General features: G+C 32.5%; 56 protein-coding genes, 1 tRNA gene and 2 pseudogenes (2 of these 59 running past the window's edge). 7 read left to right on the forward strand and 52 right to left on the reverse strand.

Annotation, left to right across the window (positions count from 1 at the left end; all coding sequences use genetic code 11):
- Together topA and trmFO are read left to right on the forward strand one after the other, a co-directional pair.
- Positions 1-380: the 3' end of a type I DNA topoisomerase gene (topA, locus tag IAE52_RS01620; protein ID WP_033899618.1), read on the forward strand. It extends 1753 nt beyond the left edge of the window; 380 of the gene's 2133 nt are visible here — the last part of the coding sequence; its start codon lies beyond the left edge, outside the window; the stop codon is at positions 378-380.
- A gap of 71 nt (positions 381-451) precedes the next feature.
- The gene (trmFO, locus tag IAE52_RS01625; protein WP_003131150.1) at positions 452-1795 is read left to right on the forward strand and encodes a methylenetetrahydrofolate--tRNA-(uracil(54)-C(5))-methyltransferase (FADH(2)-oxidizing) TrmFO; all 1344 of its coding nucleotides are present in this window, start codon (positions 452-454) and stop codon (positions 1793-1795) included.
- A gap of 44 nt (positions 1796-1839) precedes the next feature.
- On the opposite strand, the gene xerS (IAE52_RS01630) is transcribed toward trmFO, so the two are convergent.
- From xerS (IAE52_RS01630) to IAE52_RS01725, 21 genes are all read right to left on the reverse strand, one after another.
- Positions 1840-2910 carry a tyrosine recombinase XerS gene (gene xerS / locus IAE52_RS01630; protein ID WP_003131037.1) on the reverse strand — a complete coding sequence of 357 codons (1071 nt, stop codon included), beginning with the start codon at positions 2908-2910 and terminating at the stop codon, positions 1840-1842.
- 483 nt (positions 2911-3393) lie between these two features.
- On the reverse strand, positions 3394-3681 hold the full coding sequence (locus tag IAE52_RS01635; RefSeq protein WP_015426413.1) for a hypothetical protein: 288 nt from the start codon (positions 3679-3681) through the stop codon (positions 3394-3396).
- Between the two features lie 83 nt (positions 3682-3764).
- Positions 3765-4820 (reverse strand): tyrosine recombinase XerS, encoded by a 1056-nt coding sequence (xerS, locus tag IAE52_RS01640; RefSeq protein ID WP_200136635.1) that lies wholly within the window; start codon positions 4818-4820, stop codon positions 3765-3767.
- A gap of 724 nt (positions 4821-5544) precedes the next feature.
- The gene (locus tag IAE52_RS01645; RefSeq protein ID WP_109990938.1) at positions 5545-6366 is read right to left on the reverse strand and encodes a dihydrodipicolinate synthase family protein; all 822 of its coding nucleotides are present in this window, start codon (positions 6364-6366) and stop codon (positions 5545-5547) included.
- An 83-nt stretch (positions 6367-6449) separates the two neighbouring features.
- Complete coding sequence (locus tag IAE52_RS01650) at positions 6450-7652, reverse strand: MFS transporter (RefSeq protein WP_109990939.1); 1203 nt, start codon at positions 7650-7652, stop codon at positions 6450-6452.
- Entirely contained in the window at positions 7624-8325 is a 702-nt protein-coding gene (locus tag IAE52_RS01655) for a B3/4 domain-containing protein (protein ID WP_109990940.1), read from the reverse strand. Before IAE52_RS01655 ends, IAE52_RS01650 begins: the two co-directional genes overlap by 29 nt.
- An 18-nt stretch (positions 8326-8343) precedes the next feature.
- Positions 8344-8877, reverse strand: a complete 534-nt coding sequence (locus tag IAE52_RS01660; RefSeq protein ID WP_109990941.1) for a GNAT family N-acetyltransferase — start codon at positions 8875-8877, stop codon at positions 8344-8346.
- Positions 8878-9333 carry a MarR family winged helix-turn-helix transcriptional regulator gene (locus IAE52_RS01665; RefSeq protein WP_058208608.1) on the reverse strand — a complete coding sequence of 152 codons (456 nt, stop codon included), beginning with the start codon at positions 9331-9333 and terminating at the stop codon, positions 8878-8880. It lies immediately after the preceding gene.
- Positions 9334-9490: 157 nt separating this feature from the next.
- Positions 9491-9880, reverse strand: a complete 390-nt coding sequence (locus IAE52_RS01670; RefSeq protein WP_058218299.1) for a tautomerase family protein — start codon at positions 9878-9880, stop codon at positions 9491-9493.
- Positions 9881-9894: 14 nt separating this feature from the next.
- Positions 9895-10296, reverse strand: a complete 402-nt coding sequence (locus IAE52_RS11495; RefSeq protein WP_233610936.1) for an alpha/beta fold hydrolase — start codon at positions 10294-10296, stop codon at positions 9895-9897.
- Between the two features lie 9 nt (positions 10297-10305).
- Positions 10306-10740: an alpha/beta fold hydrolase gene (locus IAE52_RS11500; RefSeq protein WP_233610937.1), complete on the reverse strand. Its 435-nt coding sequence runs from the start codon at positions 10738-10740 to the stop codon at positions 10306-10308.
- Positions 10733-11155 carry a MarR family winged helix-turn-helix transcriptional regulator gene (locus IAE52_RS01680; protein WP_058218301.1) on the reverse strand — a complete coding sequence of 141 codons (423 nt, stop codon included), beginning with the start codon at positions 11153-11155 and terminating at the stop codon, positions 10733-10735. Before IAE52_RS01680 ends, IAE52_RS11500 begins: the two co-directional genes overlap by 8 nt.
- A gap of 300 nt (positions 11156-11455) precedes the next feature.
- Positions 11456-13765, reverse strand: a complete 2310-nt coding sequence (locus IAE52_RS01685) for a cation-translocating P-type ATPase (RefSeq protein WP_109990943.1) — start codon at positions 13763-13765, stop codon at positions 11456-11458.
- Between the two features lie 11 nt (positions 13766-13776).
- Positions 13777-14100, reverse strand: coding sequence for a helix-turn-helix transcriptional regulator (locus IAE52_RS01690; RefSeq protein ID WP_109990944.1), 324 nt, complete (start codon positions 14098-14100; stop codon positions 13777-13779).
- Positions 14101-14222: 122 nt separating this feature from the next.
- The gene (locus IAE52_RS01695) at positions 14223-14435 is read right to left on the reverse strand and encodes a hypothetical protein (protein WP_233610938.1); all 213 of its coding nucleotides are present in this window, start codon (positions 14433-14435) and stop codon (positions 14223-14225) included.
- A gap of 118 nt (positions 14436-14553) precedes the next feature.
- The gene (locus tag IAE52_RS01700; RefSeq protein WP_200136637.1) at positions 14554-16809 is read right to left on the reverse strand and encodes an excinuclease ABC subunit UvrA; all 2256 of its coding nucleotides are present in this window, start codon (positions 16807-16809) and stop codon (positions 14554-14556) included.
- Positions 16802-17233, reverse strand: a complete 432-nt coding sequence (locus tag IAE52_RS01705; protein WP_109991418.1) for a MarR family winged helix-turn-helix transcriptional regulator — start codon at positions 17231-17233, stop codon at positions 16802-16804. Before IAE52_RS01705 ends, IAE52_RS01700 begins: the two co-directional genes overlap by 8 nt.
- 332 nt (positions 17234-17565) lie before the next feature.
- On the reverse strand, positions 17566-18846 hold the full coding sequence (locus IAE52_RS01710) for a hypothetical protein (protein ID WP_109990946.1): 1281 nt from the start codon (positions 18844-18846) through the stop codon (positions 17566-17568).
- A gap of 7 nt (positions 18847-18853) precedes the next feature.
- The gene (locus tag IAE52_RS01715) at positions 18854-19738 is read right to left on the reverse strand and encodes an ATP-binding cassette domain-containing protein (RefSeq protein ID WP_017864520.1); all 885 of its coding nucleotides are present in this window, start codon (positions 19736-19738) and stop codon (positions 18854-18856) included.
- A gap of 2 nt (positions 19739-19740) precedes the next feature.
- Positions 19741-20106, reverse strand: coding sequence for a GntR family transcriptional regulator (locus tag IAE52_RS01720; RefSeq protein WP_017864521.1), 366 nt, complete (start codon positions 20104-20106; stop codon positions 19741-19743).
- Positions 20107-20235: 129 nt separating this feature from the next.
- On the reverse strand, positions 20236-21252 hold the full coding sequence (locus IAE52_RS01725; RefSeq protein WP_109990947.1) for an alpha/beta hydrolase: 1017 nt from the start codon (positions 21250-21252) through the stop codon (positions 20236-20238).
- Positions 21253-21731: 479 nt separating this feature from the next.
- On the opposite strand from IAE52_RS01725, the gene IAE52_RS01730 reads away from it, so the two are divergent.
- Together IAE52_RS01730 and IAE52_RS01735 are read left to right on the forward strand one after the other, a co-directional pair.
- Positions 21732-22052: a hypothetical protein gene (locus IAE52_RS01730; protein ID WP_162551451.1), complete on the forward strand. Its 321-nt coding sequence runs from the start codon at positions 21732-21734 to the stop codon at positions 22050-22052.
- Positions 22053-22069: 17 nt separating this feature from the next.
- Entirely contained in the window at positions 22070-22351 is a 282-nt protein-coding gene (locus IAE52_RS01735) for a bacteriocin immunity protein (RefSeq protein WP_017864524.1), read from the forward strand.
- A gap of 181 nt (positions 22352-22532) precedes the next feature.
- Here IAE52_RS01735 and recA read toward each other — a convergent pair whose 3' ends face one another.
- The 15 genes from recA to IAE52_RS01805 all read right to left on the reverse strand — a co-directional run bounded on the left by recA (position 22533) and on the right by IAE52_RS01805 (position 37582).
- Positions 22533-23558, reverse strand: coding sequence for a recombinase RecA (recA, locus tag IAE52_RS01740; RefSeq protein ID WP_109991419.1), 1026 nt, complete (start codon positions 23556-23558; stop codon positions 22533-22535).
- Between the two features lie 14 nt (positions 23559-23572).
- The gene (locus IAE52_RS01745) at positions 23573-23965 is read right to left on the reverse strand and encodes a hypothetical protein (RefSeq protein WP_058207009.1); all 393 of its coding nucleotides are present in this window, start codon (positions 23963-23965) and stop codon (positions 23573-23575) included.
- On the reverse strand, positions 23962-25428 hold the full coding sequence (locus tag IAE52_RS01750; RefSeq protein WP_109990949.1) for a Y-family DNA polymerase: 1467 nt from the start codon (positions 25426-25428) through the stop codon (positions 23962-23964). Before IAE52_RS01750 ends, IAE52_RS01745 begins: the two co-directional genes overlap by 4 nt.
- A gap of 203 nt (positions 25429-25631) precedes the next feature.
- Positions 25632-26597 (reverse strand): hypothetical protein, encoded by a 966-nt coding sequence (locus IAE52_RS01755; RefSeq protein ID WP_109990950.1) that lies wholly within the window; start codon positions 26595-26597, stop codon positions 25632-25634.
- 26 nt (positions 26598-26623) lie between these two features.
- Positions 26624-27292: a hypothetical protein gene (locus IAE52_RS01760; protein ID WP_109990951.1), complete on the reverse strand. Its 669-nt coding sequence runs from the start codon at positions 27290-27292 to the stop codon at positions 26624-26626.
- Positions 27293-27619: 327 nt separating this feature from the next.
- The gene (locus tag IAE52_RS11675) at positions 27620-27721 is read right to left on the reverse strand and encodes a putative holin-like toxin (protein ID WP_223247201.1); all 102 of its coding nucleotides are present in this window, start codon (positions 27719-27721) and stop codon (positions 27620-27622) included.
- Between the two features lie 200 nt (positions 27722-27921).
- Positions 27922-27994, reverse strand: a tRNA-Arg gene (locus tag IAE52_RS01765).
- 1240 nt (positions 27995-29234) lie between these two features.
- Complete coding sequence (locus tag IAE52_RS01770) at positions 29235-30410, reverse strand: MFS transporter (RefSeq protein ID WP_085625111.1); 1176 nt, start codon at positions 30408-30410, stop codon at positions 29235-29237.
- A complete protein-coding gene (locus IAE52_RS01775) occupies positions 30388-31677 on the reverse strand; it encodes an acetyl-CoA carboxylase biotin carboxylase subunit family protein (protein WP_200136638.1) in 1290 nt (429 codons plus the stop codon). The genes IAE52_RS01770 and IAE52_RS01775 overlap by 23 nt, the downstream gene beginning before the upstream one ends.
- Positions 31678-31735: 58 nt before the next feature.
- Positions 31736-32968 (reverse strand): hypothetical protein, encoded by a 1233-nt coding sequence (locus tag IAE52_RS01780; RefSeq protein ID WP_085625115.1) that lies wholly within the window; start codon positions 32966-32968, stop codon positions 31736-31738.
- On the reverse strand, positions 32938-33381 hold the full coding sequence (locus IAE52_RS01785; RefSeq protein WP_085625117.1) for a hypothetical protein: 444 nt from the start codon (positions 33379-33381) through the stop codon (positions 32938-32940). The genes IAE52_RS01780 and IAE52_RS01785 overlap by 31 nt, the downstream gene beginning before the upstream one ends.
- Positions 33368-34645, reverse strand: coding sequence for an acetyl-CoA carboxylase biotin carboxylase subunit family protein (locus tag IAE52_RS01790; RefSeq protein ID WP_109990954.1), 1278 nt, complete (start codon positions 34643-34645; stop codon positions 33368-33370). The genes IAE52_RS01785 and IAE52_RS01790 overlap by 14 nt, the downstream gene beginning before the upstream one ends.
- Before the next feature lie 121 nt (positions 34646-34766).
- Positions 34767-35714 carry an LD-carboxypeptidase gene (locus tag IAE52_RS01795; protein WP_109990955.1) on the reverse strand — a complete coding sequence of 316 codons (948 nt, stop codon included), beginning with the start codon at positions 35712-35714 and terminating at the stop codon, positions 34767-34769.
- 18 nt (positions 35715-35732) lie between these two features.
- Complete coding sequence (locus IAE52_RS01800) at positions 35733-36731, reverse strand: amino acid--tRNA ligase-related protein (protein ID WP_233610939.1); 999 nt, start codon at positions 36729-36731, stop codon at positions 35733-35735.
- Complete coding sequence (locus tag IAE52_RS01805; protein WP_085625123.1) at positions 36728-37582, reverse strand: class I SAM-dependent methyltransferase; 855 nt, start codon at positions 37580-37582, stop codon at positions 36728-36730. Before IAE52_RS01805 ends, IAE52_RS01800 begins: the two co-directional genes overlap by 4 nt.
- A gap of 438 nt (positions 37583-38020) precedes the next feature.
- On the opposite strand from IAE52_RS01805, the gene IAE52_RS01810 reads away from it, so the two are divergent.
- Positions 38021-38935, forward strand: coding sequence for an Rgg/GadR/MutR family transcriptional regulator (locus IAE52_RS01810; RefSeq protein ID WP_085625125.1), 915 nt, complete (start codon positions 38021-38023; stop codon positions 38933-38935).
- 153 nt (positions 38936-39088) lie between these two features.
- On the opposite strand, the gene IAE52_RS01815 is transcribed toward IAE52_RS01810, so the two are convergent.
- From IAE52_RS01815 to IAE52_RS01860, 9 genes and pseudogenes are all read right to left on the reverse strand, one after another.
- Positions 39089-39610 (reverse strand): hypothetical protein, encoded by a 522-nt coding sequence (locus IAE52_RS01815; protein ID WP_085625127.1) that lies wholly within the window; start codon positions 39608-39610, stop codon positions 39089-39091.
- Positions 39597-40349, reverse strand: a complete 753-nt coding sequence (locus IAE52_RS01820) for a hypothetical protein (protein ID WP_338067085.1) — start codon at positions 40347-40349, stop codon at positions 39597-39599. The genes IAE52_RS01815 and IAE52_RS01820 overlap by 14 nt, the downstream gene beginning before the upstream one ends.
- Positions 40350-40505: 156 nt before the next feature.
- A pseudogene (locus IAE52_RS01830) lies at positions 40506-40943 on the reverse strand (DNA polymerase); the annotation flags it as partial.
- Between the two features lie 185 nt (positions 40944-41128).
- Positions 41129-42058 carry a N(5)-(carboxyethyl)ornithine synthase gene (locus IAE52_RS01835; protein ID WP_103054772.1) on the reverse strand — a complete coding sequence of 310 codons (930 nt, stop codon included), beginning with the start codon at positions 42056-42058 and terminating at the stop codon, positions 41129-41131.
- 39 nt (positions 42059-42097) lie between these two features.
- Positions 42098-42292, reverse strand: a pseudogene (locus IAE52_RS01840) (CorA family divalent cation transporter); the annotation flags it as partial.
- Positions 42293-42435: 143 nt separating this feature from the next.
- Positions 42436-42987 carry an Asp23/Gls24 family envelope stress response protein gene (locus IAE52_RS01845; protein ID WP_014017382.1) on the reverse strand — a complete coding sequence of 184 codons (552 nt, stop codon included), beginning with the start codon at positions 42985-42987 and terminating at the stop codon, positions 42436-42438.
- Between the two features lie 20 nt (positions 42988-43007).
- Entirely contained in the window at positions 43008-43196 is a 189-nt protein-coding gene (locus IAE52_RS01850; RefSeq protein WP_011835142.1) for a DUF2273 domain-containing protein, read from the reverse strand.
- Positions 43197-43205: 9 nt separating this feature from the next.
- Complete coding sequence (amaP, locus tag IAE52_RS01855) at positions 43206-43766, reverse strand: alkaline shock response membrane anchor protein AmaP (protein WP_047205608.1); 561 nt, start codon at positions 43764-43766, stop codon at positions 43206-43208.
- A gap of 29 nt (positions 43767-43795) precedes the next feature.
- The gene (locus IAE52_RS01860) at positions 43796-44035 is read right to left on the reverse strand and encodes a GlsB/YeaQ/YmgE family stress response membrane protein (RefSeq protein ID WP_109990959.1); all 240 of its coding nucleotides are present in this window, start codon (positions 44033-44035) and stop codon (positions 43796-43798) included.
- 475 nt (positions 44036-44510) lie between these two features.
- On the opposite strand from IAE52_RS01860, the gene IAE52_RS01865 reads away from it, so the two are divergent.
- Positions 44511-45353 (forward strand): aldo/keto reductase, encoded by an 843-nt coding sequence (locus IAE52_RS01865; RefSeq protein WP_109990960.1) that lies wholly within the window; start codon positions 44511-44513, stop codon positions 45351-45353.
- A 473-nt stretch (positions 45354-45826) separates the two neighbouring features.
- Here IAE52_RS01865 and IAE52_RS01870 read toward each other — a convergent pair whose 3' ends face one another.
- The 7 genes from IAE52_RS01870 to IAE52_RS01900 form a co-directional block, all read right to left on the reverse strand.
- Positions 45827-46564, reverse strand: a complete 738-nt coding sequence (locus IAE52_RS01870; protein WP_058203085.1) for an MIP/aquaporin family protein — start codon at positions 46562-46564, stop codon at positions 45827-45829.
- 52 nt (positions 46565-46616) lie between these two features.
- The gene (gene glpO, locus IAE52_RS01875) at positions 46617-48446 is read right to left on the reverse strand and encodes a type 1 glycerol-3-phosphate oxidase (RefSeq protein ID WP_109990961.1); all 1830 of its coding nucleotides are present in this window, start codon (positions 48444-48446) and stop codon (positions 46617-46619) included.
- A 35-nt stretch (positions 48447-48481) separates the two neighbouring features.
- Positions 48482-49978, reverse strand: a complete 1497-nt coding sequence (glpK, locus tag IAE52_RS01880) for a glycerol kinase GlpK (RefSeq protein ID WP_038600881.1) — start codon at positions 49976-49978, stop codon at positions 48482-48484.
- Positions 49979-50343: 365 nt separating this feature from the next.
- Positions 50344-51810 carry a helix-turn-helix domain-containing protein gene (locus IAE52_RS01885; RefSeq protein ID WP_026138903.1) on the reverse strand — a complete coding sequence of 489 codons (1467 nt, stop codon included), beginning with the start codon at positions 51808-51810 and terminating at the stop codon, positions 50344-50346.
- Positions 51811-52079: 269 nt separating this feature from the next.
- A complete protein-coding gene (locus IAE52_RS01890) occupies positions 52080-52787 on the reverse strand; it encodes a hypothetical protein (protein WP_058203087.1) in 708 nt (235 codons plus the stop codon).
- Between the two features lie 329 nt (positions 52788-53116).
- Positions 53117-55066, reverse strand: a complete 1950-nt coding sequence (locus tag IAE52_RS01895; RefSeq protein WP_109990962.1) for a sodium:proton antiporter — start codon at positions 55064-55066, stop codon at positions 53117-53119.
- A gap of 216 nt (positions 55067-55282) precedes the next feature.
- A complete protein-coding gene (locus IAE52_RS01900; protein ID WP_058203089.1) occupies positions 55283-56185 on the reverse strand; it encodes a hypothetical protein in 903 nt (300 codons plus the stop codon).
- 237 nt (positions 56186-56422) lie between these two features.
- Between IAE52_RS01900 and IAE52_RS01905 the strand changes: the two genes are divergently transcribed.
- On the forward strand, positions 56423-57671 hold the 5' portion of the coding sequence (locus IAE52_RS01905) for an alpha-amylase (protein WP_109990963.1). The gene runs 227 nt beyond the window's last position; only the first 1249 of its 1476 coding nucleotides appear in the window; the start codon lies at positions 56423-56425; the stop codon falls past the right edge of the window.

The raw sequence follows: 57671 nt of genomic DNA on the forward strand, positions 1-57671 counted from the left end.
AAATCAAGGATGAACCTGCTGGCTTTGACTGTGATGTTTGTGGAAGTCCGATGGTAATTAAGTTGGGACGTTTTGGAAAATTTTACGCTTGTAGCAACTTCCCAGATTGCCGAAACACCAAAGCAATTGTCAAAGAAATAGGCGTAAAATGTCCACTTTGCCATGAAGGAAATATTATTGAACGCAAAACAAAGAAAAATAGAATTTTCTATGGTTGTGATCGTTACCCAGACTGTGAATTCACAAGTTGGGACAAACCTATCGGACGTGATTGTCCTAAATCTGGACATTTTCTTGTTGAAAAGAAAGTTCGTGGTGGCGGTAAACAAGTGGTATGTTCAAATGATGAATGTGATTATCAAGAAGAAAAACAAAAATAAAAGGCGCTTCCGCGCTTTTTTATTATATTAATCAATGGAAAAATTTACTAAATTTAGATATAATTGGGACTATGAAAAAAACACATATTAACGTTATTGGAGCGGGACTTGCTGGTTCTGAAGCTGCTTATCAAATTGCTAAGCGTGGCATTCCCGTTAAACTATACGAAATGCGAGGCGTTAAACAAACCCCTCAACACAAAACAGATAAATTTGCTGAACTAGTCTGTTCAAATTCTCTTCGTGGAGCTGCAATCACTAACGCGGTTGGTCTCTTAAAAGAAGAAATGAGAAGACTTGATTCTGTAATTATCAAGGCAGCGGAAGTGACTCAAGTACCTGCTGGAGGAGCCTTAGCTGTTGATAGAGAAGGTTTCTCTGATTTTGTCACAAGAGAAGTTTCTAACCATCCATTGGTTGAAGTAATTCGTGAAGAAATTACTGATCTTCCAGAAGATGAAATTACAATTATTGCTACTGGACCTCTAACTTCAGATAAATTAGCAGAAAAAATTCATGAGTTTAACGGTGCGGATGGCTTTTATTTTTATGATGCAGCAGCACCGATTATTGACGCCAACTCGATTAATTTTGATAAAGTCTATAAAAAATCTCGATATGATAAAGGTGAGGCTGACTATATCAACTGTCCAATGACCAAGGAAGAATTTCAAGCCTTTCAAGAAGCTTTAATTTCTGCTGAAGAAGCTCCTTTAAACTCTTTTGAAGATTTAAAAGTCTTTGAAGGTTGTATGCCTATTGAAGAAATGGCCAAACGTGGTTATAAAACGATGCTATTTGGCCCGATGAAACCTGTTGGATTGGAATATCCTGAAGATTATAAAGGACCCAGAGACGGTGATTTTAAGACTCCCTATGCAGTTGTTCAACTTCGCCAAGATAATGCTTCCGCATCTTTGTACAATATCGTAGGATTTCAAACTCATTTAAAATGGGGAGAACAAAAACGAGTTTTCCAAATGATTCCAGGTCTTGAAAATGCTGAATTCGTTCGTTATGGAGTCATGCATCGTAATTCTTACATGGATTCTCCAAATCTTCTTAAACAAACCTTCCAATCTCGCAAACAAGAGAATCTGTTCTTTGCAGGACAAATGACAGGAGTAGAGGGCTATGTAGAATCAGCTGCTTCTGGTTTAGTTGCTGGAATTAATGCTGTCAAACTCTTTAATGACGAAGAAGTAGTTATATTCCCAAAAACAACGGCGATTGGAAGTTTACCTTACTACATCACCCATACTGACAGCAAACATTTTCAACCAATGAATGTAACCTTCGGAATTGTTGAAGAATTAGAAGGCCCACGAATTCGTGATAAAAAAGAACGTTATACTAAGGTAGCAGAGCGTGCTTTAAATAGCTTAACAGATATTATTTCAAAAGATAATCTATAACAAATAAAAAACACTTGGAATTTGAATCAAGTGTTTTTTATTTGTTATAGATTATCTAGAGCATTTTTTTGTTCTTCATTGATAATATGAGTATAAAGGTCTGTAACTTGAGTTGAAGCATGCCCTAACTGATTGCTCACCAATACCTGAGAATTTGTTTGAGCATAAAGTCGAGTCGCAAGTGTATGTCTAAGCTTGTGAGGGGTCACTCGCACTTTAAAAGCTTGAGAATATTTAGCAACTAATTTTTCAACACTAGAAGGATCTATTCGGCTAGGAACATCTCTATAAAGTGTCACAAAAAATGCCGTATCTTTCGCTGTAGTCTTATAACGTTGACTTCGTACTTCCAAGTATCTTTCAAAATAAGTTTTGGCAAAAGGAGCATAAGGAACAGCATCCCTTTTTCCTCCTTTACGAGTCACCTCAACAACCATAGTAATAAGATTTAAATCTCTTAAATCTACATTAACTGCCTCAGAAAGACGAATACCAGAGGCTAAAATAAGTGCAATAATTGCTAAATCACGTTCTTTATTTTTGAAAAAACTAGAACGAGCTCTATTTGATAATGTTTTTTCATATTCATTATCAATATAGTCAAGAAAACCTTGAGTTTCATCTCCCAAAAAAAGCTTCCCTTTAATATTCTCAGCACGAGAAGCTAAAGTTTCGGATTTTTTCTTAGTCTGTACCTTCTTCATAACATTACGATAGAAGTAAGGCTCACCATCTTCATTTTCAACCTCTTCAGTAAGGTATTTATAAAGACTAGAAAGAGCAGATAGAGTACGATTAATTGTTGTTTGACTTACCCCATAACGAGTAGAGCGCGTATTTAAACGGGGTCTCTCCCTAAGATAGAGGATAAATGACTCCAAATCTCGTTTAGTTAAGTTTTCTAAAACAGAGAGGGAAACATCAGTTATCTTATCAACATCAGCAACTCCAGAATCGACCAACCAACTAAAGAAACGTTCATATTCTTTAAGATATTCATAAAGTGTATTCAAACTATAAGGAATAGTAAGTTTAGATTGATAATATTCTAAAACATAAGAAGGCATGATATGTTTTAGTTTTTCAATATTTTGTATTAATTGTTCACGTTTCATAGATTTAAGTATACCAGAAGAGATATCCAATTGTCAAGAAAATTACAGTTTTTCGGAAAGATGTTACTTAAAACATATAGGAGTTCTGTGTCACACCTTTCCAAAAGGGTTCGTAAACCTTGCTATTATAAGGTTTTTGTAACACATTGCTCTCCTGATTTTTGTTCTAAATATCTTTCTAAAAAATTTTTTCAGAAGTTTTTTCGCTTTTCACAGAAACACCCTTTTTTGATAGATAAATACGTATATAGCCATTCACAAAAAAGAGAGATTCCGATTAAGAATCTCCCTTTTACATCATCTGACTTGACTTTTTATGCATATTTATTTATAATATCATTAAGTAAGTCGATTGAACGGTATGGTTCTTAATCGGCAGGTCTGATAAAGTTGGTGCTTAATCAGGCCTTTTTTAGTTGCCTTAATTATAGCATAAACTATTCTTGCGTGCAAGGATTTTTTTGTTAAGCTCTATTATGCTAATTAATCGGCTTTTGGTGGGTATTTAACTTCCATTGTTTTTCTGTCAAAGAATGCTAAAACTTCCTGTTTAACTTCAAATTTGTGCCAGGTATCTCCGTTTTTCCAATACAAAAATCCATCCTTTGAGGTAACTACGGCAACAATCTTAACCCTCTGTGGCCCACTTTTGGTTTCAACAGCCGCCTCGTCGCCTTTACGTAGTCTAATTGGTTGTAGGTGGTCTGGTACCTTCCAATAGCGTTTATGTTTGTCAGTTCCGTTAATATGGACTGCTTGAATGATTTTCATGGTTACTCCCCTGTCATTTAATTACGTTAACCTGATTATATCAAAAATTACACGGTAAATAAATTTTAGATAGTTTGTGAATTTTATAACTTGCTTAATGCATCTTTAGCTTCAGCACTGACAATGTGGGTATATAGTTCTGTAGGTTTAGTTGATGAATGCCCTAATTGATTGCTGACAAGAACTTGAGAGTGACTGACATTATAGAGCCTCGTTGCGAATGTATGTCTTAGTGTATGAGGTGTCACACGAACTTTATAGGCTTCTGAATACTTCGCCACTAGCTTATTTATTGAAGCGTTAGAGATTTTTCTTATTTTTTGGTCGTAATCTGTTATGAAAAAGGCTTGTATCTCAGTATCTATGCTACTTCTTGTCACAAAATAATTATTTATATATTTGTGTGAAAACTGGGCAATCGGGACAACGTCTTTTTTTCCCTCTTTTCTCATCACATTTACTTTCCCAGTTTCAAGGTTTAAATCGTGTAGATTGATCCCTACAAGTTCCGCACAACGTAATCCAGAAGATAAAAAAAGACTTAATATAGCTAAATCTCTGATTTTATTTTTCTTAAAACTTGTTCTCGCACGGTTACTGACAGAGTTTTCATAGTTATGTTCAACAAATTCTAAAAAGGCTTTGGTTTCGTCACCAAGGAATAGTTTACCTTCCAGTTGAGCCGCACGGTAATGCAAGGTCTCGCTTTTTTTTCGGATATGAATTAAACGACTGACATTTCTGGTCATGTATGTATTTCCATGTTCATCTTCAGTTTGCTCACATAAATAGTTATATATGCTCTTAATCGCTGCAATTGTTCGATTTAAAGCTGAAGTATGTGTATTTGACCCACATTTAGATTCCAAACGTAGTCTCTCATGTAACACAAAGTCCTCCAATTCATGTTTGGTAACATTTTCCAATTCTTGCAAGGTAATTTTTTTGATTTGATTATGATTTGTTATACTACCATCAATGAGCCATTGGAGGTACTTTCTAAAGTCTAAGCAATATTCATATATTGACGCTTCACTCAGCGGAACAACTCTTTTCGATTGAATATATTCGTTAACATAATTTGGAAATTCTAGCATTAGTTTATTAACATTGTATTGATAACCATGGTTTTCTGACATCTCTTTTACTGTTCCTCAACATTTTCTATTCAAATTAGAATATATTGTAGTTAAATATTAAAGTATTGTCAATTTTTGTATAAACTCATAACTTAATACTTTGCGGTCTGTTTTTTCCTGACCGCTTTTAATTTTGGACTTTTTTATTAATTTTATTCATCCTCATCTTTTCAAATATTTTTTTGTAAAAGATATTTTATTTGTTAGTATTTTTAGTTTGTTAATAGTGGGTAATTTGTAGTGGCTGATTTAACGGAATCTGGTAAATCCGTAATCCGATAAATCCAGTTTCTGGAATATCCGTAATACGGAAAAGGCGTTCTACGGTTACCGAAATACGGATTTTCAGTATTACGGCATTTTGTCCGAAAAACGGGTTTTCAGTATTTCGGTATTTATATCTCATAAACAGGTTTCAGCATCGTGTAAGTGTAAAGAAATTATTAAAATGATACATATCTTTCCGAAAAAGTTTGCTTTTTCTCAAAGTAAGGCTATAAATTATTGTAAGTCCAGTATCAAGAACGATGACACTTTTCAATACTGACCCTAATACCGACTCTGATACTGACCTTAATACTGACCTCAATACTGATATCTTTTATTTCAATACAAAAAGCCCATTTCTGAAAAATCATGTGAATTCAGAAACGGGCTTTTAGGGCTGTTCAAGTTCTCTAAAATAACTTTCTCAAATTTTAAGAATACCTCTTTTGGTTTGGGTTCAATTTCCAAGTGGAGTTCTACATATCCCGAAATTAATATTCTCAATTATAGAAATTTCGTTTTTTATTAAAGGGAGTGGTGAATCTTCAAATAGTTTATCAATTTTATTTTTTAATAAATTATAGTCTTGAGTATCTTCTTTTTTTAATAAAGAATCAAACCATTGTTTGACTTCTAATGGATATAGATTCCCTGCAATAGAAGATAATCCATTATACCCTAAACAGATTTTTTTCTCTAACTCCTTTTCACCTCCAGCAAAATAAATAAGCGGACTATCAATTACCTCGTTCAATACTGATATCTTTTGTGGATCACCAGCTTCTTTTATTCCAGAGATATAATGATTATCTATCAAATCTTTATATGATTGTATAGACAAGTCAAATCCAGTTCTTAGCGGGTTGTTATATATTACTGCTTGTTTATTTACCCTTTCAATGATTGAAGTTGTATAATTCAATGCTTCTTTTTGAGTAGGTAATATATATGGAGGGTATCCAATTAAAACACTTGATATTTGAGGCACCCTGCTTATTTTCGATGCAAGCTGTTTGGCTTCAATTTGTCTTATACTTGATATTCCAAACAGAATTTCAAAATCAGAACTTACATCTAAACGTTCTAAATTTTCAACGAGTTCAATCTTTTCACTTAAATTTAAGGAATGTTGCTCGCCTGTTGAGGCACATAGCAAAACAGAGTTGACTCCTAATTTTTTCAAGAAGCGAATGTGCTCAAGAGTTGCGTCAACGTTTAAATCTTCATTTTCATGAAAGGCAGTGGGTACTGCAATGTGATAGTTGTTAGTTAACGACATATTGTTATTTTGCTCCTTTTTTATCTATTATATCTTAATTTTCTCAGTACATTTGATTGTCAAAATTTTCTTCTTTTTCACTTTTAATCTGAAGTATTATATTTTATTTCAAAAGTAAAAATGACTACAAACGAAATAAACATTATGATGCTTATTCCAATATAAGTTTTATAGCTTAAGGAATCTATAAAATTAGAAAATAAGAGACTTCCCAGGGGTTGTGCACCATCAAATGCTAGAAAAGCTAATCCGAAAACTCTCCCTAAGTATTTGCTATCTGTTTCTTTTTGAATAAATGTCGGTATACTCCCAAATAATTGAGCTTGGACAAATCCAAATACGGCAACCATTCCTAACCAAGTATATTGATTAAAATAAGAAACTACTCCCAATAATATTAGTGAAAATATTACTAACTCAAGATATATTTTTGAACTGTTGATACTTTTAGTTTGTCTTGCAAGATTTACGCCTCCTGCCAATCCTCCTAATGACATTAATAGTAAAGCTATACTATATATACTAACATTGCTTTGAAAATAGTTTTTAGCTAAGTAGGGAATCAATAATATAAACCCTGAATAACATAAATTAAAAATTCCCATTGCAGAGATTAATAATATAAGTTTTCTAGTTCTCCTAATATACTGAAACCCCTCAATGAGATTCTCTATAAACTTTCCGCTTATATTTATTGAATAGGACTTAGGAGAGTCAATTCTATTATTTATTAATGCTGCAAGCAAAAAAAGAAGTCCATTTACCAATAAGAATTGATTAAAAGAGAGTTTCCCTAAGGAAAGGAGAATACTACAAATGAGTGGTGCAAGAATACTAGCAAATCCATATATTGTATTAGAAATTGCGTTAAATTTTTGAATTTTATTCGATTTAATAACACTAGGAACTAAAGCTTTTACAGAGGGGTAGTTAATTGCCAACATAATGTTTAGAGAAAAAGTAGTTACTATTAAGAGTAAGGTCTGTGGGTGATTAGAATTTACAAGTATTGCTCCTCCAAAATTTACTAGTGCTGACAATAAATTTGTCAGGAGGATAAGTACTTTAGGGTTATATTTATCAACTAATACTCCGACAAACACATCAGTAATGATAAAAGCAACACCGCTTACTGCCTGTATAATTCCTAACTGTTTTGTTGTCCCTGTGGCCTCTACAATTAACCAATTAAGTCCAATTAAATAAACCGAAAGCCCTAATTGTGATACAAAAGGGCTCATCATTAAAGGGATATGTTTATTTTTGAGGTTTTGTAAATACTTCAATTTGCCCCTCTATGCCTAATATATTTTGAATACGGTATTTTAATTCGAGTATGGCTTTCTCACTTATTATTTGTTGCTCTTCATTAATTGCTTCAATTACCATAATTGCATCGGTTGTATTTTCAGTTAACATCGTTCTTTGTGCTTCACGCCAGTTAAAACTCCGACAAATTGCTCCCTCATTATCATAATATATAACTTCACCTGGTAATGCTGGGTCATCTTTATCTGAACCCAAAGGTCTAAAAGCCTCACCTCCATTAGCAGTTCCTAAATGCATGATATCAGAAATCTTGTTTAAGTCTTCACCACCACACGGAACACCATATTCTAAAGAAATACTGTTGTAGATATCTACTAAAGGGTTTATTGAATTGAATTTTTGACCTTGACTCACTCGTTTTAATAAAGCTTCAATTGATGAACGTGCTCCTTTTTTCTTTTTAAACTTCGTAAAAGCTTTTCTCCAGTCTTGAATGATTGCATTTGAAGAAAAAGTGTCCTCTGTTAAATGCTTTTCAGATTTTATGGTGGAACTATTCAATAATTCCTGCGTTCTGGCAATAACTGCTGACGGAACTTTATTATCAATGCCTTTTATCGTTAAAACACTTATACTTGCCTCAGGAAATATATCCCAAAAGCTATTATCTACTTTAAATTTAGAATCCATATTGTTCTCTCCTTTGTTTCACTCATTTATGATTAGCTTCATCAGAATATCTCTTTGCTTTTCTCCACCAAGTTCAAATACATGTTCACTAAAGCAAACGAAATTCATTTTTTTATAGAAATTTAGTGCATTTATATTTTCTTCCCATACACCAAGCCAAGCACTCGTTTTTTGTAGCTCTTTTGCTTTTTCGATGGCGTAGTTTAAGAGATATTTTCCAAGTCCTAAACGTTTGAAATTAGGTTTTATATAAATCCTCTCTATTTCTAAAGCATTTATGTCATGTGTTTCCGTTTGAGCATTTGAGACGTTTAGCTTTAAATATCCTGCTAATTTTTTTTTGTAGTAAACAAAATAAAAATTCGAATCAAGATCTGAAAGTTCCGATTTCAATTGCTCAAGATTATAAGCATTCTTTAAATATTCTTTTAGATTCGCTTCATCGTTGGCATCTTTAAATGTATCGGAAAAAGTTTCAATACTTATTGTTTGTAATTGTTTAACGTCTTGTAGGGTTACTACTTTTAATATTATTTCTACTTCTTGTTCCATTTAATAATTTCTTTTGATTCCTTTCTTGACATCCAACCAATTTTGCGAGATATTATCAGCCATTTTATTTATTACTTCAACAAATACTTCCATTTTTTCAGGTGAAATATTTTCTGTTGCAACTTTTGTCGAGTATTCATTTTCACGAATAATAACTGGATAAATTTCCTCCCCTTTTTGGGTAATAAAGAGATGCTTTTCTTTTTTATTCACTAAGTCATCCTTTTTAGTGATTAATCCTTTTTCTTCTAACTTATTAATTGCTCTATTGGCAGTAGATTTGTCTACACATAACAGTTCTGATAAACGATGTTGAATGATGCCTGGATTTTCTTTAATCCGACTCAAATAGAGATATTGACCTTTAGCCAAATCAAATTGTGCAAATTCAACGTTACTAATCGAATCTAGAGAACGAGAAATTGTTCCAATTTGTCTTAATATTTCACTTTCCATTTTTAAACTCCTTCGTTAGAAAATATTATACTTCTTTTTTAGTGCATTTGCAACTAAAAATTTTTAAAATAAAAAGCTATCTTTTGACAACTTTTTATTTTATTATATGTTTCAAAGGACAATCTAAAGTAGAATGTTTAACTTCAGATTGTTTTCTTTATAACTCTCCAGTCAAGAACTGTGCTCTACCACCAAAAAAACTCCAGTCTTCATCTGTATTAATTGAAATATTAATCATAATATCTTCTTTTCGTATCTTCATTTTATCATGTAACTCAGAAACTAAGTTTTTGTAAAAATTTTGTTTTTGAGTTGTTGTCCTTGGTCTTGAAATTAATGAAAATACCAGTATCTCTGAGGTTCGAGAAATTCCCAAACCAGTATCAAGTACTTGCATTTCATAAGGTTCATGTTGTGATACAAGTTGATATCTATCTCCTTCTGGAGCATCAAATGACTCAAGCATAACTTGATAGGATATATCAAGTATTTTTTTTATATCTTCTTCTGTACGTCCTTTAATCATATCTATTTTCATTAATGGCATATTTTCTAATCCTTCTATTTTATAAAATATTGTTTTATCAATTCTGCAGTTATCTTTGAATGAGTTTCTAAAGGGAAATGACCTGTGTCAAGTAGAGCAACTTCTGTATTCGGATTATCGTTTTTAAAGGCTTCAGCACCACTTGGAATAAATGAAGGGTCATTCTTTCCCCAAATTGCGATTAACTTCGGAGTATTAGTGCGAAGATACTTTTGGAAAATAGGATATTTTTTTATATTGTTTTGGTAATCAAAAATCAAATCTAACTGTCTTTCTGCATAACCCGATGTTTTAGTGTAGGCTATATCTAAAGTATATCCATCAGGAGATACAGAACCTTCTTTTGTTCCGTGTTTATATTGTCCAATTATGGTATCAGGAGCAAAAGCATTTCTATAGCTCTCTCTTTTTTCCAAAGTCAGATTTTACCAGTAATCTTTCCTTATTTCCCACTTCTTGCCCAGGCCTTGTTTGTAAATATTACCATTTTGACTAATGATTCCTAAAATCTTTTTTGGATATTTTGAAGCTATTCTAAAACCAATAGGTGCACCATAGTCAAACACAAACATATAAAAATTATTGACTTCGATTTTATCCAGGAACTTTTCCATTATTTCTGCGATATGGTCGAAAGTATATAGAAATTCTTTATGATCTGGAGAACTTGATTGTCCAAATCCAGGATAATCCGGCGCAATTAAATGAAAATCATTTTGTAGTTCTGGAATTAAATCTCGAAACATATGACTTGCTGATGGAAAGCCATGAAACAATACCATAGTAGGTTTAGTTATTTTCCCTGCTTCTCTGTAAAAGATATCTAATCCTTCAATATTTGTTGTTTTATAATTAATCATGTGTATTTAACCTCCAATAATTTTCTGTTAGTAGAGATGTCATCTCGACTTTTTTGTTCCCTAGTTCTTTATCAGTCAGTTTTTTTAATTGACTTAAACAATCATTTGCCGTCTCTAAAACTTCAGAGCTGTTTGAGCTCAAATGGAATAATTTCTTTCTTCCTGAGGTTTCAAAAACCACTAGTCCACGCTCTTGGAGAAAATTTAACATTCTAGAAACAGATGTTCGCTCATAACCAAGGTCTTCTGCAATTTTTGTAATGGAACTTTTTGGATAATCTTCTAAATATAACAAAATATAAGCATACGCTGGAGCTAACCCAGTAGGTTCAAATATTCTATTCGTTATCTGTTCTACTTTTCTAAAATATCTTGCTGCCGTAAAATAAGCACACTCATTATAAAATTTATGCAAATTGCTTCTCCTTGCTATAGTGTACATACACTATAACCTATTATTATTATTTTGTCAAAGATAAAGTTGTAATTGTATAAAGGTTAGTGATGCAGTATTAGTTAGTATCTATGTTATTTTTTTATTATTTACAAGAGTTTCAATATTTAGCAACTCCATTATTAATTAAAGAAGATCGTTTGCAATCTTCATAGTTAATTTTATGTAGATAAAATCTAAACATTATGCTAATAGTTATCTAAATAAATAAATAAACAAACACATAATATGGCGTTTGTTTACTTCTGAAAAAATATATTATTATTTAATATCCTTCTTTGATAATAAGCGTAAAGCATTTAATGTAACAATTACTGCCATTCCTGTATCGCTTAATACAGCTAACCAAATAGGTAATACTCCACCAAATACGGCTATAAGTGCTATCAATTTAATCAACAATGATAATGTGATATTCTCTTTAATAATACGAACGGTTGATTTGCTGAGTAATAAAAGGTATGGCAACTTATTAAGGTTATCAGCCATAAGTACGATATCTGAGGTTTCCATTGCTGTATCCGTACCTGCTCCACCCATCGCAATACCTAAGTCACTTGTTGCAAGGGCAGGAGCATCGTTAATTCCATCCCCTATCATGGCAACGGTATGGTTTTGTTGTAGCACCTCTATTTGTTTCGCTTTATCTTGAGGCATCAATTCAGCACTCGTATCACTTAATCCCGCTTGTTTTGCAATATTGGAGGCAACTTTTTGATTGTCGCCAGTCAACATTACTAACTTCTTAATCCCTACTGATTTTAATTTCGAGATAGCTTCAATGCTACTTTTTCGAAGTGTATCTTGAACCAAGAATGCTCCGATTATAATCTTTTCTCTCCCAACAAAAATAACAGTATTTCCATTTGATTCTGACATTTTCTTGAAGGATTCTTGTTGGCTTGTTAAATTAAAGAGTTTAGATGAACCAATTGAATAACTTTTTCCTAAAATTTTTGCAGTCATCCCTTTTCCAACAATATTTTGTTCATCTGTGACCTTTAAAATGTGTGCCTCTTTTGCTATAGCATAATTAACAATGGATTTCGCAATCGGATGAGTTGCGTTTTGTTCAAGGCTTCTCGAGATTGAAAGAATTTCTTGTTTCGTTCCTTCAAAAACCTCTACTTCTATGACTTCTGGTTTACCCTCTGTGATTGTCCCAGTCTTGTCAAAAGCAATCGCAGAAATTTTTGAAGCTGTTTCTAAATAACTTCCACCTTTAACTAAAACCCCATTTTTAGCTGCATTTCCTATTGCAGATACAATAGAAACTGGAGTAGAGATAACAAGAGCACAGGGGCAAGCAACAATGAGTAATTCCAGTCCCTTAAAGATTGAATCTTTTAAATCCATTCCCCAAAATGGTGGAAGTATCATTGTTAGTATTGCAACTAAGAAAACGATAGGAGTATAAATTCTTGAAAATTTATCTATAAATGCTTCGCTTGGTGCTTTTCTCTCTTCAGCTTCCTCAACCATTTTAACAATTTGAGAAATTGTTGAATCGGAGGCAACTTTTGTTGTTCTTACTTCAATAGTTCCAGATTCATTAATACTTCCTGCATATACAGAATCACCAATCCTTTTTGAAATGGGAATAGACTCACCAGTAATAGATGACTGATTAATGTTTGTACTTCCTTTTTCAATAATACCATCAAGAGCAATTTTATCACCAGAACGAACAAGAATTCTATCACCAACTTCAACAGATTTACTTTCTACTTCTATCCATTCCCCATTTCTATATAGAATTGCATTATCTGGAGCCAAAGACATCATATCTTTAATACTTTGTCTTGTCCTGTTAACAGCTTTATTTTGTAAGTAGATCCCGATTACAAAAAGATAGAGCACTGTAGCCCCTTCGCTCCATTGTCCTATTAGTACTGCACCGATTGAAGCAATGGACATCAAGACATTCATATCCAATGACTTTGCTCTAATTCCAAACCAAGCACTCCGAAAAGTTTTAAATCCTGCTAGACCCATCGTTAAAGCATAAAAGATATTCGAGAACATAGAATTAATTATTAAAAATTGAAAGGTTAATCCAATTGCAAATAATAGTGTAGAAATAAGAACTATCTGCTCTTGTGAAATTGATTCTTTCTCTACCACGTTGTCATCGTCCACTAAACTTGCAGAATAACCAAGTTGTTTAACTTTTTTTAATACATCTTTTTTGGCTATGTGCATTGAGTTAGTGACTACAGTCATCTTACCTGTAGAAAAATTTACTTTAGCATCATCAATTTCTCGAATAGAAGCAACGCCTTTTTGAATTGTTAAAGCACAAGAGCCACAATCCATACCTGTAACATTATAAATGTACGTTGATTCGCTATTATTTCTAATTCTACTGCTTACTATGTCTGGTTCATCTTCACAACAGCCATCTGAATCAGAATCCTCTCCAGAATCTTCATCACAGCAATCATCTTTGTTTTCGACATTTATCTCATCATTTTTTTCAGCACAATCTGGACAATTACAACCTTTTTCTACCTTAGGTTTGCAACAGTCATCTTGACATGTATTCTTTTTTCTATTGAATATTTTAAACATTTTTTCTTCTCCTAAATTATATGAGTAGCACACTCAATTTCTTCATTTTTTGACCAATGCATATCATAGATTGTTTCATCTATTATATTAAGTAGTCTAAACAAATCTGTGTTAGCTAATGAGTAATAAACATATTTTCCAGATTGATGGCTAACAATAAAACCACATTCTTTTAAGCATGATAAATGTTGGGAAAGATTTGATTGATTACATCCAATTTTTTCCATCAATTCGCTAACTGTATTTTCCCCTTCTTTCAATATTTCTAAAACTTGTAGCCTAGTTTCATTTGAAAGTCCATGAATAAGTTTTAATCTTTTCTGATTTTGATTCAATTATATCTCCTTTATTCAAATTAGTTTTGACTAATATATTATCAAAAATTAATACATTAGTCAAAACTAATATGTTATGTAAAATAAAAAACTGCCCAGTGATGGCAGTTGAAATATATATTTCAGTAGAATTGGAGTGATTCTCTAGTTAGATGTTTAAGTGTTTCAAAGACAGATTGATGACTTGCTAGGTATTCCTTAACGCTAAAGATTCGACGACCAAGCTTTTGGCCATTAAATGAGTACCACTCATTCATCTTCTTAACTACTCCCATCTGAATCGCTAGTGTAACCACGTCTATTTCTTGAGAGAATCCATCACGGAGATTGACCATATTCCAGTAGGGACATCTTCATCGCGACTCAATAACAGTTTTCTTTTGAACTTATTACTCGGGAAACATGTCAAAATAATATACTATCATATAATAAAGTTTGCATATAAAGATGTTTTTAAATGCTTCTATTTAAATAATTTTTTAAATATTTCGCTGTGTAAGAATTTTTCAATTTTAACAAATCAATGGGGTATCCTTCAAACAAAACTTTGCCACCTGAGTCTCCTCCATCAAGTCCCATATCAATAATCCATTGTGCTTTGCTAATAACTTTAAGGTTATGTTCTAATACAATGAGTGTTTTATTTTTTTTCAAAATTTTTTTAAACAGGATAAGTAAACTTTCTATATCTGTTTCATGTAAGCCTGTTGTGGGTTCGTCTAGTATTATAATATCGGAGAGGGATTGATGAATAATTTTAGCTATTTTTAAGCGTTGGAGTTCTCCACCAGAGAATGTATCTAATGATTGTCCCAATTTAACATATCCCAGATTGACGTCAATAAGATCCTGCATAGTTGCAATAAGAATCTTTTCATCAATTAAATGAATCACTTCATCAACTGATTGTTGTAAAAAATCATAAATATTTAACCCACGCCAATATACTGAAAGTGCCTTATCGTTATATCTTTTTCCCTGACACCTTTCACAGAGCTGTTCGACATCTCCCATGTAGGCTAAATCCATTTTAACGAATCCTTTTCCTTTACAGGTTGGACAAGCTCCTTTGCCGTTATAACTGAAAAGAGAGGTACTTTCACCTGATTGTTGAGCATATATATTTCTAACCTTATCAAATACATTTAAGTATGTGAGAACACTTGAACGGTTACTACCTTTAATCTGGCTCTGATCTAATATACTTGCTTCAGAATACTTATCTTTAAAAAGTGAACGGATTAATGTACTTTTGCCTGAACCAGCTACTCCCGTGACGACAGTTAGATAGTTCTTGGGTATTTTCATTGAAGCATTTTTCACATTATACAAGCTTGCATTTTCTAATTCATAATAAGAAGGAAAATTAGTTTTATCTGTGTTAAGGCTTGTTTCGCAAGTTAGTGCTTTCCCAGTAACCGTATTTGTCTTTAAGAGCTCCGAATAAGTTCCTTCAAAGGTGATCTCTCCACCTTTATATCCGGGTCCAGGTCCTACTTCAATAATATGATCCGCAATTTTTATTATATCTGGATCATGATCAACTAAAACTACTGTATTCCCTTTGTCTCTTAATCCCATAATAATTTTTGAAACTTTTTGGATATCTTCCGGATGTAGACCAACACTCGGTTCATCAAAAATATAGAGTAAGTCAGTAAGGGCACTATTCAAATGTTTTGTCATTTTGATTCTTTGAGACTCACCACCAGAAAGAGAGGTTGTGGGACGATTGAGAGATAAATAGCTCAAACCAACCTCTTCTAAGCTTTTTATTTTTTTTAACAGATCATCTAAAATGATCTTGAGATTGGGAGATTCAATTTTTCTAATAAACATATACAGTTCTGAAATTGGCATAAGTACACAATCAGCTATAGATTTTCCAAGAATCTTAGAAGAACGAACGAATTCATTTACTCTAGTTCCTGCACAATTTGGACATTCTCTAATTTCTAATATACGATATAATTGAGTGTTATATTTTTTGTCATTTTTTTCAATGAAGCTTTTAGTAATTCTTGGAATAATACCAATATAAGTGGAAGTATTTGGCCAATCTTTCGTTGGATTTTTGGGAGAACTCCCAGTATCGTTTAAGAGAAGATCCAATTCTACTTGAGTATAATTCTTTAATTTCTTATCATTATCAAAATTACCTGATTCAGTATATCTAGTGAGTCGCCACCCACCAGTTTGAAAGGTTGGAAAATCGATAGCACCATCATTTAAAGACTTATCAAAATCAATTAATTTGTTTATGTCAATTCTTTTAATTTCACCTAAACCTTTGCAAGTTTCACACATCCCTTGAGGATTATTAAATGAATAAATCATTGAATAACCAATAAATGGTGTAGCCATTCTTGAGTACAAGAGCCTTAAACTAGAATAAATATCTGTTAAAGTCCCTACCGTTGATCGAGCGTTCCCACCTATTTTTTTTTGGCTAATTACAATTGAAACAGGAAGATTCTCTATTGAATCGACAGTTGGTTGTTGATAATGGGGTAGTAGTTGCTGAATATAGCTAGAGTATGTTTCATTTAATAAACGCTGAGATTCAGCAGCGAGAGTATCAAAAACTAAAGAGGATTTCCCTGACCCTGAAACTCCAGTCACTACAGTTATTTTATGCTTTGGAAATTTAATAGAAATGTTCTTTAAATTATTTGTTTTAGCCCCTTTTATCGAAATAAAATTACTCATAATTTTTCAACCTTTCCTTTTTTAATGCCTCTATATATTTCTCTGATAATTTTATAAATTTCTCCTGCTCTTTATCATCAAATATTGAGTTTGCAACTTGAAAAAGATGTGAATGCCCATTATCAATTTCAGTTAATAGCTCTTCTCCTTCTTTGCTTAAAAAAGTAATCAATTCACGTCCATCTTCTTTACTTGGCTGTTGTTGTACGTAGTCCATTATTTTTAATTCTTTTAAAGATTTTGATAATTTTGTTCGACTAATACCAAGTAGAATACTGATTTCTGACGGGAGCATCTTTGTTTCTTTACGTAAAATATTTAAAATGTCGTATTGAAGCCAATTGATACCCTGAGGATTAACCCTACTTCTTTCTGCTACTAATTCACATTGTAAGTTATTTAAAATATTTTTTAAATGTTCCATATTCAAATCATCACCTTGCATATAATTTCTATAAGGAAATTATATAAAAAAAGATAGTATATGTCAATCAACTATCTCGCCAGGGATTTACTAATCAATATAAATTTTTGATAAATAGAACTTTTTTTAATAAACAATTGAATAATAAAATATTAACTATTTTTTCCTACAATTATTATGGTAAAGTGATTGGGTTGTTTACTATCTCATATTTTCTCAATCCCTTATCTCTTACCTGGAGCGTAGTAATCATAAAACTTTCTTTTAAACGTTATAAATATTTAAAAAACCCCTTTACAATACTAAAGGAGCTTTTATTATTAAATTAGAAGCTATTTTTTACTAAGTTGATTATTGGGTTTTAAAATTATCATTCCAATTTTTTCATAAATCTTTTTATAATTATTTAGTACAATAAAGAAGCAAAATGTGATTACAAACACTAAAATACCTGGAAGTATATTATATCTTATGAGTAAATTAATTGAGCTACTCCCAAGTCCAATGTTTCCACAAATACTATAAGCTGTGAAAAGCCCTGCAACCAAAGAAATTGGTAAGCGAAACTTAGGAAATAATAGATAGTTTCCTCTTTCCTCTAAACTTAATCTTTGATAGAAATATTGAGCAGAAAAATAGAAGAGAAAAGTAGTTAGTATAACAAATCCATCTAATATAAGCCAATGTGAATAGGTATCAAATCGGACAAAAAATGATTGATAATAAATTCCATCATTTTTATTATTTAAAATATTGTTGAAGACATTGTTCAAGATATCTAAAATATTTTGCTTTATCAACTCTAATCCAAATACAAATCCGCTTAAGGATAAGATTCCTGTAATCACTTGGCCCAAGATAATTCCAGAAAAAAGACCTAAAAAATAGTAACAAATGGCAACTAATAAGATGCAAAATTGGTAGAAAATAATTTTATCTAGAGGATAATTAATATATTGGTGAGGAATGCGACTATAAAGAATGACTAAATTAATGCTAACAGCAGTAATTGCCATTAATAATAAAGGAATCAACGACGTCAATATACTGCTTTTTAAAATTTGTTTTCTTTTATACCCAGACGAAAACAAAATCTGTGAAAAATTTGTCTTGTAGTTTAAGAAAGATACTAAAAATCCAGCAACAATGAAAAATAAACTGATAAGAGTAAAACCACGAAATACATTTCTGGATGTAAACAAATAGCTAAAATTAGTTAAGTCAAACGCACTTCGCGTGTAAAATAATTTAGCTCTTATATAACCGTAATATTCTTTAAAAGTCTGTGATTGAATATGAAACTTACCAGTTTTGGAATCAAATTTTAGAAAAATTCCTGCGTTCTGATTATCTGCATAATCGACACTTCCTTGGTAATCTTTTGTTTCTTTATATTTTTTATTTACATTATCCTCTTCAGCTTTTTGTGTACCTAGATATGAATTATAATGGTCTCTAGCCTCTTGAGAATGGATAAAGTTTTGCCTTCTATGCCAATTAGTTGTGGAGTTAAATCCAATAAAAACAGATATTAATATTAACAGTATTCCTAAACTTAAAACGATTGGTTTGGCTCTTTTCCAAGTAATTCTGTTCAATTTTTTGGTATCCATTCTTTTCTCACTCTCTTTCATCAGGCATGTCATGGCCTGAAAACTTGCTTATAAAAAGGTCTTCTAAAGTTAAAGGAAGTTCTTCAATCAGTAGTGGTTCACAATTGTTTATTCGTTCCATAAGTTCATCACTATAATTTTCAAAGATCACTGTGCTTACTCGGCCTTCATGAGTAATATGCTTCGCTTCTTGTTTGATAAACTGAGGTAATTCATAGTCTTTAAAAGCAATCTGAAGTTTACGGATTGACATTTTTACTGTAGAAAGATTCAATATAGAAATAATAGAGTGTTCTTTAATAAAAGCTACTTGGTCCGCTAGCTTTTCCAGCTCATTCAAATTATGTGAAGCTAAAATAATACTTCTATCTTGATCACTGATTGCATCGATCATTAAATCAACAACCTGTTTACGTACGATAACATCGAGCCCATCAAGAGGTTCATCTAAGATAATATAGGAACAGTTCGAACAAAGCGCAATAATAACGAGGAGCAAGCATTGCATCCCTTTGGAATATTTTTGAAATTGATCATTAGGTAATTGATGTTTTTCGATCAATTCCCAATATCTCTTACTATCAAAAAGAGGATACAATAGAGAAAAATAACTCTCAATTGTTCGTAATCTCATTTTATTTAATGGTTGATATTGAGGATCAAGGAAAAAAATATCATTTTTTAGATGAACCTCTTTGTTAATATCTAGACCATCAATTGATACCATTCCTTCATCCATCAAATAATGACTGGCTATCGTACGGAATAAAGTGGTTTTACCAGATCCATTTCTTCCCACAATTCCAAAAATACTTCCCATAGGGATGGATAAATTAATATGTTTCAAAACAACATTACCATCAATCCTCTTACTTAAATTTTGAATCTCCAATTCTACTCCTCCTCCTTTATCCACTCATAGATTAAACTCAATGGAATTTTTGCATATTGTGCTTCAACTAACCATGATTTAAGCTGACTTCTTAATTTTTTTTGTGTCTGAATATCAATTTCTTCATCCTGGCCATCATTATTTTTAACAAAAGAACCTCTTCCCTTAATAGTTGTGATTACATTTTGATGCTCTAATTCCTTATAAGCTTTGGCAACAGTATTCGGGTTAACGCCCAACTGCTTGGACATCTCTCGAACGGATAGGATTTTGTCTCCTGCATCAAGAATCCCTTTGGTAATCTCTTTTTTTATATTAAATACAATTTGTTCGTAAATGGCATCTTTATTATTAGGATCTATATGCATAGTTCTCCTTTGCTATGTGTACTATTATACACCATACACTATAATTGTCAAGTATTAATTATTTTACACCTATAGCTTTAGAATAATAATTAATTAAAATTTAAAACAAAAAAGCTCACAGCTGTTAATCTATGAGTTTTTTTTATAATGTTCTATGAAAGACAGTGTTTGTCTATAGCAGTCTTTTGCTTCTGACGTAGAATAGTCAAACTGATATTCGTGTGTAATCTCTTTCGTGGATTTATTATAGAAAAGGCTTTTTACTGGTACAGAAAGCTCTTTTAACTTCTCGCTGAAAGCTATTCCTTGTTCTTCGAAAGAGTAAGTATTTCCATCGGTAATATAGGTAGGAGGGAATTCATCTGTTAGATGTTTAACCAAACTTGCTTGTTTTAACTGAGGACTTGTTTTCCAATTCTTAGTCCCTAATTCAGCCCAAGCCACAGTTCGTACAAAAAATTTCATAAAGTTAGATGATGATCTTGTATCTTTTATTTGCTCTAAATCCAAAGGGCCACAATAGGAAACTGTTGCTTTAATTGTTCCTTGTTCTAGCAATTGTGGCACATGCAAACTTACTCCATATTGTTCGTTCGTCTGAGTTAAAGCATATTGAAGCGCGATCTGTGCACCAGCACTATCCCCACCAAACATAATATTTCCAAGTTCTAACTTAGGATGGCTCTCTTTTTTTAAGAATTTTACCAATTCACTCACCTGAATTAACTGGTTCGGATATTTTGATTCAGGTGCCCTTTCATAGTTTATGGATACGATTGCGATCTGTGCATCAGAACATAGCTTAGTAGCAAATTCTTTTATTCCTGATTTATCTCCCCCAACGTAGCCTCCGCCGTGGACCCAAATTAATACTGGAACATGTTCCATATTATTTTTGGGGAGATATAAATCGTAGGTATTATCTTTGAACTTTGAATTATAATTATGATTCCGAGTCACTTCAACATTAGATTTTGCTTTATCAAAAGATTTGTGATCACTTATTTTAACTTCAGAATTGAACATATGTCTGATTAACATTGCTCCAGGTTTGGGAGAAAAGTAAAAGGCAAAAATTATTAATAAAACAGTGGCAATTAGTAGCCCAATTAACCCTAAAATACATCTAAATACTATTTTTTTCATTTTTTTATTATACCATATCGTTATATATATTAAATAAAGTGATAAGAAGTATTAATTATTTAATTAGTTTTCTTTAGATTATCCATGATAACAAAGTATTTCTAGGAATTCCTGCTAAAAAAAGCAGAAATATTGTTTTTTAACTTTGCAAAACACCGACATTCTATAAATCCAATTATAGTATAAAATAAATACGAACTTTTAAAGTATTCCCTGTTGACCCATTTTTTAAATCAAGCAATAAAAAGTATTTGGCTGATTTGAAAATTCACAGATACTTCTTTTATTTCCCAATATTATTTGTTAAATATAATTCTCTTTTTATTTTTTCTGAAATTAAAGCTTTTTTAGAAACCTAAGAAAATATGTGCTGCATGTCGAGTTCGTTTTTTATAAAAATCGTTAACATTTGTTACCCTTAAAATAGTCAGAATATTATACAATAAATTTATAATTTAATGGAGGTATTTATGAAAAAAATGAAAATTAAGTTTATTACCGTTGCTCTCGCCTCAACAATTATTACAGTAGGATACTCAGCTTCTGCTTCTGCTGATTCTGTTGCAGCAACGACTAAAACTCCAGACACAAATCCATCTATGATTGTTACAACCTTTAGTAATGTCGAGTTTCAGGGTGGAAGTACTGTAAATGGATGGTATTTTTGGATGAATTCTGGTCCTTACACAATTTTCAGAAATAAATATACGGGTGAATATAGAACTATTCAAACACAAGGCACCATTAGTTACATGCTAGGTGTCATCGCGAGTGGTTGGGGAAATTCTTGGAAACCATAATTAGAAAGGAGCGTTGAATGGTAAAAATATCAAAAGAATCAGAACTCATAGAAGAAATTTCTAGTTTGATAAATAATCCAAATATTTCTATTCAAGAATTCGAAATATTATCTAGTGCAAAAAATAAATTGGAACAAAAAAAATATACACCAAAAGTTATCGCTGAATTAAAGAATGACTTAGCTCCTCTTGCCAGGAAACTTTCTTTATCAAAGGATGTTGTATCTTTTTATACAAAACTTTCTCAAGAATTCATTGACCGTGGGCAACGAGGAATGTGGATTTTTCCGACTAGATAAGATAAAAAAATTACAAAAGCCATATGCTCTATAACCATGTGTTTTTTTTATTTATTAAAAATTGGAGATTTTCTTATAGTACGCCGTATATCGAATTTGTTCTAGCCTCAACACTGACCAATAAAAGCCATCTGATTGCAGAGAATTAACTAATATATTAACAATTGTCTCTATAAATTGTTTAGTAGAATTGAAGTGACTCTCTAGTTAGATGTTTAAGTGTTTCAAAGATAGATTGATGACTTGCTAAGTATTCCTTAACACTAAAGATACCACGTCCTAGCTTTTGACCGTTAAAGGAGTACCACTCATTCATCTTCTTAACTACTCCCATTTGAATCGCTAGCGTAACCACGTCTATTTCTTGAGAGAATCCATCCCCAAAGACATTAATGACAGACGGTTTTTTATATGGAGCTGATACCTTGTTTTTAACGGTGTGTAGTGTAGTTTTTTTACCGATAGTATCAATTCCATCTTTGATTTTTTCTCCTGATTTAACCTCAATTCGTACAGAAGAATAAAATTTTAGTGCTGACCCTCCTGGAGTGGTTTCTTTATTTAAGAATAGTCCACTCATGGTTGAACGCACTTGATTAATGAAGATGATGACCGTCTTTGTTTGATTTACTTTTGAAACGAGCTTAGAGAGCTGTTCTGACATCATTTTAGCTTGCTGACCTGGAATACTTACCCCATCTATTTCTGAAGCAGGTGTCAGAGCAGCAACCGAATCAACAACAATCAAGTCAAAAGCCCCAGTCTTAACAAATTCATTAATCATATAAAAGGCTTCTTCACCAGTATCTGGTTGTGCAAAGATTAAACTATCAGCTTTTACTCCAAGGTTTTCAGCATATTCAATATCAAGTGAATTTTCAGCATCGATATAAGCTACATATCCATTATTTTTTTGAGTTTCAGCTACAGCTTGAAGTGCTACAGTCGTTTTACCTGAAGATTCAGCTCCAAAAAGCTCAATGAGACGTCCTTTTGGATAACCACCAATCCCAATAGCACAATCTAACGACAGAATACCAGTAGGAAGTGCTTGAACATGCTGGGCCGCCTTTCCTTCATCGTCTAAGATAGTATTTGAACCAAATCTTTTCTCAATTGATTTCGTGGCTTTAAGGATAGCCAATTTCTTTTCTTCTGGGTCATTTATTTTATGTACTCGTTTCGGAGTATAATCTGGCTGTTCCATGAGCTTTCCTTTCATTATTGTTTGAGATAAGGGTCAAAATACTCCTTATCAGTTAATTTAACGATGCACTCAAAATCAATTTCTTGATAATGGCCATCTTGTTTTTTGAAAATAATTCCTGTTTTATCTTTCCAATCAAGAACAATTCCAGTTACCTTTTTATTTGCCTTCTCAGATTGATATTCTATTGTAATCTCTAACTGCAGAGATTTAGCAAAAGAGAGCATCGTCATCTTATCATCTTGTTCTAAAGAAAAACCAGGCTCTTCAAAATTAAAATCAGAACGATAATCTCGATGTGCTGATGCAAGTTCTGCAGTCGCAAATGGATTCCACTTCATTTTTCCACGGTCTTCATAAGTCCGAATAGACTCATATTTACTATATGAACGGTCAACACGACTCAATTTAAGCCCTCCAGTCCTCCTGCAGAGTGTCCACCAACCATTTTACTTCTGGCAACTGCACGTGAACCTTTCTTTAAAACTGTTGCTTTTTGAACAGACACAAAGTGATACTTTTGACGGATTGAATCAAGAGCCTCTTGAACAGCCTCATCTTTTTTCTGTTTAATGGTTTCTTCGTTTTCCTCATCACTATCAAAGAGTGAAATAAGTTGATAAGGTTCGTCTATCAAATTATTGGCACTAACCCCAATTCGTCTAACTGCCCCTTCATCGTATTTCTCATTAAAGAGTCTGGTAGCAATCTCTTGCAGGTCTTTAGTTGAACTTGTGGCTTCAATTTTACGTGAGACTGAGATAGATTTTTTATAATCTATGTTAGAAAAACCAACAAAGAGTGAGAAATTTGTAGCTTTTTTCTTTGATTTTCGCAAACGTACAGCAATTTGTTCAGCCATTTCAGTTACAATCAGTCTTATCTCGCCTTTTCGTGTATAGTCTCTAGGTAAGGTTTGAGAGTTTGAGTAACTTACAGATTTCCTTTTATAGTGATCTGTCAGTCGTGTTTCGTCGATACCATTCGCATGGAAAAATTGTTGTAAGCCAATCACACCCATTTCACGTTTTAACATATCAGGGTCAGCATGAGCTAACTCTTTGATAGAGTGAATGCCTAGCTTATTTAAACATGCTTCAGTCCTTACATTAATTCCCCAGAAGTCAGTCATATCAGCTATTGACCATATCTTAGTAGGAACATCTTCATAACGAATTATAGCTCTCATATTTGAATTGTGCTTAGCGTAGTTGTCCATTGCGAGTTTAGCCAGTAATGGATTATCTCCCATCCCAATGGTCACGTATAAGCCAGTTTGATGATAAATTTTACGCTGCAGCAATTGAGCCAATTTATCCATCTGTTCATACTTGTCAGTAATTTCTGGAAAGAAAAAATCTAAGGATTCTGTGACATCAAGGCATGATTCATCAATAGAATAGGCATGAATTTCATCAATTGAGGTAATTTCCCTCAAAATATTAATAACTTCAAGATTTTTTTTGATATAAAGCAACATTTGAGGTGGTACAATGTAAGTTTGAGCAGCCCAACGCTCCACTTCAGCAATATATTTTGAGTCAGGTTCAACTGTTTGTCCAAAGATGTCAGTATGTTTTTGATACCATAACCGATAATTAAACTTTCTGGTATCAGGTATAAAAGGTAACTCCTTAGAGTGACTGACATTTGACATTCCAAAGGCTTTTTTAAATGTTGGACTAGCTGCTAGTATCAACCCATTTGAGTTATCAGCTCGACTCATGACACATAATGAGGTGGTCATAGGGTTTAATCCACGTTCAATACACTCAATTGAGGCATAGTTGGACTTCACATCTTCGAAGAAAATCGCACGTCTAGGTTCACGTTCGTAATCAAAATAATTACTCCAGAGTGTTTGATTCATGCAAAATACTCCTATCTATGACTTTTAAACAACATATCAGTTTATATGATATTATACTCTATAATTGTATTAATTGCAATACACATTATCAAAAAAACTGATAAATGCATGTGTTTAGAGATAGAAAAAGTACGAATTTGATTCGTACTTAACTGAATAGTTTATCTATACTTGACCTAATCTTTAATTAATTTATTGATTATTTATATCATGTTATTTTCATCGCTACAATCTGCTGTTTTGTCAATGATTTTCGATAATTCATTTGAGAAATTAGTTATCTTATCTATAACTGATATAATATTATAATCCTTACCATGTACATTGATTATATTTTTATTCAATTTAGAGTTACCAATATCATGAGCAAGCGAATTTCTCAGAGATATCCATGATTGTTGAGGAAGGGGTTCACCAAAGTATTGGCTAAAAAGTTTATTTCTACCTGCATGGTTTCTCACACTAGATATTATACTTTCTTGAACAACTTTTCTATGGTAAATATCTTTGATATTTGTGGAATCAATATTTGGCATTTTATCCAAAATAACGGAAGTCACCAAACTTTCTACAAGTATCAGACATGTTAGCAGCATTGATTTCTTCTTTAATTCATCTCTTTCTTGTATAATTTCATCCTTCAATTTTTTTATTTTTGCTTGAAAGTCATTTACTTTTAATTCGTGCTCTGTAATGGAAATATAAAAGTCGTTATCTTCATCACTTATAAATGAAGGCCAAAATTGTAAGTCACTAGGTAAATCTTCCTCTTCCATTGTGCCTTTAGGAACTTCACAAATTTCAAAAATTGCGTCAATTATGTTATCTATCCCATAATCTTCTCTGGCTGGAAACTCTATTGAAATGTCGTAAATACTTTTGGCTACTTGTGAAAATCTCATGTTTTCAAAAGAGAAATCTCCATCATATTTATACTCAGTAAGGAGTTCTGGATATTCTCGGAAAATTTGTTGATCTATGAATTCCATATAACCCCAAAGATCAAGTTCTTCACCCCATGGTAAATAAATATCAAGACTTTCCAAAATATCCTCTTCTTGAAATCTTCTGACTGTATCCCAATTAACCAAATTACCTCTAATAGACCCATCTCTTGTTGTAATGAGTTCTGTTTCAATATCAAAATCTCTATGATTAAATTTTTTCATAAGTCCTCCTTTTCTAAACTATTATACTAAAACCTCTGTGATGAAGAGTGTTTATCCAGTCTTTCGATATCTTTCAATGTAGTATAGGGACCAATAATAACAACGTTTGTAGCTTTATTAATCGCCCAACTATTAATTTTATCAATAGTATATGATTTTGAATGTATATTAAAAGACTTTTTTACTGCTTCGACCATATCACCTATAACAAGCAATACATTGGGCGATAGAGGGAAAATTGAAGTATTCGCCTCATCTAATAAGTAAAGTCTTTTTTCAGATTCTACCAACATATATTTTCCGTTATATATTTCATCTCGAGACTCATTGATTGGTTCAACTAATGCCCCTATACCTCTCAACTCATTTGTATCTATCATTTTTTCTTGAAATTCCTTGCGTAGAGCCTTTTGCGATTCATCGAAGTTCGTAGAATTTTCCCATTTTTTCATTATCTGGTTTGTAATGCCCTCTAAAATTTTTGCGGTGCCTACTGAGCGATTTTTTAAAGTATAAAAATACCTTAATGTATCTTCGTCAAGAAGTTTATGTTTTCGCATAAATTTTTTAGGATTTTTAATCATCTCTTCAATGACCGAGCTTATAGGGCCTTCTATTTCATCACTAAATATTGTCTCAGTTTTTTCTGATTTTCCATAAAAATAAGATGATTGAAGATTGTCTTTAATTGACACATCAGCAAATTTTTTTCTTTTCTTATATAGATTCTAACTCTATTTTCTTTTTTTTCTAATGCGAAATTCCTTTGGAGATGTTGAGGAACGAAATGTTGTCTTTTCTTTTTTTTTTGAGCCATTACTAAATACCGTACTTTTACTTTTTTAGTTTCTAAACTTGATTTTTCACATAAAGGGTTGAGTAAATTTGACTTTACTAAATCTCGATTTATGATATAATTAAATCATAAAAAGGACTTGCATCAACAAGTCCTAATGTAGCCGTTTTAAGAACGGTAGCAGTTTTTAAGTCAAATGACCGTCAATGCCTACTAAGCTGAACGGTCATTTTTTGTTACTTGTATTTATGACAAGAATCATCAATGTAGCAAATGCTATCATGAGACTTAATGCCTGAAATACAGTCAAAAAATATTCGCCTTTCATGTTTTGTGAGGTATGCTCACGAAATAATCATAAGCACCACCCCCAATCAGGCTACCGTCCATAAACTCTACACGATTTATTATAACAAAAAAAGCCTCTACTCTACAAGCCATTTTGAATAGCTCCTGTTTATGTTTTTTAAGGGGCACAAAAGAGTAAAGAAAAAAACTTCTTAAAAGAAGTTTATATGAGTATTTTTATGGTTCTTGCTGGACTCGAACCAGCGGTTTTCGCTTAGGAGGCAAATGTTCTATCCTTCTGAACTAAAGAACCGATTATGATAATCTGTAGCACTATGTTGTAAGTGTGGACGGCACTGCAGATTATCAATGTTATCAAAAAATAATATCTTATTCTCGCCCACTAACATCATTATACAATATTCCACAAAAAATAAAAAATGCCACCAAATCACTGACACCCATGTTTAAGAGTCCTATTATAACATATATCTTGCGAGCCTCAATAATAAGGTCACAAAATAAAAATAGCCCCTTGATAAAGAGGCTTCCTTAGAGTTTTATGAAAAAATCATTCACAGCAAAACACTGATATTTTCATTATAAAACATGAGTCTATTCTTTGTCAAATTACATGAAGAAAACTCTCCGATAAAGAGAGTTTTCTACTCTAATAAAGGAGTTTAAGTGTTTGTAGCCATACCCAAGGAAAATTGTCTCACAGGATTTACCAAATATGGCTACATACTAATTATAAAATAAGCAATTATTTTTTGTCAAATTTTATCTTTAACATCAAAAAACAAGGGAACTTCCATACAAGTTCCCTTGCGTTTGTTTAGAGAGGGCTATACCAGAGTAAAACATCACTGGTACGAACCTAAAGAAAATCATTGCCGCTATCCATGCAAGCGACACCTTGATAATAAAATATCTTCTATTTTATTGTCAAGCGATTTCTAAACAAAAAAACGCCCCAATGACGGATGGAGCGTTTATACTAACAATCTACACTTTGATTATATAAAATTTAATGCTTAATTGTAAATCAATACGCTCTTCTAGGCAAAAAAACACCTCGAGAGCGAGAAACAATCAATTTTCTCGCATTGTCACACTCCAGCCAAACAAACCTTACCCAGCCAGAATCCCCCCTTACCTTTAACTTGTTGATTTCACATCATAATTTTTCTCCAGCTGTCTAATAAGAAGAGGTTGAGAAGAAACTGGTGGTATAAGATTTTTTACATTAAGATCTAAGATTAACTTCTTTTTCATAATAGTTGAAAGGTTGCGTCAAGCATCTTTATTAATCACAAAAGGTTTATTCGCAATTGAAAAATAACAAAGAAAAGGGCTATTTTTTAGTACTAGGGTTGTTCTAATGATAACAATCACTCTCTGTGTATCCTCCCATTCTCCTCGTATCACGATAATCTGTTCATCTATTTCCTGATAATTTCACTTACCAATTCGCCAAGCTGCTTACGCTGAAGGTAACGAAGTAAATTACGGATAATGATTTATGATAAGAAGTGTGATTTGAGATACTGTTATATGATTTTTTTAATTATTCCTAGCAATAATATTGCTAAAGCAGTTAAAATTGCTGACAGTGTCCATAACAATTTAAAGCCAATTTGTGACAAAAAAAGTGAAATAACGCCACTTGCCAAAAGACTAGCCAACCCTAAAATCACAGGAAGCAATGACAAAATTGTTGCTCTTATATCTTCTCTAATTTCTGGCTGTATCCAAATTAAATTCGCTCCCTGTTCAACACCTAAGCCAAACTCAAAAAGTAAAGATGCTATTAAAAAACTAACAAAGCTATTTCCTACTGACATCATTAAGAATGAGATTAGTATTACTATATTACCAAATAAGGAAACATTGATTTTATTAAATTTTTTTCCAATCTTAGAGGTAAAATAATAACCTAATGCAAGTGTTAGTATGAAAAACGAAAAAATAACTCCCAATTTATCCTCAGCAACCTTTAATTCGTTTACCATATGTAATTGCCAGCAGAATACAAAGAGTTGCCCTGCAATTCCACTTAAAAAATACTTTATGAAAAAAAGTAATAATACCGTATTCTTTCTCAAAAAGGGGAGAGTTTCTTTAATATTAGCCAGTAAGGTTCTAGTATTTTTTTCTTTCTTTGAATCTGCTTGAAATATTGTTAAAACTACTACTCCAGTAAATATTGCAAGAACTGCTGCAACATAATAAGGTATATTGCCACTAGAATTTACAACTAGCAAAGTAAATAATATTCCAGCACAAAATGATACTCCTTTGGATAATGCCCCAGCAAAAGGAATTGCATTATCTTGAACTTCACTTCCTTCAAACTTATTTGAGGTCGAAACAAACCATGACAATGGTAATTGTCCTATTATCGCAAGACCCAACGCAATTAAAAATATCGCAATTCCAAATGCTAGAGGGTCTCTTGATAGAGAAAAAAGTAATAATCCAATTCCCCAAATAAGAAATCCAATTCCCATTACTCTTTTTCGGCCTAGGCTATCTGCAACAACACCAAATGGGATTCCAAAAAGCAAAGTAACACCCGACCAAATTGAAAGGATTAATCCTATCAATGAATCTGATAGTCCCCAATGACTCATAAAAGCCACATATCCAGAACCAAATAAAAAGTCCACAACCGCAAATAAAACAACTAAAAAATAATACTGCCTAACTATCGCCCTTATATTCATTTTTAAATCCTTTACTTTCTGAATATTTTACATTTATTTTATCCCAAATTTTATCTCTTATTTCCATACATTTTGCAGGTGTTTCTCCTACAACATAAGCAAACCCTATCATAGCAGAGGTTCCTATAGCAGGATCAATAATTTCTCCCTTGTGTTTAAAAATAAAAAATTCTTTGATATTTTTATCTTCAAAAGTAACTTTATCATTTATCTCGTCTAAAATAACCTTCTCTCCCTCTCCTACTTGAAAAGAGAAAAACGCTGACGAGTTATTAAAGCAAGAAAACTTACCGACTTCTTCTCCAAGATAAGACTGAATAATTTGATTAATTATAGGATATTCACTACTTGTTTGAAATAAAAATGGAACTGGCCCTCCTGCTCTAGGATTGAATTCAATGAGTTTTGGACCTGATGGTGTTAATTTTAACTCAATATGAGTAGGACCGTTCTTATAATTGAGAGCTCTAATAACTTTACTAGCGGCTTCATATAATTGATTTTGTTTGCTCTGAGATAGCGTGCTAGGAACAACCAATCCCGTTTCTCTAAATGGTTTAGCAATTATAGGCTTACTTGAAACTGCTAAATGAGTAATTTTCCCGTTGGAAACAATTGATTCTACGCTTACATAATCATCGAAAAAAACGTTCTCTTTACCATACCATTCTGAACCAAGGAGAAATTCTTCTAAAATAAAATCTGTGTGGAAAAATTCCTCTTTAGCAAGCTCTTCTATAACTTCTAAAAAGTGTTTTCTAGATTCAACTTTGTACGCCAGACGACTTCCAGCCATAGAAACAGGTTTTAACATACCGGGAAACTCAAAATTTTTAGCTATAACTTCTGCATCTTTTTTATCCCTAATTTTGTGAGCAACCGTCGATAATTCTGGATAGAACTTTGAAACCATTTCTCTTTGATAAAATTTATTCGTTATATTTTTAATTTCCTCATATCGGTTTTTTATTCCTACTTCTTTTTTTAAGTACTCCGTTGGAATTATCATGTCCTCTGCAAAAGAAATAATAGTGGAAAATTTTTCTTTAATTGCCAATTCCTTTGCTTTTGGTATTAAGTTTTCTTTTCTTTCAACCATTATCCATGTATAAACATTATACTTCTCTATACATATTTTAAATTTATTTTCCATCGCCTTGGAAACTGGTTTTTGGTAAACGACAGTAGAATCATAAATTGAAGTATCAATATTATCAACATAAATATTAGGATCTATATCGTTTATTAGAATCATTATTTTTTTCATAATTAATAACCTCGTAAATAAAATTTCTGAATCATTCTTTCACATCCTAAAAATTAGATCAATAAAATCTTTTATTCGAATTTTCTGTGAAAATAGCTCTATCAATATCTCTACCACATCTTTCACATTGTTTAGGGGCCTCTAACAAAATTAGACCATAGTAATCTCCCCTCCAACAATTAAGACATACATTTTTTGTTTTTCCTTCCAAATTACATTGTAATTTCTCACTTGAATGCATGAAGCTTTGATTAAGGCTATCCCTTAAATTATTTTCAAGATATTTTAAAAGTTCATATAAATTATCAAATTCATAAACTTGTCCATTACGCTCATGAAGGGTAAAAAACTTATGTACTAATATGAAGTAAAACATTTCAGAATCCTTCCAACTCTGAAAACTTTTTTTATTATGAAGTTGAGAAACATAAGTGATTCCAGTCTTATCCAATTCGTCCTCAATTTCATCCTTACGGCTCAAATCATCAAAAACTAACAAAATTTTTGATGCAATTAAATATGGAGGGAGACAGTTTTTATTATAAGCTTCCGAGAAATTTTTTATAGACATAAACAGAGTTTTCCCAGAAAACCCTGAATTTACTAACGAAACTTGAGATGTAATTCCATAGTTTAAATTAAATTTCTTTGATAGTTTGTATATCATTCCTAATTTTGTAAAATTATTATCAAGAGAAGATAGAAAATATAGCTCATATTCAGCATATTCTGGGACTTCTTTCGCTTCTAGGAATAATATTTTAATCCCTATAGATTCATAAAAATTATAGTATAGTTTTTTTAAACTTGTTAAATTATTTTCAAAATCATAGTCATTAATTCCCTGGTCCAATTGGACTACTGGAAAAATATTTCTATCCTTAAATAAAGGAATTAGCCCTCTACTTTTATTTCTAAAAATACTTGAAATAGTTAAAAGGTTAACTTCTCCGTTAGTTTCGATGTTTTTCTTGATTTCTTTCAATGTTTGAGCTAACGGATCAGACATCAACATGTTGTCTCCAAAAGACAGGACTTCTCCTGAATAATCATTTATATGACTATAAAGATTTTCAAAATCCGTTTTTGAAATTAATTGTTGACAATTAAATTTTTTATAATTAATATTTGATTCTAATAAAGCACAAGTAAATAACTGATTAAAGAAATCAACTACATGAATACCTTTGGATAAAAATATGGGAATCCCTGGTCCATAACCATCAGAAATCAGAAATTTGGATTGCTCCAAATACTTTTTTATTTCATTATTATCCAAACTCTTAGCCAATACTTTCCAAACTCCTCAACTATATTTATTTTATACGCAGCAAAAGAGAATTCCTTTAATTTCTCTCTGAGCTGTTCATTTTTTTCTGCTACAAATTTTCGATTACTAGATGAAGCCTCTACTAAGATTATTGCTTTCTCCTTGCCATCATCTATTCCTTTACCGATACTAAAGACTGCACTTCTCTTAAACTTCAATAACTGAGTTGGGGTAATGCAAAATGAATCCCCTTTGCTTCTTAAATAATAAACTTTATTATTTAAATTATTTTTAAAACATAACGGATAATAATTATAAAAAATTTTATTCTTTCCGATAAATACCTTACGTTGTGGGATTACAAACACATCAGAAATTTCAGAAAAGCCTACTTTAACCAACATGTTCCTTATCTTATTCTCAGACTCTTTCATATTCTACCTTTAGAAGATCATCAATGCTTACCATATCATTAATAAGTTCGTTAACATTCGGATTCTCTAAATAATAGAGCCCCAAGATATCCTCAATGCCTCGATAAGAGTCAACATAATCACCAGCACTCTTTATTGGTATAAGCAGAGTAAGTGATGGAATATTTTTTAACTTCTCAAAATTAATGTCTTTAATCTTCCAATTTCCTTCAGGACAATGACTAATTTTTGAGGCAGAGAATTTTTTATATGTGATTTTTGGATTAATCTTGTCCCCTAGCGCCAGTTTTGCTAATTCAATAAATAAATCATATTCCCCATCTGTTGCATTTTTTAGTCTAAAAGGTACTGTTCCACCAGGACGTCCATTTACTTCAATAATCTTTGGACCATTTTTTGTAAATTTAATTTCCGTATGTGTCATTAAATTGTTAACCTTTAGGGCCTTTAAAGCTCTCGTTGTAAGTTCTTTAACTTCATCTTGATGATTCATTGCAAGTGAAGAAGGAAGAATGTACCCACTTTCTCTAAAAGGAGGAACTAATTTTGTTCTGTCACTGACCGTCAGATGAAAAATCTTACCATTCTGAACAATAGTTTCAACACTACAATAATCGGCTAGTTTCTCATTTACTTGCCAGTCTTCCCCGATAATTACTTCTTCAAGATTAAATGTAGATTTCTCTCCCTCAAGGATTATATTTTCAAATTTTTCTTGCTCTTCTTGATACCTTTTTTCCAAAGTTTCAAAATCGTGAACCTCAAATATTCCATACGCTCCACCACCATAATTGGGCTTTAAAATTGCCGGGAATCCTATAACCTCAGCTGCACGACGTAGATCTTTCTCAGACAAAATCTCATAAAAGTTGGGAACTGAAACCTTATTATTTTTCAGTATCTTCCGCTGTTCATATTTATTTTGAAGAGCTACAATTGTACTGTCCTCCATGTAGCTTTTTCCGAGTAATTTTGAAAGCATGTTTGCAGTTTTTATCAACATTTCTGCAAAAGTAAGTACCCCTGTAATTGGCGATTTTTGATGATACTTTATGACTTTATTGTACATATCTTCTTCATTGGAGCACTCAATACTAGGCCCAATAGTTCCAACGCACTCATCATAAACTCTATTTAAGGCCGCATTTGTTTTAGACTTAATATAAAAAGTAACAATTTCAACGTCCTCAAGCTTCTTTAAACTAGGATAAATCAAATCAGGAGCTGTACCTGCGTGGTGTAAAAGTAATGCTAATCGTCTCATTTTTTCCTCCTTTATATTTGTTTAGTGCAGTTTCCTACTGTCAAAGTTCAAGCCGTTAAGCTTGGCATGTATATTTTTTTTAATCATCAGTAAATACTATTTCGAGATAAAGTAATGTACTTTATTCCCAACTAATCGTAATTTCATTTTTCATAATATCTAATTTTATTTTCCCACCAATATAAAATGGATAAGATGGTTCAGTATGAGAAAAATCAACATTCGAGATAACAGATGGTAACTGCGTTTTTATTTCAGATAAAATAAAATCAATGATTTTTTTTTCATTTAAACAAGAGCCAGGTTCAAAACACCCAAAAATTATAGCTCTTGCCTTGCAAATATTTGTAGCCATCACCATTGCTTTCAATTGCATGACAAATTGCCCTACTGAAATGTCTGGAATCGTTTCTAAAACTACTATCTTATTTGTAAAATTTGGCATATATTCAGTACCAGCAAGAGTTAATAGGCTCTCCATATTTCCACCAACTGATATTCCCGTAATCTCTCGTCCAATTGACTCTCCAAACACCTCCCATTTATAACTAAAAGAATTCTTTGGTGGGTGTAAATACCAAAAACCATCATTGAATTTTTCTTGTTTTTTAAAGATAATATCTTTAAGCGCCAAAGCACTTAAAATATTATTTTTGTCAGATTCTTCAAGGTAGGGATTACAAATTTTTGAAAAATCAATCCCATAAATTGACTTTATATTATATTTAGTATAAATTCCATTTAAAATACATGTTAAGTCACTTTTTCCAGATAATATAACATTTTTCATGTTTTGAATAAGTCGCAATTCGTCTAAAATAAGATTAGCAGAATATCCACCATATGTTGACATCAATACGATTTTTTCAAGATTTCCATTTAGTTGTTTCAGAACATTTAATCTCGAAACTTTAGAAGTCACTCCCGTTTCGTAGCTTCTAAATGCATTGCTATCAAAGTGTACATCGTACCCTGAAAGTTCCAAAACACTTTTTCCCCTCTTAATACTGTCTGGGGTGATAGAAAACCCATCATTAGCTGGTGACCAAATCACGACTTTATCTTTCATCTATTCCTCCATAACCCCCTAAGGATAAATAATCTTATTTTTTTCTCTATATACATAAGGGATTTTTCGAATATCATCAATATCAAACAGCCATGCTATATATCTTTCAATACCCATTCCAAATCCACTCGTCTTCAGTGGAAATTCCTTTTTCATTGAGATATACCATTCGTATTCTTCATGACTAACTTTATGTTCATCCAATGATTTTAGCACATCACTATAGTTTGCTCTCTCACCACAACCCAACGTTTCTCCCATCCCAATTAATAAATCAGCACACAAAGCTACATTTGGATCTTTTTTATCATATGCTTGATAAAAAGGGACTCCCTTGTGAGGAAATTTGGTCAACCAAACTACTCCATCAAAATGTTTAATCAACCATTTTTCTCCAACTGAATTAATAGTCATTACACCATCAATATTACCAACTCCCTTAATATTATTGTCCCTTAAAAGCTTGACTGCATCATCAAAGGTGATTTGTTGAAAGTTTTCTTGATTAATTATTGACCGTACTTCTGACAGTTTATCCTCGGAAACACTTTCTTTGTAGTAATTTTGAGAAATAACATATCTCGTAACATTCTTTATATAGTCCTCACATAATCGGATTATATCTGATAGTCCGCCTACAATTTCACATTCCGAATGGTAAAATTGATTTAAATGCCTTTCATCAGAATCTTCTCCACGAAAGGTAGGCATCAAGTAGAAAACACCTTTTTTCCCAAACCGAAGACTGTACTCTAATAAAAATTGCATAGAATCCGCAAGATATGTCTTTTGATTAAAAAGCTTTATCTCTACAGGTAATGAATCCGAGCCCAATCCCATTGGACTAGAAATACTCCCTGTTGTTACAGGTAAAGTTGCTGCCGCAAATTCTTCTTTTTCACTATAAAATTTGAAAGTGGAAAATACAATATCTGAGTAGCATTGAAACATACAGTGATACCAATTTGAAGTAAGCACTTCACTTACTCTACTCAAGTTCTTCATTTCTTCAGTCATATTTTTCTCCCTATTTTATCTATTCTTTTACTGGCTAAAAAAAGTTCTTTATCAAATTTAAATTTGTTTTTTCTTAAGAATAGTTCCGAATATCCCATATTAGAAAGATTATCTCTAAACAGATAAATATTTTCTCTATATAACCTTAGAAATTCCTGAGTGGTCTCATCATCCATATTTTGAGCATTCAAAAACCTTTCATTTGTTTTTTGAATATCCTCAACATACTTTCCTATCTTTAAATCTGATATATAATCGAAATCAAACTTTTCTTCCAAAAATAGTTCTAAGTTTGGATTATCAAAAAATTTTTGCCAATAAGATTCATAGTCAATTTTGATATCCATCTTAAGAGCATTTCTTACCTTCATCATTAAAGAATTATTAGGCTCATGCAAATAATACATAGGTGTAGCAAACAACACTCCGTTATCTTTTAGAACCCTCATGTACTCTGAAAGCGCCTTTTCTCTATCCGGTATATATGAAATAATATTCCCGGAAAACACAATATCAAATTCTTCATCTTGGAATGGAAGATTCATTGCATCAGCCACTAAAAAGTTAATATTATCTGTAACTCCATGTTCCTTAGCTCTATCCTTTGCAATTTTTATACTTTCCTCGTTAATATCAATAGAAGTAATCTTTGAATTTGTTCTTTTAGCTAATTCTACAGCAGTAAACCCAGTTGAAGTCCCTATTTCAAGAATCTTTGTATCAGGAGTAAAGTAAACATTCTTAACAAGATCCATAATTGTTCGAATTCCTCCAGGAGGTCGATTAGTTTCACCAATAATAGCGATTTGTTCGTTGTAGTTCATTTTGTTTAAATTTTCTTTTGTGATCATACTGTTCCTCACTTCTATATATAATTAAAATTTTTAAATCATATTAACTGTCTCAGAGATTGATGATTGGATAAGTTAACGCCACAATAGTTAGAATGATCAAAATTCTTAATAACTTGCCTAATCTATATTTTTTCATAACATACTCCCTCTCTAAATTTTTTAAAATTCATTTTCACTGTTTAATTTAATATTATGCTGAATTCTCTATTATATTTAATTTTCAGATATTTCTTGTCAGCTAAAAAGTGAATTTTCTTCAATCTTATTCTATAATAGTATTAATCTTAATTGTCAATTGAAGACATGAGAATTTTTGAACTATATAAAGGTTGAATCTGTGACGTTAAATCTTCAAATTACTAGTTACAGTTAACTACTTCATGGATAACCATAATTATTCATACTTGAACAATATAAAATGTAGGAGGGGAAAAAATGAAAAAAACAATAGAACGTAACTCTGATAGAGAGCTAGCATATGGGATTGTTTTTAAAAATCTCAGAGTAGCAAAAGGATTTTCACAGGAGGAAGCATCAGGGCAAGAAATTTCTCCAACCCATTTATCAAATTTTGAAAATGGTAAAACTATGATTTCTATTGATCGTTTTTTTAATCTCCTCCAAAATATTAATGTCAACATGTTCGAGTTTCAAAATGCATTGAACCTTTATCTTGAAAAACGAGACCTGCTACTATTTAATATGGAGATGGCAAAAGCTCTCGTAGAAAGGAACTCTGCTAAATTACATCAAATTGTTAATAATCTGGAACAGCACTTAAATGTCTCAAATTCTAAACCAATTAGTAAAAAATTAAAATTAGATTATATCCGTGCAAAGTCAATTCTCTCTTTCATGGATTCTAATTATTATATTAATAGGGAAGAAATTTTATTCTTAGAAAACTATCTTTTTTCCTTAAAAGAATGGGGACAATATGACGTCGCTCTTTTGGGGCAGTGCGCTAAATTTATTGATTTGATTCATCTTATGCAGCTTACAGAAAAGATGCTTTCTCCCTTTCAAACCAGCAATAATATTCCTTATGTTAAGCAGGCTATTATCCAAACTGTCTTAAATATTATCGAAGTTTATGTAGAAAATGGTACTTATGAACCTGCAAGAAGGTTAATAAGGTACCTAGAAACTAGCGATATTCATGATTATTATATGTTCGAAAAAATAACATTAATTTACACAAAGGCTAATTGCCTCTATCATACTGGAGATGAGACAGCCCTAGAAATTATGAAAAAGTGTCAAGAGATTCTAGAATTTTGTGATTGCTCAAAAACAGCAAATTGGGTAGCTGACGAAATCAACGAACTCCTACGTAACGATCATACCTAAGTTTATATTAGTAACCTAAAAAACAATAGCTCTGTGCAGAAATACTGTTGTGGTGCCTGTACGGGGGGACAGTTTTCCCTCTCTGTTCGCAGAATAAAAATAAAATGGCTACGCAAATTGCTAGCCAATTTTTTATTTTCAACAAATATATCACTACTCATCCCTACTAGCTACTTCTTGAAAAATTTTTTGAATAGATTCAGCTAAATTCTCGTCATATTCAACTGTCCAAATTTCTTCAATGAATGATGAACCACCAGCTTTGCTTTTGAGCTTTAATACAAAATATTCTCCGATTTCTGCTTCAGCTAAATCTATGTGTCCTTTTGTAGGCATATACTGCTCCTTGCTGTTACGATAGGTAAGAAATCGTCCCTGTCCAAAATAACCTGATTCAAGATTAAAGAAAGTTTTTAAACTCATTTTTTGTCCCCACTCTTTAAAAACAAGACGACCTAGACAGAAAATATTTACTTGAAGATTGGAATATTCCCAATAAGGAAAACCTAAATCTGAGGTTTGATTAAAGGTAAAGGCTCGTTTAGTATTGAGATATTCGGTCATAAATAAAGGATCCATATTTGAATATTCTTTTTCATAAAACTTTTCTTTTAACCGACGGGCCTCTATCTTTTGTTCTAATTTATCGAGGGATTGAAAGTTATCTTCTGACATGCGGCTGCTTCTCCTGTTCTTGTGAAGTTCGTTTTTCTTGTTTTTGAGCTTGCAAGTTTTCAATTTGATCGTAAATTTCAAGTTCATCTGTGAGTTCTTTGTAGGCTGATTCTAAAGATTTATGTTCATTTTGTAATTGTTTGAGCTGTTCAATGAGTTGAGGATTCTCTTGATTGAATTTCACTCGTTCTGTTTGAGTAAGCATTTCTTTATCTAATTGTTCAAGTGCTAATTCTACCTTTTCCATATTTGTGATAAACTCTTCTCCGAGATGTTTGAAAGATTCTTGCCCACTAATTCCATGACGACTTAGTAAGTTTGTTGCTTCAAATAAGTCATGCACATAGTTCATTCCATAATTTTTTCTAGTAGGGATACGTTCATTTTCTTTTGAGAGTTGACCGATAATTTCTTTTCCTAAAAGAATAGATGAATAGTTTTGGTTTCTCTCGTCTAAAAACTTAAATTTTGAAAAATTATTAAGATGAAGCTCAAAATTTTCTCCTACTTTATCAATAAAAGTCGATTCAATTTTTACGGTTCCTTTACGATGCCCTGCCTCCACAAAAACTCGAATGGCATCAGGTGTTTTCGATTCAATTTGCCAAGGTTCGACGACTAACCGAATTCCTAAATTTTCTTTAAACCATTTTTGTTGTTTTTGATACTCTTTAAAAATTTCTGACTGACCAAAGACAATTGAATGATTCTGAACATTTTTTTCGCACCGTCTCTCAATTTCTTCTTTTTAGAAAATTCTTTTTTCAGGGTGAGCATCCATTCTTTTTTTATCTTCTTTTGAGATTAAACTGCTATCTCGGATCGGACGTTTTTGCTCAAAATCCGTCAATCGATAAGTCGTGTATTTTCCAGATACATCAACTTCAACATGAAGTAACTTTGCTTTTTGAAGAAAATCAGATAGACTAAGAGAATGTTTTAAGAGAAAATTTAAACGTACTTCAGTCCTTACATTAATTTCCCAGAAGTCAGTCATATCAGTTATTAACCATATTTTAGTAGGCACATCCTAATAACGAATCAGTGCTCTCATATTTTTGTTATGCTTTGCGTAGTTATCCATCGCAAGTTTTGCAAGGAGTGGATTGTCCCCCATCCCAATTGTAACGTATAAACCAGTTTGATGATAAATTTTACGCTGAAGTAATTGAGCTAATTTATCCATTTGTTCGTATTTGTCAGTAATTTCAGGAAAGAAAAAATCTAAGGATTCTGTGACATCAAGGCATGATTCATCAATAGAATAGGCATGAATCTCATCAATGGAGGTAATCTCTGTCAAAATATTAATAACTTCAAGATTTTTTTGAATACAATACCGACCTCAATATCAGATTTTAATACTTAAAAAAAGCCAGTATAATAGTGGATTTTTAAAGTTAAGTTCAAGCTATAATAGTCGAAAGACCTTCCTCTGATAGAATGAGCTAATATATTTTTTGCTACTATTGCTGCTGCGGCAATGGAATCCTTACTCATAAAAATATAATTGTTTCTTCAAGATTTAATACTTAAAAATCGTGAGCAATCTTCACTAAAGATATTCTCACTCAAAATCTTACTTAATTCTTGACTCACATTTCGATAGATGAGTGATGGAGTATTAGGAACAACATAATAGTATTTTCCATCATTTTCGTAGATCGGGGCATCCATAGTGGTAAAATGCGTTCCTTCAATAGTGTTTCCAGCATCAGCTGCTATATCAATAATAAATGTCCCTTTTTTCAATGATTTTTGTTCTGAAAAACTTAAAATTGGATCATCATCTTTCCCAATTTCAATTCCATTGATAATGATGTCGTACTTTGTATAATTTTCTTTGAAAATTGACATTGTTTTTCGATAATACATTCGGATGTTTGAGGAATATTTTGAGATACTACTAAAGGCACCTTGCGCAACATTTCCAGAACCTAAAATAGCTATTTTTGTCTCTTCAGTTGGGATAAGTCCATATTGCAATAAAGCATCTATAACCCCTGCATATCCTGCGTAAAAACTATTTTTATATAATAGCCCCTTCGGAATACCTGATTCAAATATCTCATTTTCATAATAAATGTAAGGTGAATTACTATCTAAATCTACTACAATTAACTTTTTAGGTAGAGCTTGCTCTTTCATGAATGATTGTCCTGAACCAAAAGGATGTGTCCACCCTATAATCATCTGCCCCTCTCTAAGATGAGAGTAATCAGTGGGCTGGATGAGTTTTAGTGAGAAGATCGCCTCTGATTCCGCAAAAACTTCAGCTCTTGATAAAATATGACATCCTTTATCAATGTAATCTTGATCATCAATATCTAAAAATTTACCAAACCCCTCCTCTACCAATATTTCATTTTTAAAATCTTTAATGTCTTTTGGTAAGAGTGGCACTCGTCTCTCTCCTGGGAAGTTTGCTTTTACTAGGCCAATTTTCATAGTTTTTCCTTCTTTTCTTTTATAATTTTATAAATTTTTCTAAAAAGATTTTTTCTTTTTTAACCAGTACCAAACTAATACACTGATTAGAAGCGAAACAACCACTACAAATAACGAACGATAATGGACGACTTGAAAAGGCAACTTGAGATTTCCCCAAAACCCGTAAGTAATTGTTGGTATTGTTAAGACAATGGTAAGCTCAGTTAATATTTTCATAATATTATTCGACTGCTTCCATATAGTCTATCATGAAAGATCTCCTTAGACCTATTTGACTTGATACTTCTATCTAAATAAAAAACTATATAATTGAAGTCACTTACTAAAAAAGCCTCATATTAGAGGCCTTTGTTAATCACGATTTATCTAGAAATTTATTTAACTCTAGCTTCTTTATCTGTATTGTCTTCTACTTTGTCTTTTACTTTATCAACTTGTTCAGAGGTGAATTTTCCAGTTGTTTGAGCCGCACTAGTCACTCGATCTTGAATACTTACATCATCTTCTTTTTGTTGCTCTTTCGTTTTAATATCTGTGACTGTTACGTTAACTTCAACAACTTCCAATTCTGTCATTGCCGCAACCTCTTTACGAATGACTTCTTTAATTTTTTCATAAATATCAGGCACATTCTTACGATATTCTGTAACTACTTTCAAGTCTACTGCAACTTGTGTTTTCCCAACTTCTACGTCAACACCTGTTGTAACATCATCAGTATTAATAAGTTTTCCTGTTAAGTTTGAGAAGAACCCACCTTCTACGGAAAGAAGTCCATCCACTGATTCTAATGCTAGTCCTACAATCTTTTGCACAACTTTATCTTCATAAGTCAAAGCTCCCTTAATTTCTGGTTGGGTTTCCTTTGTTTTAGGGGTTTCTTTTTCTGCCATTGTTCCAAATGCTTTCATATTTTCTTGTACCATAATATTCTCCTTTTATAATGTTATTTACGATCTATAAATTGATCAATGATTCCTGATTTTTTTAAGAATAGACCAATATAAATTCCTAATCCAATCAAAAATAAAACCAAAATCATTTTCCAAAATCCAATAGTGAAGATACACACAGCAATGAGTGCACCTACGATTCCCCCTATAATTGGGTATCGATTTTTTTCGAAATAATCCATTGATCCCTCCTACATAACACGTTGGCGTTTAGGGTTATCATCTTTACTTAATGTATTGACTTTTACTTTAAGTTTAACCGTATGTTCCAATCCAAAGAAACTTTTTAACCCTTCAATGATTTCCTGTTCCAGAACTTGGGCTTTTTGTGCCACTTCAACTCGAGGAATAATCTCACCCTTTATATCAATTTTTATCTTATTTTTAAAAAGTGAAACAGCGATTTTTGAGTTTTTAAGGTAATCATTTTCTTTTACTTTTTCACCTACAAATCCTTCAATGGCCGACTTCTTCAAAGTTAAATCTCCATTATTTGAAGTGAGTTGTACATCCATATAGGTTCGAGGATAAAAAAGGATTACAATCAAGGCGATAATTAATATGACTGTTAAAACGATGTTCCCCCAAAACAAATAGTCTATCATATATTTACCTATGAAGGGAATGTTACTAGAGGTTGTTGTCATCCAATCATATTCCATGAAATTATAATAATCCCACGTCATTGGTAGAACAAGCGTAAGTAAAAGGAGATCAAGGATAATGAGTATTATTTTCTTTCCAGTTGCCAAAACTCCTCCTTTCTGGATCCTAAGATCTACTAATTCATTTTAGATAGGACGAAAGAAACTACAGCAACCACAATTACTGCACCAACAATGGATGGTATTAATGCCATGCCAGCAAGCGATGGCCCCCAAGTCCCAAGTAAAGCTTGACCTACGAAAGCCCCAACTAACCCTGCTAAGATATTAGCAATCCATCCCATTGAACTTCCCTTATTTGTAATCGCACCAGCGACTAATCCGATTAATGCACCAACAATTAATGACCAAATCATATGTCACCTCTTTCTTTAGAATACATTTTATGATCTAACCCTAATCTAACACAATTAGAAAGCGTATTCAAAAGATATGACTTATTTATAATTTATTAATACTATATGTACCTTCAACTATCTCAGAAAGACTATTAAAGAACTGAATAATGTACATTAATCATATCTCTCATTTTTTGAGCACAATAATATTATATGCTACCATCAAATTGCAAGTTTTAAAGAACATTTTTTAATATCTAAATTTACATCGAAGATTTGCTCCTGGTATGATAAAACTTATACAATAGAGGTAAAGCCTATTGGAAAAACAATTATAAACATATTATTTCACAATTGAGTATAGTTACGTTAAACTTTGTACTATACAGTTAATGGTTAGATATTCTGTTAACTTTGAAAGCCTGCAAAAGTTTAGTATTATTGACATAATATTCATAAACTTAAACGACCAGAAAGGAAATAGAACAAGAAAATGATTGAACAAGAAAAACACACGCTTAATGATGGACATTTGATTCCTAAAATAGGGTTAGGAACATTTCAGATTCGTGGATATGAAGGGGTGGAGCAAATTTTAACGGCTATACAAAGCGGTTATCGTTTACTTGATACCTCAACTAATTATGATAGCGAAGGAGCAGTTGGAGAAGCAATTCGTCGTTCTGGTATCCCTCGATCAAATTTTTTTGTGACAACTAAGCTACCTGGTAAATATCATCATTTTGAAGATGCTTTGAAGATGATTGAAGAGTCTTTATTACGAACAGGATTGAGCTATTTTGATCTTTACTTGATCCACTGGCCACTACCAAAGCGGGATAATTATGTTGAAGCTTGGAAAGCACTAATTGCAGCAAAAAAACGGGGTCTTGTAAGATCAATTGGGGTATCTAATTTTGAGGAAGACCATCTCGACAAAATAATTCAAGAAACTGGTGTTATACCAGCAATTAATCAAAATGAAATTCACCCTTACTGGCCTCAAGAAAAGCTATTGAAAATTAATAAAAGGTATGGCATTCTAACTCAGGCATGGAGCCCTTTAGGCCGAGGTAGTAAAGAGCTTGAGGAAAGCCTGATTCAAAACATAGCTCAAAAATATGATAAGGATACTGGTCAAATCATTCTAAGATGGCAAGTTGAAAGAGGTATTATACCTATTGTTAAAGCAACTTCTCCAGAACACCAAAGAAAAAATATAGATATTTTTGATTTTTCACTTTCTTCTGAAGAGATTAATAAAATCACAGCCTTAAAACAAGAAAATGGCAGGGTAGATAATCAAGATCCTAATGAGTATGAAGAATTTGTGTAATTGTATCACTCTGCTCTTGAATAATTAATTTCAATTGAATATATGAAGAATTGTTTCAAAAAAAACCACTAAAATTTTTCAAGTGGTTTTTTAGCTTCTATTTTGAATCATTTTAAAGGAATCCACCAATATTCCCATATTCGAAATAAAAAAATATATGACATGCACAACTAAATAATATATCCCCCCTTACAGAACATTTATATTGTCATCATCAAACATATCTATGGAATGGTCTTAGATAACTACCAATAACAGGTTGTATAATCTAACAATAGAAATCAAGTACAAGCAGGAAACACTTAAACATGCTGGGCAGACTTTCCATAATCATCAATAATTATATTTTAATTAAATTTTTTCTCAATTGATTATGTGACTTTGATTATAGAAAATTTTTTCTTATGGCTCATTTATTTTTAATAAAAAGAGTTAGAACTCTGTCTAACTCTTTTTATGTATATTATTTCAGTTTAATTACTTGCAAATTGAATAACCATATTAAAGAGAAGGGCACCTAAGCTACCGCCAATGATTGGACCTAAAACAGGTATCCATGCGTAAGACCAGTCTGAATCTCCTTTACCTTTGATAGGTAAGATGGCATGCATGATGCGAGGACCTAAGTCACGTGCGGGATTTAGAGAGTAACCTGTCGTTGCACCAAGTGATAAACCAATGGCTGTGATAATGGCACCTACTAAAAGGGGTGAGACACCCGAAGTTTGCGTAATAGTGTATTGACCGAAGGCGAGAATTCCTGTCGTCAATACTGCAGTACCAACAATTTCACTAATCAAATTCGAGCCTGTATGACGAAGAGCAGGGCCTGTAGAAAATGTGCCCAAGATATCTGCTGGATTTTTTGTTTCAGCATAGTGAGGGTAAAACATTAGGTAGAGGATAATGCTGGCGACCATTGCACCAAGCATTTGCGCAATAATATAAGGAAGAACCAAACTCCAGCTAAAACTCCCAATCATTGCCATTGCAATTGTTACTGCTGGATTCAAATGGGCTGGCGACATAAATCCAGAAATGTAAACCCCCATCATTACTGCAAATCCCCAACCGAGAGTGATAGCAACCCAACCAGCTCCTGTTGCTTTCGTTTTGTTCAGGACAACGCCTGAAACGACCCCGTTACCAAGAAGTATTAAGATAAATGTTCCTAAAAATTCACCAAGTAGCTGTACCATTTCTGAGTGCATATTGACCCCTTATTTCTATTTTTTATTTGTTTCAATTATCTTCAAACTATTTTTATTTCTTCAAATCTGATAAGTCAGATTCACGAAGCGCTTTTTCCAAAGCTTTTTCTTGTTCTGCTTTTTCTTCTACAGACCAACCGAGGAAGTCCGCAATGACATTGACGACATGAACCTTGATTTTATCTATACTTTCACGCATAAATAAAATATGGTTAGTGCGACGAAGCAAGTAGTCTACCGGTGTCAAGATCATTTCATCCTCAAGCGCATAGCGCAGACGGGCTGATTCTGCCAAAGATAAGCCTTCATAAGGTTTCATTTCAGAAGCATAGGCAAATACTTGGAGTGCGTTCATTCCATAAAAGTCTGCTATGTATTTCGCTTCCTCTTCTGTAAGACCTGCAACAACACCGATTTTCATATTTTCAGCAACGACTTCTTCAACCTTAGTTGGATCAAATTCACCACCAGAGATCTGGTATTTTTTAGAGTCGATTGGTTCATATTTCAAATCAAAGTCCTCAACAAGCAGCTGGCAGATAAGCTCCATCGCACCTGCTGCCATTTTACGGTAGTCAGTGATTTTCCCACCAGCTAAAGTAATCAAACCATCACTCTCACGTTCAAGTGAACTCCCACGAGAAACTGAAGATGGCGCGTCCCCTTTTTCTGAAAGACTTGATTCCATATTGTTCAATAAATGCTCTACTTCGGCTTTAGTTGCTGTTTTATTTTTATAGCGAAGCACGGCCTCTACGACAGCGTTAAAGCTAGTTTCAGAAACTGCACCGTTATCACCTCCGTTATAGTCTGAACCCGAATTCCCACCTAGCAATGGACGCAATCCAGCCCATGAAGCTTCAATATCATTAATCGTGATATTTGCTCCAGGATAACGGAAATTGATGACATCTAAAAGGTAGTCCACATCTTCTTGAGTAACCTTTGGATCGTTAAAGTCCCCATGATAATCTGTATCTGTCGTACCAAAATATGTTTTATTTTCACGTGGAATGGCAAAAACCATACGTTTATCATGTTTTCCTGTATCAAAATATGTTGGTTGAGGCACAGGTAATTTGGCAGCATCAACCACGAGATGGACTCCTTTTGTCGGACGCATTTTTGGCACAATCGGACGAGTGAAGTTCAAGTAACGTATCTTATCTACCCAAGGACCACTTGTGTTAATCACAAGTTTAGATTTTACTTCAATGACTTCATCTGTCAATAAGTCACGCGCCCGAACACCAGAGATTTGTCCATCAGTATAGATAAAATCAATCACTTTCATCTTGCTGATGGCTTTTGCGCCGTCTTCTACAGCTTTTTTAATATTGTCAATCACCAAACGTGAATCATTGTTACGGTAGTCAAGATAAACCCCTGCACCTTGCAAACCTTTTTTCTTAATCAGTGGCTCACGGCGTAGCACTTCTTCTGGTGAGATGGTATAGTTGGCATATGGAGAACCTTCATCAATACCTGCCAACCGATCATACAAATCCATGGCGATTTTCACAGAAAACATATCAAAAGTCGTTTTGCCTTCATCATTGTAAATAGGAAGTAACATCGGGTCTGGCTTAGGAATATGTGGCGCAATACTTTGAACAACAGCACGTTCTGAAACAGTGTCGGAAACGACTTCGACATCAAAGTTTTTTAGATAACGGATACCCCCATGCACGAGTTTCGTTGAACGTGACGATGTTCCTTCTGAAAAGTCCTGCATTTCAAGCACAGCAACTTTCATGCCAGTGGCTGCCGCTTGTAAAGTCAATCCAGCACCAGTAATACCACCTCCGATAATGAGTAAATCCATTTCTTCATTCTGAACTTTTGTGATTGCTTCTTGTCTTGTTTTTTTAGAAAAAGCCATTTCTATTCTCCTTTATGTTACTGTCTAATTGATTATTATTTGAAAGCGCGTGTTGCATTCACAGCTTTTTTCCAACCGGCATAGAGTTCTTCTCTACGTTCTTCTTGCATCTGCGTTTGGAAAATTTTGCCAGGCTCATAAGATTCTTTGAGTTCTTCTAAATCTTTCCAAAAACCAACTGCAAGACCTGCTAGGAAGGCTGCACCGAGCGCTGTCGTTTCCAAATCTCCCGCACGTTGAATAGGGATATTCAAGATATCGGCTTGGAACTGCATCAAGTATTCGTTATTTGCTGCGCCACCATCTACTTTGAGTACAGACATATCGATTCCTGTATCTTCTTTCATGGTGCTTACTACATCACGGACTTGATAAGCTATCCCTTGTAAGGTTGCTTTCACAATATCTTCTTTTGTTGTTCCACGTGTTAAACCAAACATTGCACCACGTGCTTCTTGGTCCCAATATGGTGCGCCAAGGCCGACAAAAGCTGGAACCACATAAACTTCATCTTGACTCATAGACTGGAGTGCAACTTCTTCAGAATCACTGGCACGATCCAACATCTTCAAACCATCACGTAACCATTGGATTGATGAACCTGCAACAAAGATACTTCCTTCTAAGGCATAATAAACTTTTCCGTTAATACCGTAGCCAATTGTTGTGAGCATGTTATTTTTGGAAATATGTGGTTTCTCACCCGTATTCATCACGATAAATGAACCTGTACCATAAGTATTTTTAATCATCCCTGGTTCAAAGGCCATTTGACCAAATAATGCGGCTTGCTGGTCACCAGCCATACCTGAGATTGGTACTTCAGATCCGAAGAAATGAAATCCTTTAGTCACACCATAAACTTCTGAGTTAGATTTAACCTCTGGAAGCATTGAAGCCGGGATATTCAGAATTTTCAGGATTTCTTCATCCCATTTTAACTCGTGAATGTTGTAGAGCATAGTACGACTGGCATTAGAGTAGTCTGTATAATGTACATCGCCATCTGTTAACTTCCATAAAAGCCATGTATCAATTGTTCCAAAGAGCAGCTCGCCTCGTTCCGCCCGCTCTTGTGCTCCTTCAACATGGTCAAGAATCCAACGAATTTTTGTAGCTGAAAAATATGAGTCGACAATGAGTCCTGTCTTTTTGTGGAAGAGTTCATCATGCCCTGCATCTTTAAGACCATTTGCAATATTGGAAGATTGACGTGATTGCCAAACGATGGCATGGTAGATTGGTATACCTGTTTTTTTATCCCAGATAATGGTTGTTTCACGTTGGTTAGTAATACCAATACCCGCAACCTGTACAGGCTTAATACCAGATTCGATAAATGCTCCTGCGATAACAGATTGAACAGAGTTCCAAATTTCGTTGGCATCATGTTCCACCCAACCTTCTTTAGGAAAGTACTGTGTAAATTCCTTTTGGGAGCTGCCGATATGTTTACCATGTTTATCAAATATAATAGCTCTTGAGCTTGTTGTACCTTGGTCAATTGCCATAATGTAAGAAGTTTCTGTCATGTTGTTTCTCCTTTGTAAACGCTTTCTATGATTTATATTATAGCATTTTAAAACGAATAGAAACTTTCATTTTTTATCAAATTCAAAAAAAAATTGGCAGTCGATAATAAACAACAGATTCGAATAGAAAAATTACTTGAATTTGGGCAGTTTGTGCTTACTAAGAAATAATGAGAGAGGGGGTCTCTCCCAATTTAATTTTAAACTTATTTGAGTTGCTATTCTTAATTCTTCATCTATTCTGTAATAAATTTAGTGAGAAAATGCTAAATAATGGGACCGCAGTAATATATTCATAAATGTAAAATAATATTCACGTGAAAACATAAAAAAAGAGGAGAGCACCCCTCTTTCGTGTTTCATTCTTAATTCAAAATTGCTTTTTTTTGAAATTTTTCTTTTTTTAAGTTTTCAATACGCGACAATAACTCTTCAAAATCATAATCACTGGAAAACTCGGAAAGTATATAGACAAACTTTCGACTGTCATTTCTTTTACTTGAGATAAGTAGATCATAACTCTGGCTTTCTTGATAATGCTCTAATTTTATCTTTTCAACAGATCTGAGGTGATTTTTCAGATAGTGTTCCATCGGGATTTGATAGGCAGGTGTATCAGACAAATCATAAGCCACCGTCAATTGTTGAGCAGATAAGAGCTCCAGCAGCATCAAGGCATTGCGATAACCAAAGATGAGTTCTGGCAAATCCTGCTCTTTGGGTATATAACTTAAAGCAATATCTTTGAGGTTATCAAGTAAATCTTGAAAACTCTTATCGACCCAGTTTTGTTTATGTAGCATCAAATCTTCTTGAATTTTGGTAAAGAGGCTACCTTGGAAAAAGGTGAATTTATTGTTTACTTGAGCTAACTGATAACTGATGGATTTCTCCTCTTCGAAACCTAAACGATGGGGACGATAGTGGTTTAACATTCGCTCTCTTAAAGAAATATTCAAGAGAACAGTTGGAATTTTTTTACTGCGATAAATATCAAAACGGTAATAACTTTCTTTATCTAGAATGAAAAAAGATTGGAGAAAACCGTAGAAAAAAATTGTCTCACAGTTATCCTTGCTCTGATTATCATAAATATGTTGATAAAAAAGAGAATCCAATAGTTGATAGAGATGGTCATCTTGGTATATTTTCTTCATTTCTAAAGATTTAGTAATTTGGATATCTGTAAGTTTCCGCCTTCTTTCTGTGATTGCCAACCACCGATAAAGTTTATCTTTGCTACTTTCGGAAAAATTTACTTTTAATGTTTCTTCAAGTTGCCGTACAAATTCGACCTGAAATTTAGTGACTTGCAGCAAATCTGGTCGAAATTTAGGATGAAGCGAATCAAATAGCAGATAGTAAAAATAGCGAATTTGACTTTCTTCTCCGATCAATTTATTATTTTTGATTTGAATATCAAATTCCAATAAAAGTTTATTGAGTTCTTTGATTTTGCGAAACAAAGTAGATTCACTGAGTAGCAAGAGTTCTGCTAATTCAAAAATCATGTAATTTTTTTGTTCTAAAAATAAGAGAATCAGGCGATATTTGATACTATCTTGGATTAAAAAACTGATGACTTCATCTAAGGTTTGTGATTCCGACATGTTTAGAACGAGTTTATTGTTCTGACGAATAACTTCCATGGGTTTCCCAATCATCCGCCCTATATAAGATATATCCTCCAAATAACTCTGAACCGAAGGTCGAGAGAGGTTTACCCAATCACACAGTTCCTGCGCAGTTAGCTTATCATGTTTGAGGAACAACTGACGTAAAATCTTAACCTGTATTTGTTCTTTCTTTTCAAGTAAAACTTCAATATTCACAGCTGTTCCTCTTTTTCTAAATTAATATTTTTTGTAGGAGTTTTCATATTCTCATTCTATTTTATCACTCCCCTATATTTTGTTATTAAAAATTGCTCAGTATGAACATAGTAAATTGGACACTAAAAAGAATATGACCAAAAGCCTTATTCTTCTTTTAAACTTCTATATTTTGCGACTAAACTATAAAAGTGATTAGATAAACTTAGATTATAATCTGTTTATCAAACACTAAACATGTTTTATATTAATTCACGATAATATATAAACTAATATAACCAAATCCCTTTTAGTAAATATACCAATGAATCAATAAAAAAATAAATACCAATACCTAATATAAATAATGATATTATTATTCTAGTGACATTACTTAATTTTTTTCTTCGGTTATTTTTATCTAAATACCTACTTGCTATTTTAATCAATTTTTCATAGACATTAAATATTAATGATACTACTAAAGTATATAAAGGAATCTGTCCTAACAACATCCAAATTGTTAAACATAATATTGTTAATAGTATATTCCCCTCTTTTGCACTTAGTGCAACCACTGCCCAAAAAGTCGGATCTGACATAGCCCAAAACCCAAAAATAAAACCTGCAAGTGGCATACTTCTCTTTGAAAATTTCATAAATTTCGATTCTTTCTGATCATCTACTCTTTCTTTATTTCCTTTTAGGAAGGTAGATCTTATAAACCAAGCTACACATACAATGGATATCAAAAAACCGGTAAATACATAAGCCATATCTGGAATATGATTCATTATATTTATAAAATAATTCAAGCTTATACTAGTACCGTATGAAAATATTAATCCGAAAACGACCGTGGAAAGTAGAGCCATTAAAGAAAATAAATATACTTGTTTTTTCTTTGTTCCATTTGCTAGTGCAGCCATTATAAGCACTGCTCCCACTGGATCAAATCCACCGAATCCTAACAAAATTGATGATAGTATTAATTTCATCTATCATTACCTCCATGTATCAATTTCTCTAGCAACAATCTTTTAAATTTTTGTAAATTCATTAGGCATCCATTACTTGTTACAGACTGATTTTATTATTATCAATGAAATAATTAAGACACTCCAACATCATAAGCTCTTGTCCAACACAAGCATATTCTAGCAAATAGAATTGATAATTACCAGTAATCAACTGAGTTCTAATAAAGAGGGTAATGATCCTACGGCTGTTTGATGGAACATAATCGTTTATCGTTGCTATGAACCATGCGAATCAACTTTATTGGTAATATATTTAGTTACTTTAGAAAAAAGCCTCAATAGGCTTTTTATTGTTTCTGTAATTGTAAAACTTGAGCATTATTTATCTCTTTAAAAAGTTTATTACTTGTTTCTTTAGAAATTACATCAGTTTTTACCTGGTTCAATACAAATTGATATTCAAGTTGAAATGCCTCTATGAGTAATTCGTTTGGAATAATTGTATCTTCTTGAATTTCGTTACGAATACGGTAATGTCTATTTTCCAAAATATGTTTTACTTCTTCAATATCACTAAAGTCAGTTATCTTATTTTCTAATCGCTCTTTTTCAAGAGAACTTAATTTTTCGATTGTTTGTTGATATAAACTGCTTTCTAGTCGGCTTATATCGGTTCTTATTGTCGCAAATTCTTGCATTTCTACTGAATCTACTCTTCTGCCACGTCGTCTTTTGGAGAATAATCGTCTTATTTTCTTACCAGTTGAATGTTTACTACTGTTTTCTAGATAAATTCTAAAATAGTCAATAACTTTAGGTGAAAACTGTGCTTTTATAGTTGTTGTATCAAGTAATGTTTCCTGCCAACTTATTATCTCGTCCATTAATTTACTACTCTTAGTGTGGTCAGGGATTTGTAATCCTTTTTGTGATTGTAGTTGTTTGGTAAGACTACTACGAACTTTACTATCCTCAATTTCTTCTACCATATGAAGAATCGCATAATCAACCATATCGTTACGAACCTGATTTATATTATCAGTACTTTCACCTCCAAGTGCCGGTAATAATTTTGGCAGAATCAGTGTTGGTACAATAAGACTTAAAAGAATAACAATAGCGGCCATTGTAATAATAATTTCCCTATTCTCGTTGCTCAAAATACTAGTATTCAAAGGTAAAGAGAAAGCCATTGCTAATGTCATTGTTCCATGGGCTCCTGACAAAGCAAAAATTGTTGAATCACTATTACGCTCTTCTTTTACATCAGAGAAAAAGTGTTCGATTGATCTATTTCCTTTTCTATTAGTCCAAAATTTTCTTATGAATAACATAAGTAAATAAACTAAAACGCTTATCAAAAATAGAACAATTGATTCTTTCCAACCAAGTGATTTAAAAATGTCCCAAATTCCAAATAGACTTACACCCAAGAGAATGAAAACAAAGTTATTCAGAATATCGCTTAAAATCTCCCAGATTGTATTATTCGTTAATTGAACATTTGTTGAAGTCAGTTTGAGCATATCTCCTTCAAAATTATGAATCAACCCAGCAGCAACTACAGCTAAAACACCGGAAGTTCCAAAATGTTCTGCTAACAAATAAATAAAGAAGGGGGTCAGAATTGAAATAGGAATTATGGTAGCTTCTGGCCGAGTTGCTCTGAGATTGATTGCCGTCCTAATTCGTACCAGTAGAGCACCGACAACTAAACCAATTATAATTCCACCAATTGAGACAAATATAAAGCGACCAAGTCCTTCCCAAATACTGAAATGCCCACTCTCTAAAACAGATAATCCTAAGCTCAGTAAAACTAACCCTGTTGCATCATTAAATAAAGATTCAAATTCAACTGCTTCATTAACCCCTTCGGGCATTTTCTTTCCAGAAATTATTGATTTTACAGCAACTGCATCTGTTGGCGTTACAATTGCTGCAAAACAGATAGCTAAAGAGAAAATCCAACTACCCATTATATTATTCGTAAGCACTGCTACTAAAAGTACAGTCACCACTGCTAAAGTAATTGATAGAAAAAATATTCCTCTGAAATTTTTCCGTACTTTTTTTAATGAAGTTTTACTTCCCTCATAAAACATTAATGGAGCAATGATTAACATCATAAAAAACTCTGGCTCCAATTCAAAATTTTGAAATTCTGGTAGGAAACTCAAAATAAGGCCCACACCAATCAAGATAAAAGTTTCTGAAATTTGTGGAAAAAACTCTTTGATTATATTTGCCCCGATAACACCAATCATCATCACAGCAATAAAACTAATAGCTGACATAATACACCATTTCCTAATTTTTATACTCTTACAGTATAACATGTTCAAGATTGGGTTTCCAAGACTAGTATTAAAATTTATGAAATATACAAGACGATTTGTCATTTTCATAGTATATAAAAGTTATTTAGATTATTAATATAATGATAAAAAGACATCTATTTTGACGTCTTTTTATTTATTTTGATTTGGTCATTAGTAATTTTGCTGAACATTTTAACCATCCAGTAAACTATCACGATATTCAATATTCAGTAATTCTTTTTCAGGAAATAAGAATCTGTCAAACCAGTTTTGGCTTTCAAAAAAATTGATTTTATCATGTTCTAGCGGATGATAGTCTTTTTCCAAAAAATTAGATAAGTTCTCTATTGAGTCCTCTCCTAAAATAAAAATATTATCAGGATGATAAAATAGGTAATGCTTGATGGCTTTATTTGTTGTAACTAATTTTTTCTTAAAGAAAATAGCCTCCATTGTTCTCAAGGTCAAACCTGTCTGGTTTTCTTGCATAATTTCAAGAATACCATTACTATTAATTAAGAACTCTAAAAATTTTGGATAGGGTAAATATCCTTTATTTTTAAAACCTTTTTCTCCATTAATGATATAAAGTAATATTGAAATATCTAAACTGGCACATTTATCTAAAATAACATGCGCAAGTTGAGTTCTTCCTTTATCATTTCCTCCAAAAAACAAATCATAATCTGGTATTTGAAGAGGTAAATTTATACAAGGAGTATAAAAAGTAGAATTATGATAGAGCCCATATTTTTTTGCTTCAATAGGGTCAAAACTATAGTAGGAATCAATTACTCCTATTTCTCTAGAGGTGTGTAGCAAATCAATATATTTTTGAGTCAAATGATTCCAAAAAAATAGAATCATCTTTGCCTCGGTAAAATCCTTTATAATATTAGGATAGTTAGCTTTAAAACCAGAATCTAAAAATATAATAAGCTGATAACGGGCAAGCCGATGCTTTCCCAAATCACTTTTTATAAAATGGACTAATCGGCGTCCTGAAATTACATCAATATTATTTAAGGAATCGAAAAAATAAAGATGTGCATTTTTAGCTACTAAGAGTATTTTGCTGTAAGAAATTTCTTTCATGTTCTAACTCCTTTCAATTCAGTATAAATTCATTGTATGACTAAATTTCAGAATATTCAAAAATATCGTCTTACAAAAAATACATTCACCAATGATGATAGTATTATATTTTTGAATATTCTAATTAATTCTAAAACATTCTGCTGTCCTTCAGATTCCTTTTTGTGTATACTAATTATTAATGGCGCTAGTTTTTAGAAAAGAATTGTATCAATTTGAAAAAGGAGAAATGATTTTATGAAAACAATCCTTCAAGCTTTTGAATGGTATTTACCCTCAGATTCTCAGCACTGGAATAATATAAAAGAGAATATTCCTGACTTAGGAAAGTTAGGATTTTCAGGATTGTGGTTACCTCCAGCTTCCAAGGCAGCTTCTGGAGTTGAAGATGTTGGTTATGGGACCTATGATTTATTCGACTTAGGGGAATTTGATCAAAAAGGGACAATTCCTACAAAATATGGGACTAAAGATGAATATCTTGATTTAATTAATACACTACACCACAACAATATTGAAGTGTATGCGGATATCGTTTTTAATCACATGATGGGTGCTGATGAAACAGAAACTATTGAAGCTGATATTAAAGCAGAAGATAATCATCTTCATAACATCGAAAATAATAAAACTGTTGAAGTTTGGACCAAATTTACATTTCCAGGAAGACAAGGAAAATACGACAATTATATATGGACCTGGCACAACTTTACGGGAATTGATTATGATGAAAGGAAAAATCAAGAAGAAATTCTTGAATTTGAAGGACATGAATGGGATGAGAATGTAGATTCAGAGAATAATAATTTTGATTATTTAATGGGGGCTGATCTTGATTTTAGTGTTTCGGAAACGGTAGAACAACTTGAAAAATGGGGACATTGGTTTTCAGAAATGACAAAAATTGATGGTTTTCGATTAGATGCAATTAAACATATTGATTTCAAATATTTTGATAAATGGCTTGAACAGAGAGCAAAGCAATTGGATAAAAAACTTTTTATTGTTGGCGAGTACTGGTCTGATGATCTTGGCAAATTAGAATATTATCTAGAACAATCCGGTGATAGAATACAATTATTTGATGTACCACTACATTTTAATATGAAAGAAGCCTCTTCAACCAATGGAGAATTTGATATGCGTACTCTTTTTGATCACACACTCACTGCCAGCCAGCCAGAACTCTCGGTCACTTTTGTTGATAACCATGATACTCAAGAAGGACAGGCTCTTCAATCTTGGATTCCAGCTTGGTTTAAAGAGCACGCTTATAGCTTAATTTTACTTCGCAAAAAAGGAACTCCTACTGTCTTTTGGGGAGATTTATATGGAATACCCTCACATAATGTTAGTCCTGTAGGTGATAACTTAAGAACTATGATAGCATTACGTAAGGACTCTGAGTTTTTAAGGGAAAAAGATTATTTTGATCATCCTGATATTATTGGATGGACAAATATTTTAAAAATAAATAATAAGGAAT

It is taken from the genome of Lactococcus sp. S47, from assembly GCF_016517475.1.
Taxonomy (GTDB): domain Bacteria; phylum Bacillota; class Bacilli; order Lactobacillales; family Streptococcaceae; genus Lactococcus; species Lactococcus lactis.

Excerpts from the sequence above, each read along its gene's own strand:
- IAE52_RS01755 (WP_109990950.1), bottom strand. The coding sequence starts at position 26,597 with ATGAAAAAATTTAATCATAGAGATTTTGATATTGAAACAGAACTCATT.
- IAE52_RS01810 (WP_085625125.1), top strand. The coding sequence starts at position 38,021 with ATGAAAAAAACAATAGAACGTAACTCTGATAGAGAGCTAGCATATGGG.
- IAE52_RS01890 (WP_058203087.1), bottom strand. The coding sequence starts at position 52,787 with ATGAAATTAATACTATCATCAATTTTGTTAGGATTCGGTGGATTTGAT.
- IAE52_RS01700 (WP_200136637.1), bottom strand. The coding sequence starts at position 16,809 with ATGAGTAATTTTATTTCGATAAAAGGGGCTAAAACAAATAATTTAAAG.
- IAE52_RS01805 (WP_085625123.1), bottom strand. The coding sequence starts at position 37,582 with ATGATCACAAAAGAAAATTTAAACAAAATGAACTACAACGAACAAATC.
- IAE52_RS01730 (WP_162551451.1), top strand. The coding sequence starts at position 21,732 with ATGAAAATTAAGTTTATTACCGTTGCTCTCGCCTCAACAATTATTACA.
- IAE52_RS01775 (WP_200136638.1), bottom strand. The coding sequence starts at position 31,677 with ATGAAAAAAATAATGATTCTAATAAACGATATAGATCCTAATATTTAT.
- xerS (WP_003131037.1), bottom strand. The coding sequence starts at position 2,910 with ATGAAACGTGAACAATTAATACAAAATATTGAAAAACTAAAACATATC.
- IAE52_RS01635 (WP_015426413.1), bottom strand. The coding sequence starts at position 3,681 with ATGAAAATCATTCAAGCAGTCCATATTAACGGAACTGACAAACATAAA.
- IAE52_RS01790 (WP_109990954.1), bottom strand. The coding sequence starts at position 34,645 with ATGAGACGATTAGCATTACTTTTACACCACGCAGGTACAGCTCCTGAT.
- IAE52_RS01860 (WP_109990959.1), bottom strand. The coding sequence starts at position 44,035 with ATGATTTGGTCATTAATTGTTGGTGCATTAATCGGATTAGTCGCTGGT.
- glpO (WP_109990961.1), bottom strand. The coding sequence starts at position 48,446 with ATGGCTTTTTCTAAAAAAACAAGACAAGAAGCAATCACAAAAGTTCAG.
- IAE52_RS01835 (WP_103054772.1), bottom strand. The coding sequence starts at position 42,058 with ATGAAAATTGGCCTAGTAAAAGCAAACTTCCCAGGAGAGAGACGAGTG.
- IAE52_RS01645 (WP_109990938.1), bottom strand. The coding sequence starts at position 6,366 with ATGTCGTTAACTAACAACTATCACATTGCAGTACCCACTGCCTTTCAT.
- IAE52_RS01850 (WP_011835142.1), bottom strand. The coding sequence starts at position 43,196 with ATGGATTATTTCGAAAAAAATCGATACCCAATTATAGGGGGAATCGTA.
- IAE52_RS01670 (WP_058218299.1), bottom strand. The coding sequence starts at position 9,880 with ATGCCATTAATGAAAATAGATATGATTAAAGGACGTACAGAAGAAGAT.
- IAE52_RS01720 (WP_017864521.1), bottom strand. The coding sequence starts at position 20,106 with ATGCATATAGATCCTAATAATAAAGATGCCATTTACGAACAAATTGTA.
- IAE52_RS01710 (WP_109990946.1), bottom strand. The coding sequence starts at position 18,846 with ATGGATACCAAAAAATTGAACAGAATTACTTGGAAAAGAGCCAAACCA.
- IAE52_RS01770 (WP_085625111.1), bottom strand. The coding sequence starts at position 30,410 with ATGAATATAAGGGCGATAGTTAGGCAGTATTATTTTTTAGTTGTTTTA.
- recA (WP_109991419.1), bottom strand. The coding sequence starts at position 23,558 with ATGGAACAGCCAGATTATACTCCGAAACGAGTACATAAAATAAATGAC.
- IAE52_RS01870 (WP_058203085.1), bottom strand. The coding sequence starts at position 46,564 with ATGCACTCAGAAATGGTACAGCTACTTGGTGAATTTTTAGGAACATTT.
- IAE52_RS11675 (WP_223247201.1), bottom strand. The coding sequence starts at position 27,721 with ATGAAAGGCGAATATTTTTTGACTGTATTTCAGGCATTAAGTCTCATG.
- IAE52_RS01655 (WP_109990940.1), bottom strand. The coding sequence starts at position 8,325 with ATGGATTCTAAATTTAAAGTAGATAATAGCTTTTGGGATATATTTCCT.
- trmFO (WP_003131150.1), top strand. The coding sequence starts at position 452 with ATGAAAAAAACACATATTAACGTTATTGGAGCGGGACTTGCTGGTTCT.
- IAE52_RS01725 (WP_109990947.1), bottom strand. The coding sequence starts at position 21,252 with ATGAAAAAAATAGTATTTAGATGTATTTTAGGGTTAATTGGGCTACTA.
- IAE52_RS01895 (WP_109990962.1), bottom strand. The coding sequence starts at position 55,066 with ATGTCAGCTATTAGTTTTATTGCTGTGATGATGATTGGTGTTATCGGG.
- IAE52_RS01900 (WP_058203089.1), bottom strand. The coding sequence starts at position 56,185 with ATGAAAGAAATTTCTTACAGCAAAATACTCTTAGTAGCTAAAAATGCA.
- IAE52_RS01750 (WP_109990949.1), bottom strand. The coding sequence starts at position 25,428 with ATGAATCAAACACTCTGGAGTAATTATTTTGATTACGAACGTGAACCT.
- IAE52_RS01800 (WP_233610939.1), bottom strand. The coding sequence starts at position 36,731 with ATGACTGAAGAAATGAAGAACTTGAGTAGAGTAAGTGAAGTGCTTACT.
- IAE52_RS01695 (WP_233610938.1), bottom strand. The coding sequence starts at position 14,435 with ATGGTCAATCTCCGTGATGGATTCTCTCAAGAAATAGACGTGGTTACA.
- IAE52_RS01865 (WP_109990960.1), top strand. The coding sequence starts at position 44,511 with ATGATTGAACAAGAAAAACACACGCTTAATGATGGACATTTGATTCCT.
- IAE52_RS01735 (WP_017864524.1), top strand. The coding sequence starts at position 22,070 with ATGGTAAAAATATCAAAAGAATCAGAACTCATAGAAGAAATTTCTAGT.
- IAE52_RS01665 (WP_058208608.1), bottom strand. The coding sequence starts at position 9,333 with ATGGAAAGTGAAATATTAAGACAAATTGGAACAATTTCTCGTTCTCTA.
- IAE52_RS01660 (WP_109990941.1), bottom strand. The coding sequence starts at position 8,877 with ATGGAACAAGAAGTAGAAATAATATTAAAAGTAGTAACCCTACAAGAC.
- IAE52_RS01815 (WP_085625127.1), bottom strand. The coding sequence starts at position 39,610 with ATGTCAGAAGATAACTTTCAATCCCTCGATAAATTAGAACAAAAGATA.
- IAE52_RS01685 (WP_109990943.1), bottom strand. The coding sequence starts at position 13,765 with ATGTTTAAAATATTCAATAGAAAAAAGAATACATGTCAAGATGACTGT.
- IAE52_RS01795 (WP_109990955.1), bottom strand. The coding sequence starts at position 35,714 with ATGAAAGATAAAGTCGTGATTTGGTCACCAGCTAATGATGGGTTTTCT.
- IAE52_RS11500 (WP_233610937.1), bottom strand. The coding sequence starts at position 10,740 with ATGATTAATTATAAAACAACAAATATTGAAGGATTAGATATCTTTTAC.
- xerS (WP_200136635.1), bottom strand. The coding sequence starts at position 4,820 with ATGTCAGAAAACCATGGTTATCAATACAATGTTAATAAACTAATGCTA.
- glpK (WP_038600881.1), bottom strand. The coding sequence starts at position 49,978 with ATGACAGAAACTTCTTACATTATGGCAATTGACCAAGGTACAACAAGC.
- IAE52_RS01785 (WP_085625117.1), bottom strand. The coding sequence starts at position 33,381 with ATGAAAGAGTCTGAGAATAAGATAAGGAACATGTTGGTTAAAGTAGGC.
- IAE52_RS01705 (WP_109991418.1), bottom strand. The coding sequence starts at position 17,233 with ATGGAACATTTAAAAAATATTTTAAATAACTTACAATGTGAATTAGTA.
- IAE52_RS01845 (WP_014017382.1), bottom strand. The coding sequence starts at position 42,987 with ATGGTACAAGAAAATATGAAAGCATTTGGAACAATGGCAGAAAAAGAA.